The following is a 57,671-nucleotide window of genomic DNA, read 5'->3' on the forward strand; positions in this document are numbered from 1 at the left end:
CCCGTGAGGCTTAACCATACAACCCAGATGGGTTTTACTGATACTTAGTATTAGAATAGAGCGTTTAAATAGTGTGATAACTCAATAAAGCGAGTCTGAGAGAAGACTGCATCAGCTTTCCGAATTATTATTTAATGCCAAGGTGTTAAATAAACAAAATTTGTCTGGAAACCATAGAGCTTCATTTCCAGACGCCTAATTTCTCTGAAAAGAGAGTGATAAGCCCGTTGCTAACGCAACGGGCTTTTTTACATCTGGAGTTTGAGCAAATAGTATTGTGATTGAAATATTCAGTGCTTGAATGCGCAGCAGAGAATGATCAAACTTTTGTGCTTATACCAATTCCATTAATTATGTGACCAATCAGAGTCACTCAGACTGTTCAGTTTGAGGCGCATTGTTGTAATAATGGTTATTCCCTTCTAAGACAATGCAACAAAGAAATGAACGGTCTGAGTGCCTCCTGTAAGGCGGGTTTCTGTGCCTTCTATGCTGCTTAATAGCATTTTGACGTACGACTGCATGGATGCAGGAGGTAGAGCAACGCAGGAGCAGTTGCCGAGAACAACTATGCCTTCAATTCTATTACTTGCCTAGAAGACACAGAACTCCCGCTGAATGACCAGATAATTAATGGAATTGGTATTATTTGCAGTTATGTCCGCTTATTCACTATAAGTGTGAGGCAGATCATGGTTTAACCTGTTTTGTTGATACAAAATTTAATTGAGTTAATGCACTAATTTATGGTTTGAATGGGGGGGAGCGTTGTGAATACCGTTTTCTACCTTGCCAGATATCATCATTTGCTGCACTTGTGCATCAAATAAACACATCGACAAATGAAATCTAGATTTATCTGTGAGGATAGCGGTTTTTACAATCTGATATTGGATTCGCTTTAGTTGTTATTGCAACTAGGTTACATATTCCGAGCCGTTGTCTCTTCTCATTTTATGTATGGCAATGTCATGCATGTCTGGCTCTCTAGCCGATTAATACTGTTCAAGGTTGTGGGATCGAGACAAGGTTTTTGACGGAGATTGAATAATGTCAGCTTGTTGGTTTAAAAATGATTGCTGTCACTCATAGAAGGATTTTTAGACAATGAATAACATACTGAAGAAAGTTATCTATATCGTTGTTTTTATAGTGCTCATTTTTTCTTTTTGGTGGGGGTGGCAATATTTACAAGTCCCTCCGCTAGCCGATGGTTTAGTGTCTGGTAACGGTAGAATTGAAGCTGTAGAAGTTGATGTATCAACTAAAATCGCGGGTCGAGTCGATACTATTTTAGCTCAGGAAGGAGACCTTGTTAAAGAGCAACAAGTTGTCGCGCAAATAAATACCGATCAATTGCGTGCTCAATTGCTTGGTGCTGAAGCTAATGTGGCCAGTGCTGAAAGCCAAGTTGCTTCTGCTCTGGCAACCATCGAGCAAACAAAGGCTGAGGAAGTGTTAGCCGAACAAGAATTGTCTCGGGCTAGAGAACTGGTAAAAGAGAACCATATTAGTAAAGAAACCTACGATACAAGAGTCAGTCAGGTTGCTGTAGCTAAAGCCGCGCTTCAAGCGGCTAAGGCAGGCCTTGTGTATCGTGAACGTATGGTGGATGCTGTTAGGGCGAGTACCAAAGAAATCCAAACTCAAATTGATGATTGTGTGTTGAAATCCCCAGTGACTGGCCGAGTAATATATCGACTTGCTGAACCAGGTGAGGTGCTTGGCAGTGGTGGTAAAGTGTTGACTATGATTAACCTTGCTGATGTCTATATGGAGATATTTGTACCCTCGGCACCAGCAAATCGTATTGCGATAGGTGCAGAGGCAAGAATTAAATTAGATGTTCTCGATTATACAATTCCTGCATCGGTGAGCTTTGTATCACCCGAATCACAATTTACCCCAAAGCAAGTTGAAACCCTCAGCGAACGTGAAAAACTGATGTTTCGTGTTAAGGTGCGGATCCCTCAATACCTAGTACAAAAACACATAGAAGATGTTAAGACTGGCGTGCGTGGCGTGGCTTATATACGCCTGACACCTTTACCCGGAGAGCAGCTAACTCCGTGGCCTGATTTTCTTCAACAATTGTTACCAGACTCTGAGCCTAATTCAGTCAATCAACATTAATGTGGGTACATCATCATGGACCAACAACACAATCCGATCGTCTGTATTAACAATGTTAGTCATAGATATAAAAAAGTCATGGCGATTGATGATGTTACGCTGAGTATCCCTTCGGGACAAATGGTGGGTTTGCTCGGCCCTGATGGGGTGGGTAAATCAACCTTGTTGGCACTGATTTCTGGGGTCAGAAAATTACAGAGTGGTAATCTTGAAGTGCTCGGCGGTGATATGGCTTCGGCTCTACATCGCTCAAATGTTGGCCCTCGTATTGCTTATATGCCTCAAGGGTTAGGTAAGAATTTATACAGTGAGCTCAGTGTTGCCGAAAACCTCGATTTCTTCGGTAAATTATTTGGCCAGGGATCCTCTGAACGTAAAACCCGCATTGACCGACTCACCCATGCAACGGGCCTTAATGCATTTTTATCACGGCCAGCAGGTAAGTTATCCGGCGGGATGAAACAAAAACTGGGTTTGTGTTGTTCGCTTATTCATGACCCAGATTTATTGATATTAGATGAGCCAACTACCGGGGGCGACCCTCTCTCTAGACGACAATTTTGGCAGTTAATTAACACAATACGCAGTGAACGGCCTAGCATGAGCGTGATAGTGTCTACCGCTTATATGGATGAAGCCGAAGGATTTGATTGGTTGGTGGCTATGGATGCAGGCCATGTGTTGGACTCGGGCACACCTGAAGCACTAAAAACCAAAACGCAATCTGAAAATATCGAGCAAACCTTTACTCGGCTACTGCCGAAAGAAAAGCGTGGCAGTGGTCATGCGCTTGTTATTCCTCCTTTTGAAAAAACAGATGCTTCACCTGCAATTACTGCCAAAGGGTTAACCCGGCGTTTTGGGGATTTTACTGCTGTCAGTAATGTGAGTTTTGACATTCAAGCCGGTGAGATTTTTGGCTTTTTGGGCTCAAATGGTTGCGGCAAAACAACCACCATGAAAATGTTGACCGGTCTGTTGCCCGCGTCAGAAGGGGAGGCGTTTTTATTTGGCAAACTTGTCGATGCAGACAATATCGACATGCGCAATCGAGTAGGGTTTATGTCGCAAGCTTTTTCCTTGTATGGTGAGCTGACGGTTAAACAGAACTTGACCTTGCATGCGCGTTTGTTCCATTTATCTGCGTCGAAAGCCACAGAGCGAATTGATGTACTGGTTGATCGCTTTGGTTTGCGTAAGCAAATGGATGATTTGGCATCATCATTGCCACTTGGGATCCGCCAACGCTTGTCACTTGCCGTTGCGGTGATCCACGAGCCAGAAATGCTAATCCTTGACGAGCCCACATCAGGTGTTGACCCTGTTGCACGTGACGAATTTTGGGAATTGCTTGTTGAGTTGTCACGTCGCGATAAAGTCACCATATTTATTTCAACCCACTTTATGAATGAAGCGTTACGGTGCGACCGTATTTCATTAATGCATGCAGGTGAAGTCTTAGTTTACGATGAGCCACAACACCTTGTTGAAGCCAAAGGGTCAACGTCGCTTGAAGAAGCTTTTATCAGTTATCTTGAAGATGCGATAGGCCAGCCCCCTCAAAAGCAAGCGCAACTTGAAATAGCCCCTACTTCAGAACTGACGACATTAACCCAAAGCCAACCACAGCATGCAAAGCGCTTTGGCTTTAATTTATCGCGGTTGCTGGCGTATAGTTATCTTGAAATGATGGCGGTAATGCGTGACAAAATTCGCCTCGCATTTGCGTTTTTTGGCAGTGTGATTTTGTTGATTGTGATTGCTTATGGGATCTCGTTAGATATTGAAGATCTGACTTTCGCGGTGCTCGATTATGACCAAACACCACAAAGCCGAGAATACGTTAGTCACTTTCAAGGCTCTCATTATTTTATCGAAAGACCTGTATTACAAAGTAAAGACGAGCTTGAGCGGCGCTTACAGTCTAACGATATCACCTTGGCGATAGAGATCCCGGCCGGTTTTGGTCGCGATATTAAAAAGGGTCAGACTGCACACGTTTCGGCATGGATAGATGGTGCTAATACCACCCGAGCCGGCACTATCGAAGGCTATGTCACTGGTGGCTATATTTGGTACCTGACACAATTAGCGACAGAATCCGGGGTAGATGCCAGTGCACTGTATAATGTCGATCTGCAGTCTCGTTATCGCTATAACCCTTCATTTGAAAGTATTTATTCCATTGGGCCTAAAACGCCAGCGTTATTGTTATTGTTCTTTCCGGCAATACTCATGGCTGTGAGTATTGCCCGTGAAAAGGAAGTCGGCACTATCACTAACTTTTTTGTTACGCCAACCAATAAGTACGAATTTCTTATTGGTAAACAGCTGCCGTATATCGCGATTGGCATGATCAACTTTTTTATTTTGACATTTTTGGTGGTGTTTTTATTGCAGGTACCATTAAAAGGCAGCTTATTGGGGCTCACCGTTGGGGCATTTTGTTATGTGTGCGCCTCAACCGGCATTGGTTTAGTGGTGTCATCTGTCACGAAAACTCAAGTCACCGCGGTGTTTGCAACCACTATTGTATCGCTATTACCCACAGCGCTGTTTTCGGGGTTAGTGCAACCTACATCCACGTTAGAAGGTGGTGGGTACATTATCGGTATGGCGTGGCCGGCAACTTATTATATGCATTTGAGTGTGGCGGCATTTACTAAAGGTTTACACTTTTTTGACCTGACAGGCGACATCATGATGTTGTCGATTTATGGTCCTATTTTAGTGGTTTTGGCTGCGGCGTGTTTGAAAAAGCAGGAGGCATAACCGATGAAAATCTGGAGCAATATTTTCTGGCTTGGTACTAAGGAGCTCCGCAGTGTCCTGGGTGACGTGACCATGATAATACTGATTGTGTTTTTATTCAGTGCGCAGATTTATTCGCGTTCAACCGCCATTAGTGAGTCGGTGAATAATGCATCCATTGCGATTGTCGACGAAGACCACTCAACGCTGTCGCGTAACATTGCCAATGCTTTTTATCCTCCTTATTTTAAGTTTACAGAGCAAATATCTGCCAGTGAGGTAGACCAAGTCATGGACCAAGACCACTTTATGTTTGTGGTAAGTATTCCACCACGTTTTGAGGCAGATGTGCGTGATGGACGCTTACCGAGTGTGCAAATCGATGTTGATGCAACCGCAGTGACTCAAGCAAGTTTAGGTAATAGTTATATTCAAAGTATCATCACCAAGGAGGTTAACTTTTTTGTTAATCGCTCTAATGCAAGCATCGATTATCCCGTAGTATTAGTCCAGCGCCGTGCATTTAATCCTAATGGCACCATGAGCTGGTTTAGTTCAATGGGAGCGCTGCTCGATAATGTCACCTTGTTGGCTATTATTCTGACAGGCGCTGCACTGCTGCGTGAACGTGAGCATGGCACCATTGAGCATTTACTGGTTATGCCGCTGACGTCATTTCAAATCATTATGTCCAAGGTATGGGCAAACGGACTTATTGTACTGGTCGCTTTTTCGTTGTCACTTTTCTTTATGGTCGAAACCTTACTGGATGTCCCCATTGCTGGATCCCGTTGGTTATTATTAGGTGGAACAACGATTTACTTATTTGCCGCAGCTTCGATTGGGATTTTTCTTGGCACCATAGCCCGCACCATGGCGCAGTTTGCCTTACTGTTAATGATTGTGATTATCCCCATGATGTTACTGTCTGGAGGGATTACGCCCATTGAGAGTCAACCTGCCATTGTTCAACCATTCACATGGATATTCCCTTCGCGGCACTTTATGGCATTTTCGCAGGCGGTGGTTTTTCGTGGTGCCGATTTTAGTATTGTGTGGCCAGAGTTGCTGAATATTATTGGGCTTGGGATGGTGTTTTTTGTGAGCAGTTTAGCGCTATTTAGGCGCTCAATTTCGGTCAATAAATAACCCTGAACAGTTAACTGTTTGTTTCGCCATGCCGTTAAATCATTAAGCCACCGATAATGGTGGCTTTTTGGTGTTAACAACAATAAATACTCTGTTATGCGTTATTAATTTTTTGTTTTAAGTCATACGCGTCTTCAGTAATCACTCGTTCTAACACTTCAATACGTTGACGTAACGAGCTGATTTCATCGTGCAGCGACTTATTGTTGTTTTCTTGTTGGTTTGCCGCCAGGCGTTGGCGCTCTTTAAGCTTCATAATACTCACAATAAAACTGCCTATAATGGCGATAATTGGGATTAATAGTGCCAGTGTCGCAGGGTTCATAACATATCCTTATTGATGTATTGCGTTGAGAGTTATTGTGACGTTTTCAAATATAATTACCAGTGACAAAAGTCATTTAAACAGGGTTACAGACGTAATTGATGATAATGCGTTAAGCTTAAGTTGTTGAAATATTGTTGTAATTTAATATTTTTATCTATTTTTTAAATTTATTCATTCATTTGCCTTGATATCAAACACTGTGTCCATATATCTAATTCTGTAGCAGGATAGATAACGAAACGCTCGAATGAGGTTTTACTACTCTGACTATGACAGTGCCGTAAGGGCTGTTACTAACATTGCCACTGTTATGAAATAGTGGCCATTATTTTACATATTGCTTTAGACAAGGATATGAACATGCGAAATTTTAATCTTACTCCAGATTTAACCCCTCTTTACCGTAGCGCAATTGGTTTTGACCGTTTAGCCCAACTTGCTGAACATGCTGCTGCCAATAATGCTAACAGTGGTTATCCTCCCTATAATATTGAACTGCTTGGTGAAAATCGTTATCGGATCACTATGGCGGTTGCAGGCTTTGCGATGTCTGAGTTAGAGATAATGAGCGAAGGTGAAAAACTGTTAGTTAAAGGCAATAAGACAGCGAAAACTGATGAGCGTAAATATTTGCATCAAGGCATTGCAGAACGTGGCTTTGAGCGGACTTTTCAACTTGCCGATTACGTACGTGTTGTGGGTGCGGAATTAGAACATGGCTTATTAAATATTGATTTAGTACGTGAAATTCCTGAAGCAATGAAACCACGAAAAATTGATATTGTTAGTACAAACACACTCGGTTAACCCAGTGTAGCCCAACATATGGGCAGGTAAAGTGGTGGCTTAAAACTTATGCGACCACTTTATCGTTTATCTTCATCCTATTGTTTATCACTCCCCAATTTAGCTTATTGCTTACGCCTAGTGTCTATTTGATACTAGGCTTTTTTGTTTAACAGTACAGGCCCCGGACCTTGTGGTTCGAGCTGGTCATCTGGGTTATACAAAGGGCAACTATTCATCGATAAACAGCCACAACCGATGCATCCTTCAAGTGAGTCTTTCATATTTTGTAATCGACTAATACGCTGTGTGAGTGTGTCTTTCCAATTAACTGATAATGCCGCCCAGTCTTGTCTGGTGGCTGTCCTGCCATTGGGCAATGAAGCAAATGCGCTGCCAATTTCATCTAAAGATATGCCTAATTGTTGCGCCGCTTTGATAAGAGATATTCGTCTAATGACATCGCGTGAATAACGGCGTTGATTACCTTGATTACGCCAACTGCTAATCAGGCCTTTTTGCTCATAAAAATGGATTGCAGAGATGTTAATTCCACAGCGTTTTGCCACTTGGCCGACAGTCAATTCCATATCCTTATTCATCTCTTTATCTATTTTTATCTCATCATTTTTACATATCTTGGCAAAATTAATGCTTTACCTCAAGTTAACTTGAGGTATTAAGCTATGCAAAATTAATCATAAGGAGATACGAAATGCATTTAGAACATTTAAATTTGGTCGTGAATAATTTAGAAGAGACCTTGGTTTTTTACCAGGCGGCGTTTCCACATTGGCGAGTACGCGGTGGCGGTGAATCAATATGGCATGGCACCCCACGAAAATGGTTACATTTTGGCGATGACTATCATTATTTGTCTCTCAATGACTCTGGGACCGGAGAGATACGTGACCTTAAAAGTAATGCTATTGGTTTAGCGCATTTTGCCTATGTGGTGGATAATATCGAGGCCTTAGTGTCAAGGTTGGCAAACGTGGGCTATGAGGTGGCTATTATGGGCGCGGTTAACGAGGCTTATAAGAGTCGCTATTTTATTGACCCTAATGGGTTTGAAATTGAATTTGTTGAGTATTTTACTGATATTCCCAGTGAGCGAAATCAATACGATTAATGATACAACCATGGGGCTTATGGCTTTATTTTTAAACCCCATGGAAATGATCTTCGTTATTTGAGGTACTCAGATAAGTCACTGTTGGCGGCAATTTCGACTTCTTGTTGCTTACCATGAAATAAATAGGCTGTTTGATCGCCAATTAACGTCAATTTATCTCCCTGACGCCATAATGCACTGCCTTCTTGAATACCAATGACCGGGGTTAATGGGTCGACAATCGTAAATTCTAATAAGCGTTGCGCACGAGTTTCGCCGTTGTGGCCTGGCATTTGGTAGTTGGTGTAATGCGGATTTAATTGAAAGGGCAGAATACTCAATGCAGTAAATGAAGGGGGTTCCACAATTGGCATATCGTTTGTGGTGCGAATACTGGTCCCGGTAATGTTCGAACCTGCACTCCAGCCTACATACGGCATGCCATTTTGTACTTTCTCGCGGACTAAATGCACTAAATCGTAGCGGTATAGCTCGTTTAACAGTTGGAAGGTATTACCGCCGCCAACTAAAATGCCAGCAGCATCTTGAATCGCTTGTTTAGGGTCGGCAAATTGATGAATGCAGCTAATGGTGATGGGCAGCGGCGCTAATGCCGTTTGCACTTTGGTTAAATACTCATCATAACTGACACTAACACCGGCATAAGGAATAAATAACCATTGTTGGCCAGGCTGTGTAAGAGGGCGAATAAGCTCAACAGTGTGAGTTAAATAGACTGAATCACCGACGCGCGAAGCGCTTAACATTAATGCATTAATGCTCATAAAAGTGCCTTATCATTATTTTATTTTCGACAGTTTATCAAAGATTAACCAATGCATACACTGGGTTAGCGCTTTTTCAGTTTCAATTAATATAATCTGCCTAGACTCTGCTCGCTAGATTTTTAAGCCAGTGTTTTATCAGCATAAAAAGAGTCATAAATCTTTTTTAATATAACTAAGCTTGAATTCTATTTATATGGACATATTATGTCTATAGTAACAATTGAAAAATCGGCATTTTGCCATACAGGAGCTTAAATGAAGCGTATATTTTTGTTGATAGCAACCAACCTAGCCATCTTACTGGTTGCCTCAATCGTAATGTCTATTCTTGGGGTTAATACCCAAACGATGGGTGGACTGTTAGTATTTGCTGCCATTTTTGGTTTTGGTGGCTCATTTATCAGTTTAGCCATTTCAAAGTGGATGGCGAAGAAAACCATGGGTTGTGAAGTGATTACCCAACCACGTGACAATACCGAACGTTGGTTAGTTGAGACAGTGGCTCGCCTAGCTGAAAAATCAGGGATAAAAATGCCTGAAGTGGCAATTTATCAATCGCCAGAAATGAACGCATTTGCCACAGGCCCAAGCAAAAACAACGCACTTGTCGCGGTTAGTTCTGGCTTGCTTTATGGCATGACGCAAGATGAAATTGAAGGTGTACTTGCCCACGAAGTGAGCCATGTTGCTAATGGCGATATGGTGACCTTAACCTTAATTCAAGGTGTGGTGAACACCTTTGTTATTTTTGCTGCTCGTGTGGTTGCTGGGATCATTGATAACTTTGTTGCTGGTGATGAAGAGGGTGAAGGCTTAGGTATGTTTGCCTACATGGCAGTGGTGTTTGTATTAGATATGCTGTTTGGTATTTTGGCATCAATCATTGTGGCTTACTTCTCGCGTATTCGTGAATTTAAAGCCGACGAAGGTGCTGCACGTTTAGCGGGTAAAGGCAAAATGATTGCCGCGTTAGAGCGTTTACGTCAAGGCCCTGAAAGCGGTGCAATGCCTGCACAGATGTCTGCTTTTGGTATTAATGGCAAACGTTCAATGGCTGAACTAATGATGAGTCATCCACCGCTAGAGAAGCGCATTGCTGCACTAAAAAATAGCTAAAACTAATACTTTACAGTTAGTTATATGGTAAACATAAATAAGGAGCCTTAGGCTCCTTATTTGTTTTAAGCATATATTTAATGTTCAAGATAACGGTTTTTTTGATTTAAGATAGTTAGTGCTGTGCTATTTAGGCTTATAGTATGAAATAATCATGTTCATTGTGGCTGGATTAGTATAGGAAGTGAGTTTTTGGTAGTCTGTTCACTTTGGAGATTAATGCGAGCCCGTCATTATCTGTACTATAGTTGGATAACTATATTGTTATATGCTGGTACTGAACTTATTTATTATGTCGACTTAGGAAGGTGTTATGTTGAAAGAAGCTATTTCTCAAACTCAGCTTAGAGAATGGCAACAGGAAATTAACGACATTTCTGCCGAATTTCGTCTGACTATCACCTTTAACCAAATTGATGTGACAGCACATCGCCTACAAGCTATCTGCATTAACCAAAACGCTAAAGAGCGCACCTGCCAGCAACATCAAATCAGTTTATTACATTATATGCGTGCCCTTAATGATAACGCCAGGTCAAGCCAGTCAAGTACTGAGGTGTATCATCAACTTATTCGTGATGAACAAGGGCTGCTATTGGCAGGACTTTCTTTTAGTGCTGTTAATGATGAACTGGATAAACCAGAATTATTTGCCCCCTTAAGTGCTATTCAAATTCGTATTGCTGATATGTTAAGCAGTGCCATCCGTGTCTATCTTTCGAGTATAGATTTCGGGGACCAATCCAAGGTTAATGTTTGTCATGATGTCGATTTACAAGCATTTATTGATGCATTTGATGAGCATATTTGGATTAAAAACGTAGATGGAATTTACATTGCCTGTAATAAAAGTGTTGAGCAAGCATGGCGAAAATCAAAAGAGCAAATTGTCGGTAAAAATGATCATGATTTATTTGATGTGCGCACTGCCACTTCTTTTATTGAAGGTGATGAGTTAGCTATAAATACCGGCTCAACCGTGATCGTATCAGAATGCGAAGACGTAGACGCTAATTACAATAAAATTTGGCTTGAAACCATTAAAGCTCCCGTTAAAGATGGCCTCGGTCAATTAAGCGGTGTGCTCGGAATGACCCGTAATATTGCAGAACATAAAGAAGCCCAAGAACAATTAATATTAGCGTCTAATGTGTTTCAAAATGCAGTAGAAGGGGTGGTCATTACAGATAAAGATGGCAACATTACAGATATTAACCAGGCATTTACCGACATAACGGGCTATAGCCGTGATGAAGTGCTAGGCCAAAATCCAAATATACTGAGTTCTGGACGTCATCCTAAAAGTTTTTTTGAACGTTTATGGAACACCTTATTAGTGCAAGGCAAATGGCATGGTGAAATTTGGAATCGTCGTAAATATGGCGCTATTTTCCCGCAATCTATCACCATTAGTGCCGTATTCGATAAGCAAAATATTATCCAATATTACGTGGCCGTGTTTGCAGATATATCAGTACAAAAACAAAATGAAGAAAAACTCAAAAATCTGGCTTACTTTGACCCTTTGACCCAATTGCCCAACCGCATGCAATTTATGTCATTAGTTGAACAAGAATTGAATCATTCTAATCGCGCTAAAAAACAGTTAGCGATTTTATTCTTAGATATCGATTTCTTTAAACACATCAACGACAGCTTAGGCCATGTCATTGGTGATGAAATTCTCGTCGAACTGTCTAAGCGCCTATCATATGCGTTATCGGATTTTGATGTGCTTGCCCGTTTAAGTGGTGATGAGTTTGTGGTTATGTTACCCAGCATTATGAGTACAGATTCTGTGACCTCATCGGTCGATAAAATCCGCAGCGTATTTGAGCGGCCATTTATTTTGAATAATGCGCAATCTGTTAGATTAACCGCCAGCATGGGGGTGGCTATTTATCCCAGTGACGGTGACGACCATGACAGTTTATTACGTAATGCCGACGCGGCAATGCATCGTGCCAAACTGGATGGCCGTAATAATTATGCGTTTTATACTGAGTCGATGACAAAGCAGGCCGTAGAACAATTAAAATTACAAACCGCATTGCATCATGCGTTAGCGAACGAAGACTTTTATCTTGTTTATCAACCCAAGTTAACGCTAAAGGATTTATCTCCTTGCGGTTTTGAAGCGCTTATCCGTTGGCATGACCCTATTTTAGGTGACATTTCGCCGGCTGAGTTTATTCCATTAGCAGAAAAAATAGGCTTAATTTGGGACATTGGTTTATGGGTGTTAAAAACGGCATGTTTACAGGGTGTTGAATGGTTAACTCAAGGGAAAACATTTGAGCGGATCTCGGTTAATGTGGCCAGCTTACAAATGCAACGTAATGACTTTGTAGACAAAGTAAGACAGGTTTTACTTGAAACTGGCTTACCGACTAAACACCTAGAGTTAGAAGTGACTGAGTCGTGCATGATGCATAATCCTGAGGCGATTATTCATGATTTAAAATTACTGGGGGCCATGGGGATTGCGTTAAGTATCGATGATTTTGGTACCGGTTATTCGTCGCTTAACTATCTGAAACGCCTCCCTATTGATAAGCTTAAAATCGATCAGTCGTTTGTGGGCGACATCCCTCACGATGTTAACAATACCGCCATCGCTAAAGCCGTCATTGCTTTAGGACATGCATTAAATTTACAAATTATTGCTGAGGGTGTCGAAACCGAAGAACAGGCTGAATTTTTACGCCGCAATGGGTGTGATTTAGCACAAGGTTATTTGTACAGCAGGCCTAGGCTCTCGGATGCACTCACAGAGTTTTTACCCCTGGTGAATGGGATTAAATAAGGCAACACAAAGCAAGCCAGCATATTGCTGGCTTTGTTCTATCAAGTGACTCACACTTTTTTAAGCGTATACGTCTACATTTACGGCAGATGAACTGCTGACTGTTTGCGTTTCGTCATCGTTGTAAATACTGCTCAATGCTTCATAGAAAACGCTACCAAGGTCTTCGTCTGATAGACCTTGTGTCATCGGTTTTAATTCATCTAAAACGGATTTGAGCTCTTCTTGTTGTTCATCGGTTAGCGATACCAGCATATCTGTAGTAGATTGTTGCTCCTCCTCAGACAAGGTTGATACTGCTGTGTCTAACCTTGGTGGTACGCCGCCTTTGGGTGGCGGTGGGCCATCTGGACGGGGAGGTCGCTGGGAACTTTCTGTTGATGTCATTTGGATAGCGGTGTTGCTACTCGTCACTTGCATAGTTAATCCTTGTCTAAGTACGGTATAAACGTTATGGGTTTAAAAAGACCTTAATTCCGCTCTCTTTGACCTTGTTGCATATCTTGTGGTGGATTATCTGGTACAGCAACCAGCTCTCCGTTAATCATTTGACAAGTTGCTTGAATACTATCACCGCGAGGTGTTTCAAAGCTAACCTGGCTATTTTCTAAACTGCTTGCACAAGCATCAATTGCTTCTTGTGGTGGCTTGCCGCCCGGTGGGTTAGCGAATGCGCCCGCTGCTGCAAATAAACTAAGAGAAAGTAAACCAATAGTGATTGGATTAAGGGTCATGTTGACGCTCCTTGGTGAGATACTGCGATTAATATACGATATTATTATGGAGGAATTGTGCAGAATCTAAGGAGATTGATATCCGATGTTATCTGCGACTAGTTTGCAGTTATATTGCTGGTTATACTGTGATTTATGCAAATATCTCAAAAGTTATTTTTAGCCTTTGTCGGCTTAACCAGTGTTGTTCTTATCGCGACGTTATCGTTAGCGCGGTGGAGTTTTGACCAAGGCTTTTTAGACTTTATCAATAATTTAGAACAAGAGCGTCTTGCCAGTTTGTCCGTTGATGTAATGACACTGTATGCAGCGTCGTCACCCTCGACAAATAGCGATCAATCTACAGATGTTTGGCGAAGTGTTAATAAATCAACATTAAACCAAGTCATAACAACCCATTCACCGTTTTACCGTCAGCCAAGACAAGCCAATATCGGCGCACCTAAAAATCTGCCTCCGCGTTTATCTGGTTCGCCACCAAGACAACCTGGCGAACAACAAAGGTTTCCTCCCCATATTAGGCCACCTTTTGATAAAAAAAACTTGGGGCTACCAACAGGGTTATATTCAGCTGACAAAGTCCATATTGCTGGCGATATCATTGACGATTCAATTGACAGTATTAGTCTATCGTTAAAATATAATCAGCAAATTGTCGGCTATTTAATCAGTAGTCCTATTCGTGAAAACCAATCGTCTTCTGCAACTGCGTTTGCGCAACAACAGCGCTGGACCAGTATTGGTATTGGTTTAGTCTGTTTATTGTTAGCCAGTGCGTTAGCCTGGTGGTTATCACGATTTTTATTAGTGCCTGTAAAACATGTTATGCAAGGGATAACTCATTTATCTGAAGGTGACTATGAGCAGCGCTTGGCCACGACACGTGCAGACGAATTAGGCCAGTTAATGGTTAACATCGACCATCTGGCGATGACTTTAGCTAAAAATCGCAGTGCTAAAAATCGTTGGTTAGCTGATATCTCTCATGAGTTGCGAACCCCATTAAGTATTTTGTGTGGTGAAATTGACTCAATAAAGGCCGGGATAAGGGCGTTCGATCTGCACCAACTACAATCAATAGAACAAGAGGTGCTACGTATGAAACATCTAGTGGATGATTTATATGAACTCTCTTTATCGGATGTCGGCGGCCTGCGATACCATTTTAAACCACATAACATCAGCGAATCTTTGGACAGCATGTTAGCCACCCTATCGACTTCTATGCAAGATAGGGGCTTAACCTTGACTCATAAAATTACGCCTATGTTGTTTGTGTCTGCTGATGTTAGGCGTTTAGGACAGTTGTTTATGAACTTATTTATGAATGCCATGGTCTACACCGACAGTCCAGGCCAAATAGATGTTCAGTTGGCGCAGCAAGATAATGTGGTTTGCCTAACACTCAACGATACCAAGCCCAGTGCGACAGAGGCTGAGTGTGAACATTTATTTGAACCATTATACCGTCAAGATGCCGCAAGAACTCGTCGAGGCAGCGGCGCGGGCTTAGGGCTAACTATCTGTAAAAATATCGTAGAAGCCCATAACGGCAAGATTAGCGCAATGCCATCTCCAATGGGTGGGTTATGCATTAAAGTACAATTACCTTTGTTAAGGAAGTGACCATGAGTGGATTTTCTCATCAAGAGCCAATGACCGTATTAGTGGTAGAGGATGAACCTAAAATCGCACAGATTTTGGTGGATTTTTTGCAACTCGAAGGGTTTAACACCTTGGTACAATATGATGGCCGTGATGTGATTGATACGATTAAAACGCAATCTATCGACTTTGTGGTTTTAGATTTAATGCTGCCTTACAAAGATGGTTTAACCATTTGCCGCGAGATCCGTCAGTTTTCAATGATGCCTATTTTGATGTTAACCGCACGTGTAGATGAAATCGATCGTCTTATGGGCTTAGAGCTCGGTGCCGATGACTATGTATGTAAACCGTTTTCTGCCCGAGAAGTGGTTGCGAGAGTGAAAACGATTTTAAGACGGGTAGAAAATACTCGAGGCAGTCAAAGTGAGCAAGTGATCCGCTATAAACATATCGATTTGGATATCGAGTGCTTTAAATGCCATGTTGATCGCCAAGAAGTTGAATTAACCCCAGTTGAATTTAGATTGTTACAAACCTTACTTAAACGCCCTGGTGTTGTGCATTCTCGCGACAGTTTAATGCAGGTGTGTTATATCGATGACCGCATTGTTAGCTCGCGTACCATTGACAGCCATGTCAAAAACTTACGTCACAAACTTGCCCTGGTCACTAAACAAAAAGAAGTGCTGCACTCTATTTACGGTGTCGGTTATAAGGTTGAATAATCAATAAGCCTTTTAACTGCATTTTTACGTTATCTTCTTAATGTCTACACATTTTCTGCATACTTATTGTTTAAACTGATCATATAAAAGGATTTTTTAGAGATAACAATATGTCTTCATAGATGATTTATTTACTGTTGTGTGGTCAAAGTTGCATTATTCTGTGTTTACTTGTGGCTTTTTTTGCCGTTGATTCGGGGCAACATGCAATAGGCTCAGCTCAATAATATCACCGCAACCCAGTTGCTCATTGGCTTATTATCGCCAATGACTCAAATTTTATTTGTCTAATCCTTTATGTTTACTCGCTCATAGACAGGCTTTTGTTTAGAATGTCGGTGTTATTGGCGCTATATTAAGTCGTTAGGTTAATTTTATTACCTTGTATTAGACCAAGAGGTGATATCCCTTCGTATATAGACGTTTTAAGATACCTTTTCCATTGGCATGTGCCATTCGGGATACATTTATACTGAGGTGGACTGTTTTTCTGCCTAGGAGCATTAATGCAACTGTTTGTAAAAGATTTAACCGTTATCGATTTTTCTTACCTTTGTCCGATACGTGGCATGGTAGGTGAAAGCTGGATTGTCGATGTTTTACTCGATGGCGGCTTAGATGAACAAAATATGGTGTTAGATTTTTCAAAAGTAAAACGCACCATTAAAGACACCATCGATGACGTTGCTGATCATCGTTTATTAATCCCAACGGCGTGTAGCGAAGTTCGCTGGCAGCAAAAAGGCGACCGAGTATGGATGGATTTTACCAGTCAAAAAGGCGACATCCATTTAGCATGCCCGTCGCAAGCATTTGCACTTATCCCTACTGAGGTTATTGATTTTGAGAGCGTAAATGACTTTCTCAAAAAAGCCCTGCGTGAAGCCCTGCCAGAAAATGTTCAAGGCATTAGCTTAACCTTACGTAATGAGGCGCTTGATACGCCATTTTACCATTACAGCCATGGTTTACGTAAACATGATGGTAACTGCCAACGTATCGCACATGGTCATCGTAGCCCTGTCACCGTATTTGAAAACGGTATTGCAGAACCTAAATGGGATCAATATTGGGCCGACCGCTGGCAAGATGTTTATTTGGGTACTGAAGAAGATTTAGTCCCCGTGGCGACGCTAGCATTATCAAAGCAAACCAACATTAGTGATGTAACCCATTTTGGTTTTCACTACATGGCACCACAAGGTGATTTTCAGTTAGCAATGCCGAAACAATGTTGTGACCTTATTCCACACGATACTACAGTCGAACTGCTTGCTGAGTACATGGCCACGACGCTAGCTAACAAGGTGCCTGAAAGCCATTTTAAAGTGATTGCCTTTGAAGGTATTGGCAAAGGGGCCATTGCGGTAAAAGGTTAATCGAGTAATATAAATGGGCTGCCTAAAGGTGGCCCTTTTTTTATCTTTTTCACAAGGAATGCGGTTTTATGTCAATTAAACAATCACCTCTTAAAGTATTATCCACAGCGGCTTGGTTAATGGTCAGTGTATTAGGCTTTAGCGCCAGCGCGGCAGCAGTGACTTTTCAAGGCAAGTTTGAGCAAGGTGCATTGGTTCGTGGAACGGTACCTGCGGGCAGTACAGTGTTATTAAATGATAAGGTGGTAAAAGTGACGCCCACAGGGGCGTTTGCCATTGGCTTTGACCGAGATGCCGCAGCAGAACAAGTTGTTAAAGTGACTTATCCTGACGGATTAACCGAAATTAAACCGCTTAAAATTGCCCCGAAACAATATAAGATTGATCGCATCACCGGGATTAGTAAAAAAATCATGAAGCCTGATCCTGTTGCACAAGCAAGAGCGGCCAAAGATGCTAAGCAAACCCGTGCAGCAAGAGATATTTTTAGTGAGCAGCAGGCGTTTATGCAGTCATTTATTTGGCCAGTAACAGGGCGTATTTCGGGTGTTTATGGCAGCCAGCGCGTGTACAACGATGTGCCTGGTAACCCGCATTTTGGCGTAGATGTTGCCCGCCCAACAGGTACTGTTGTTGTGGCACCTGCTGATGGGGTGATTACCCTTGCGGAACCTGATATGTTTTATTCTGGTGGTACGGTGATTATTGACCACGGTTATGGGGTGAGTTCAACATTTTTACATTTAAGTAAATTGTATTTAAAGGTTGGCGACAAAGTTGTGCAGGGCGATAAAGTGGCTGAAATTGGCGCCACAGGCCGCGTGACAGGTCCGCATTTAGATTGGCGTTTAAACTGGTTCCAAATGCGTTTAGACCCAGTGTCAATTGTACCGCCAATGGAAAAAGTATTAGCGGCCCAAAAAGCAGCAAAGTAAGTTTATTATCCAGAGCTCAGGTTATTTAGCATAAAGCGTGTTATAGCCTGCTAAATCAATGGATTATCAAAAAGGATTGTAGATTATGAGTGGTATGACCGATTTAGCACTACTATTGACGTCCATGAGCCCTAAATTGATGGACGGAGAGTTTGTATTTTGCACTGTTCAGGGAGAATATGAACAGTATGCTCAATTAAATCCACTTGCGACATTTCGCGAGAGCGAAGGCTTAACGTTAGTCGTCAATAAAGAGGTTGCAATGGCTGCAGGATTGACCTTTGAAGCATGCTTTAAACAAATTACTTTAACCGTACATTCAAGCCTTGAGGCTGTTGGATTAACAGCTGCGGTAGCGGCTAAACTCACTGAATTTAATATCAGTGCCAATGTTATTGCCGCGTATTATCACGACCATGTTTTTGTGCCTACAGATAAAGCCCAATTAGCCTTAACCGCGCTAGCAGAGTTCAACCAATAACGATTTATTGCAGTCTGTCGTTTTTTTGAGGCTGTTTTTCTTACTCAAACACACCGCGCCATTGGAGAGTAACATGTGCAAATGGATATTCGTGTTATTGAGTTTTTTGCTATGTGTGAGCGCGCAAGCGGTCACCAATTTAACGGCGTTGAGTGAGCAAGGCATTGAACAATGGCAAGCGAAAGAATTTTCAGGCAAATCAATTTATAGCGTTGAACAACACAAAGGCCAAATGGCACTTAAAGCCATTAGTCAAAATTCGGCCTCTGGATTGGTGCTAGAAAAGAAAATTGACCTCATTGCAACGCCTTATCTAAACTGGAGTTGGCTAGTTGAACAGACGTTGTCGCCGTTAGACGAGCGAAGTAAAGCGGGTGATGACTTTGTGGCGCGAGTTTACGTCGTTATTGATGGTGGTTTTATGGTGTGGAACACCAAGTCATTAAATTATGTTTGGTCGAGTAATCAAGACAAAGGCTTGGTTTGGAACAACGCTTTTGCTGGCTCAAGTGTTAAAATGATGTCTGTGAGAGGACAACAATCACAACTAGGTCAGTGGTATGACGAACAACGCAATGTGTACCAAGATTTGATTGACACATTTGGGGATAAAGGCAGTCAGAAAGCTAACCGAAAAGCATATCAATACATTGATATAATTGCGATTATGACCGATACCGACAACAGTGGTAAAGATGCAGAAACGTACTATGGTGACTTATTTTTTAGTGAATAAATCAGTGGGGCAGCTTGTTGCTGCCCCTAATCGCGATAAAAGTATCATTGTAAGATTATTTGCTATTAAACATCGCTTGGCCGGTTTTGTTTTTTTCGGACCAAAAATTAATATTGAATTGTGCATTAGGGCTTAATTCAATGCGATGCCAATATTCAGGAGGGCTGGTGGCAAATTGGCCCGCGTTAATCACCACTGTCACCTCTGGTTCGGTTGCTTCGCTGTCGGCAAAACCATAGTAAGTGACCACGCCTTCCATTACGCATAACTGACCAAAAACACCTTCGGCGGTATTATGGTGAGTCAGTAGGGCCGCAGGCACATTGTCTTTAGTAAAAAATGGGGTAGAGCGCTGAATTGTCCAGTTTGCTGGAATACGGTGATGAGACATAATGTTCTCCTTAGGGTGCTGTTTACCAATGCATTACTAGGCAATCAGCACCGAGTTAGGTTAAAGGTTTGCGGGTAAAGCTCTGAGTAATGGGAACGTGTTGTTCATATGCTCTTGGGTGACCACAAATCCTATAATTTGTTTTTGCTCGTTAAAGGCTTTAACGGAGCAGCCATTTGCATCAATATCTACCTGCCAAGACGCCACATCTTTAACCGTGCTGCCACCTAATTGAATGGGCATTTGTGGAGTTTTAACCTTAACTAACATCGCTGGTAAACTTAACGTGGTGGGTTGGCCTAATAAGGTTTTTGCCAGTGCATTGGCGCTTAACAGAATGGGTTGCAGGTACGACATCACTTTGCCATTGATTTCGGCGCAATCGCCTAACGCATAAATATGCTTAACAGAGGTTTGCAGCTGCTGATTAACCACTATGCCGTTATTAACCTCAAGGCCTGTTTGTGTAGCCAAGGCCACATTAGGCTTTAATCCGGCTGCCGAGATAACGCAATCGACATGATGGGTTTTGCCAGAACTCAGCGTGGCACACACGGCAGACTCATTTTGGTTAAGTGCACTTACCGTTTGGCCAAACTCAAACTCTACATCGGCTTCAGTAAGCTTAGTTTGCAGCGCAGATGCAACGAGGTCGGGTAACATGTTCGCCATGACGCCTTTACTGGGGTCGACCACTACCACATGCTTACCACTGTTACTTAAATCCATTGCGATTTCGGTGCCTATCAGCCCTGCGCCAATTAGCATTATGCGCTTCGCCTCATGCAATTGCTGTTGTGCGCTGGCAAACTCTTGCAGGCTGTTTAAGGTCATCGCTTTGTTACTCGCGTCACCTTGCATAGGTGGGACAAATGTTTTGGCCCCAGTCGCCAATACTAGTTGTGAATAAGGGTAGGCGACGTCGTTAACCCATACGCGTTGTTGTTGGCTATCAATGCTGTCTACTCGCGTTAAGGCATGCAAAGTAATGTCGTACTGTGCCGCAAACTCCTGCGCTGATTGGCGAATTAAATCTGTACTGGTTTGCTGGTTACTAAATACATGACTTAAATCTGGTTTATTGTAGTCGTGACCTTCGTCAAGGGTAAAAACGGTAATCGGTTGTTGTGTGTCTGTGCGTCTAATGGTTTTAATTAATTGATATGAACCAAAGCCACTGCCAATAATGATGATAGGTGCACTCATGATGCTTTCCTCTGTGCAATCGGTGTAAATACCTCTTTACCTAAACCACAATCTGGGCAAAGGAAAAAGTCTGGTACTTCGCACCAAGGCGTTCCCGGCTGTACATCTTGGTTTGGCTCGCCTAATACGGGTTGATATACCCAGTTACACACGGTGCATAGCATCTCTTGTGTATCGCTAATGCTTGCGCTTGATGCACATGGTATTGGTGCTACAGGTGCTACCGCTTCTGTTAATTTAACCGCTTGATTTTGGTTAAGAGGAGATGAAATAGAATCGACATTGCTGAGATCATGTAACGCCCAGCTTTTGGCTATTTGGCGGCCATGTTCACGGCATTCGCGCATGGCTTTTCCGTCGGGTTTCCATTTTGCTTTTAGGCCAACAGTAGTTTCAAATCCGGCGTCGGTAAGGCGAGTGTGAATACGGTCTACTGCGCCGCCATTCCAACCGTAGCTGCCAAATGCACCGGCTTTTTTATCTTTAAAACGTAATCCGGTGATTTCTTCTAGCATGCCAGCCACTTTTGGCATCATGACATTATTCATGGTTGATGAGCCGACCAAAATCCCTTTAGAGCGGAACACATTTGCAAGAATGTCATTTTTGTCGTGGCGCGCCACATTAAACACTTTAACAGAAACGCTAGGGTCAACATCATGGATCCCCTGAGCAATGGCATCCGCCATTAAGCGGGTGTTGTTAGACATTGAGTCGTAGAAGATCGTGATGCGGTCTTCTTGGTAGTTATCAGCCCATTGCAAATACTGATGGATAATCTGTGTTGGGTTATCGCGCCACACCACACCATGGGCGGTGGCAATCATATCAACAGGCAGATTAAAGCCTAAAACCTCGTTAATTTTAGCGGTTACCAGTGCACTAAACGGGGTTAAAATATTGGAGTAATAGCGTAAGCATTGATCCATTAATTCAATCTGGTCTACTTCATCATTAAACAAGCGTTCATCGCAATAATGCTGACCAAACGCATCGTTACTAAATAGCACGGCATCTTCGGTTAAATAGGTCATCATACTGTCTGGCCAGTGCAACATTGGGGTTTCAATAAAAACTAATTGTTTGCCGTTACCGATATCTAGGCTATCGCCAGTTTTGACAATATTGAAGTTCCATTCAGGATGGTGATGCAAGCCGGTAATAGAATCGATGGCATTTTCGGTACAATAAATTGGTGTATTAGGAATTTTTGCCATGAGTGCGGCTAATGCGCCAGAGTGATCTTCTTCGGCATGGTTAATCACAATGTAATCAATTAGATTAAGATCAATTTCCATCTCAAGGTTTTGAATGAATTGCAGGCTGAAACGATGATCAACAGTATCGATTAAGACATTTTTTTGCTCACGAATAAGGTAACTGTTGTAACTGGTGCCTTTAGTGGTTTTATATTCAGTGCCATGAAAATCAAGAATTTCCCAGTCGCGTTGGCCAACCCAGTTGATGTTGTTTTTAATGTGAATAGTCATATTTACACCTGTAATAATTGAAAGTTAATCGTTAAAAAGTAAAATTCTTATATGTTAACGATGTTATTGCAGGTGTCGTGCCAATATTTTAAATTGTTATTTATCAGATGTTTATGCTTTTTGATTATAATGAGTAGTGTCATATAGACACTGATTGCAGATGTGTAAATGACAGTGATATAGTCATATTGACATATTTTGGGCTTCTGCTTCTGTGCGGACAATATGGTTAAGTTATTTTGTCAGCAAGGTGGCTAAGGTTAAAATACCAGACTCTAATGGGCTGCCTTTACGATAAACAATCGACAACTGAACATGCTTAGGGCCATGGCTAACAGGTGTCATCACCAATGATTTTTCATAGCGACTACCGGCCACCATATTCTTACCAATAATGGTATAACCTAAACCTGCAGCAATGCAGCCTAACACGCCATCTGCACTAGTCATTATCATGAGTTCATCATTGCTTCGACCTGCTTTTTGGCGCCATAGCATGGCATGTTGTCGGTAACCACAGCCTTCATCTCTCACCAATAATACCGGGTCATATTCACTGTCTCGCGGCGTCACCATGATCAATTCTTCTTTAACGATTGGGATCACAACCAAGTTTTCATGTTCTGGGGCATTGCCTATTGCGGCGCAATCAACCTTATTGTTAAGCACTGAAAATACGAGTCTTTCACTGGTATCGGTATGAATTTTGGTGCGAATTTCAGCATGGTTCAGCTTGAGTTGTTTAAGCGCTAATGGCATGTGTACGGCAGCAAATGTTTCGGGCATACCGACACGTAACTCGTAAGTGTCTTTGTTACGGGAAATAGCTGAAATAGCTTGATGTTGTAATAACAATATTTGCCCAGCGTAATCGTATAACTGTTGTCCGTTTGGGGTTAACTGCAGCTTTCTGCCCATCAGTGTAAACAGTTTGGTGTCGAGCTCTGCTTCGAGCTTCTTAATCCGGTTAGTGATATTAGACTGTACAGTATTGAGTTTATCTGCCGCGCCTTTAATGCCTTGTTCATCGACCACGGCTTTAAACGTTTTGAGTATTAACATTTCCATATAGTTCTCAATATAAGAAATTTTGGTTCAAAATAATTCAATTTTTAACATTAGCAGGTTGACGTATTGTTTGTGAATCATTTTTCGATTTGGCGCAAGATAATGTTAAAGGAATTGACCGCTTTTCGTGTTTATTTTGCAGGTATTTGCAGTTTAATCGTCACCGTTGGAGTGGCACGATTTTCCTATAGTTTGTTATTACCGATAATGCAGGACAGTGCTGGTTTAACTGAGTCTGGTGGTGGTTGGTTGGCGACCACTAATTTTATGGGTTATATGTTTGGCGTGTTTGTGGCGGCGAGCATGCATAATCTGCATTACAAATATAATTTACACCGTGTTTATTTACTATTGAGTGTGCTGACTTCTGCCGCCATGGTGGTGACGACTAATATCGTCACGTGGGCGGTATTACGCTTTTTTGCCGGTGTTTGTGCCTCTGGCGGATTTATCATTGCTTCTGGTCTTATCTTAAAGTGGCTGGTAAGACACAATCATCGCGCCGAATTAGGGATCCATTTTGCGGGTGCAGGCTTGAGCATTATTATCACTTCATTATTGTTTGAGCTGATGCTTGGGCTGTCGGCTGATTGGCAGCAACAATGGCTGGCCCTAGCGCTGTTAGCCGTTGTGGTTTCTATTCCAGCGTGGTTGTGGATGCCGCATCCAACAGCGGGTGAGCAGCAAGGAGAGGTTGCTAACGATAATCCACCCAGCCGCGAATTTAAGTTGCTGATGATGCTAGCCTATTTTTGTGCCGGTTATGGCTATGTGGTTAGCTCAACCTTTATTGTCGATATTGTCGAGCGCACAGAGGGATTACAAGGCCAGGGCAGTTTAGCATTTTTGTTAATTGGTATTGCTGCCACCCCTGCCGCATTTGTGTGGGATAGAATTGCCCGCAAAACCGGTTATGTAAAAGCGTTATTAGCCGCTTATTGTTTGCAAGCCGTGGGGATTATTCTGCCTGTGATGAACGACAGCTTAACCGTGGTGATTGTCAGTGCGTTATGTTTTGGCGGCACTTTTATCGCCTGTGTCAGCTTAGTGTTAACCATGGCGGGTAAGTTTTATCCCAGTAACCCCGCCAAATTTATGGGCACCATGACTTTATCCTATGGCGCAGCGCAAATTATTGCGCCTGTTCCGACGGGTTATTTAGCCGAGTTTTTTGGCAATTATGATATTGGTTTATATGTTTCGGCCAGCGTGGTGATGATGGGAACGCTATTTTTACTCGGCTTACTGAGGCTCGAAAGTCGCGCTGTGGTGAGTAAAGGTTTAGACAAAGAAAATCAGGTGGTTATTGGTTAAATATAAAAGTAAGTCTTAATGTCAAAACCAAGTATTTAATTGATAGCTGACAGTAAAATAATCAGTTAACTTATCCTGTGTTTTTCATAAGCTTTTACGTCGCGCGAGGGATGAAGATATATGAAGTTTTTGGGATTAATGACAGGGTTATATTGCTAAGTGGTTGTGCAACAGGTTATCAAGCTTACACCTGGCCTGGTGGATATAAAGACAAATTGTTGGGTGAAAATCATTACCTTGTAGAATATTATGGTAATGGCACAACCTCAATTGAAATGCTTAATTTGTTTTGGAAAACGCGAGCCGTTGAACTCTGTCCAAATGGCTATGATGTCGTCGATGAAAATAAAGCTAAAATCGATGGTGGGATTTTTTAGGCGGAGGGACGTCTATTGATCACCCTTGGTTAAAAGCTGAAATTCAGTGTAAATGATAAGCACTCGTTTAGTGAATGACTAACGCTTAACACTACACCTCAATGTAAAAGGAGTTTTTTGTTGATGAATATCGTTGAGGATGACTTACAAGATGCAGGTGTCATTGAATTATTACAAGCGCATTTAGCAGACATGTACGCAACTTCGCCGGCCGAAAGTGTCCATGCGTTAGATATCGATGCGCTAACTCATCCGAGTATGACGTTTTGGTGCGCGAAGCTTCAAGGCGAGGTATTAGGTTGTGTGGCGATAAAACAGCTCAATGAAACCCATGGCGAAATTAAGTCAATGCGAACATCTGCAGCGTCGAGAAACCAGGGCGTGGCGACAGCCTTGTTATTACATCTGCTCAATGAGGCGAAACGTCGAGGTTATCAGCAATTGAGTTTAGAAACTGGCTCGATGGACTTTTTTGCCCCCGCAAGACGTTTGTATCAACGTCATGGTTTTGATTATTGCGGCCCATTTGCAGACTATCAGGCTGATCCTAATAGCCTGTTTATGACACGACTCATTGATTGAGTGAAGCTCAATGTTGATTAAAGTAAAACCAAGTAAAGCGCTTATCGTTGAAATGGCTAAACGCTCATCCATGTTCGTGGGTATTTTTGTTATTGCCATTATGATGTTGATGACGCCACAAGATGAGTGTATTGAATTTTTAGCTCACAGCTTGTGCAGCGGAACAGAGAAGTGGCTAATCGTAAAATGGATATTCTTTTTTGATTCAATATTACTCGCGTATACCGCGCTGCCCCTATTGCACTACCTTGCGCTACGATTTCTAATTAAACGTAAAAATAAACGTTGAATAGGTTAAATTAAATACGTTAAGTATGCCGATTGGTATAATAAAACTGCCATCAAGCAGCTTAACTTACTGTTCGCTGGCGATAATAGTTTGAATATCATGGGGATGCACTTTTACGCAAATGCCATTGGCTTTAAATGCGATGGTTGGGTTGGTTAAGCGTTCGTTATCACCTTTTGGTGAGCTCTGTTTCACCTTAATCTTTCCAACCCCAGCTTGAGCATTATCAATGATGCTGGCCAATTGTGGTGTGTGTTCAATTAGCTCAGCAACAAGCGCTTCACAGGTTTGCGCTTGTGATGGAAACACCAACTCAATATGTTCCCATCCTTCTACCGGATAAGTTTTATCCGATGGAAAAGGCAGCTCAACACAGGCGATTTGCATAGAGCCGATCACTAACGGCTCAGTAAGCTTAATGATTAAAATGGGCCTGCCATTTATCATGTTATTCGATATGACCTCACCATGTTGGCTAAATTCATCAGCAAGTAACTGCGCTGTCTGGTTGTTATTGACCCGCAATGCGGCGTGATCGGCCTGTAAAGATAAGCCGTCTAGGCCTAATTGGGCAACAAATGCAGTAATGCGTTGGCTAAATTCTGCCCAAGTGTGTTGTAACTGTTGGTAATTCATGTGCTTACTCAAAATTAACTAAAATCTATTTCAACGGCTGTGCCAATGGCAATGCTGTTGCTTATGGCCAAATCTCAATAGGAGTGCCGGCATCAATCATTTGCCAAAGCTCGTCCATTTCTTTGTTAGTGACCGCAATACAGCCATTGGTCCAGTTGTATTTTTGGGCTTCTTCTGGCGGTAATGGCGAGCGCGGGTTTTCACCGTGGATCATAATCATGCCACCGGCAGGGATGCCGAGTGCATCAGCGCGTAATTTGTCTTCTTCGTTAGGGTATGAAATATGAATCGATTTATAAAATGCACTGTCTGACTTTTTATAGTCTAAGGTGTAGCGGCCCTGTGGGGTGCGCTGATCGCCTTCTTTAAGTTTGTGCCCTTGCGGTACATCACCCATGGCAATGAGGTAGCTCTTAACCACTTTACCTTCGCGTAATACGGACAAGCGAGACTCTGATTTATTGACTACGACTAAATCGATTTTAGCGTGTAACGATTGCGACGATGAAGCATTTGCCCACAGTGGACAACACAAAACAAGGATAAAAAATATAGGCAGCGCGCGCATGAAATCTCCGTAAACCAATGAACATTTTAATTTTTATTGTAAAATGACTTATTTCGAATGTTAAAACTCGACAGTCAATGTTAGATTTTAACGACATCAAAGGTTAATTGATATTAGTTAACCGAGTTTATTTGCAAGATTTTTGCAAGTTCACCTAAAAGATTGCCTAATATAGCGAAATCTAAAATGAATACTGAAGAAAAAGCGGATAACCCGCTTAAACAACAACTACGAAGTGTCATTTTTGGTACTGAAACACCGCAAGGTAAACGTTTCGATATTATTTTGATGATATGCATTGTGTTGAGTGTGCTGTTGATCTTTATTGACACTATTGAGCATATAAATGAGCAATACGGACAGTTAATTAGTATCGCTGAATGGAGCTTTACGGTATTGTTTACCGTTGAGTACATATTGCGATTATACTGTTCGCTTAATCGGTTACATTATGCCCGTAGTTTTTTTGGCGTAGTTGATTTAGTGTCGATTTTACCCAGTTATTTAGGGTTAATATTTCCGGGTGCTAACCTTGCGTTAGCACTGCGAGTACTGCGCTTGTTCCGGGTATTTAGAGTATTAAAGCTATTACGTTACTTAAGCGATGGCAATTTGCTATTAAAAGCGATGATGCAGTCTAGCCGAAAAGTATTTATGTTTTTCTTTTCGGTCAGCCTAATTATCATGGTACTTAGTGTGATCATGTATGTGGTTGAAGGGCCAAATAACGGGTTTACGTCTATCCCTAAGTCTATGTATTGGACTGTAGTGACGATCACCACCGTCGGCTATGGCGACATAACCCCACAAACGCCGTTAGGCCAGGGGATTGCGGCATTAACCATGTTAATTGGTTATTCGATTATTGCCATACCCACGGGAATTTTAACTGCTGAGATTTCTCATGAGATGGTGAGAACTCGTGATTTACGTAAATGCAGTAATTGTGGCAAAAAAGGCCATGATAACGACGCTGAATATTGTAATCATTGTGGCAGTGAGTTAGAAAAACTCTAATTTTTTATTACCCAGCTCTTTATCATCCAGACATGTTTGCTGGTGATTTCTATTAAAGGATAAGCATGACCACAGCAAAATTTGTCGAAGGGCCTATTTTACGTCACATATTAGTGATGAGTTCTACCGCAGCGGTTGGTATTTCAGCATTATTCGTTGTTGATTTACTTGATATTTTCTTTTTAAGTTTACTTGGTGAAGTAGAACTTGCTGCAGCGGCAGGCTATGCCAGCACCATTTCATTTTTTACCACTTCTATTGGTATCGGTTTATCTATTGCACTAGGTGCTTTGGTGTCTAAGGCGGTGGGCGCGAAAAATATTAAACTTGCCCAGCGTTTGTTTTTAAACAGTGCAATAGTGACCTTGTTAACCAGCGTGCTGGTGGCCATTGTGGTGTACATTTTTATTCCAGAATTATTAGCACTTGTTGGGGCAACAGGGCGCACCGCGGAACTGGCTGAAAGCTACTTAACCATCTTGGTGCCTTCACTCCCGTTTATTTGCTTGGCCATGGCGTTAGGCGGTGCACTGCGTGCGGTAGGTGATGCTAAATTGTCGATGATGTCGACACTGGCTGGTGGCGGCGTGAATGCGGTGCTTGACCCTATCTTTATTTTTTCGTTGTCGATGGGGATTGAAGGCGCTGCCGCGGCGTCTGTATTGGCACGTATTGCTGTGTTTATTATTTCTGCCCGTGGCGTGGTGGTTAAACACAAGTTAATGGGCCGATTTTCCTGGGGAGAGTTTAAACAAGATTTAGGCGTGATATTTTCAATTGCGGCACCTGCGATGTTAACCAATGTAGCCACTCCCATTGGCAATGCAGTAGTCACACGAGCCATTGCAGACTTCGGCGACAGTTATGTGGCCGGATGGGCGGTGTTAGGCCGACTTATTCCGGTCAGCTTTGGGATGATTTTTGCCTTATCGGGTGCTGTTGGACCCATTGTGGGGCAAAATTTTGGCGCAAATGAATTTGATCGTGTGCGCTTAAGTCTAACCAAGGCGATTCAATTTTGTGTGGTGTATGTATTAGGCATGTCGTTAATACTCTTTTTGCTAAGAGATGTGATTGTAAGCAGCTTTGACATGAAGGGTGATGCCGCCGAATTGATATTGTTTTTCTGCCAATATATTGCAGTGTTCTTTATTTTTTCGGGGATTTTATTTATCGCCAATGCCTCGTTTAATAATTTAGGTAAGGCCAAGTATTCAACCTTGTTTAATGTTGGCAAGGCAACCGTGGGCACAATCCCATTTGTGTATTTTGGTGCACAGTGGGGTGGTGTTTACGGGGTTCTCATTGGGCAAGTAATTGGTGCGGTTATTTTTGGTGTTGTCGGTATGCTATGTGCGTATCGCCTGGTTGATAAAATCAGCCATCAAAGTATTGTGTCAGTCGATGCCAACAAAAAGCTATTAGAAGATGATGCGATGAATATTGATATGGTCGCTGCGCCATTACCGACCTCGGGTCGAACCCAAATGGGCCAGTTGGATGAGGAACCTTTGTGTAAGCAATTAGCCCAACAAGATGCTAAGGCAAACAAAGAGTAATGAGTGTAAAGTGAATGAAATCAAAAAGCCCCTATGACGATTAACGTCATAGGGGCTTTTTAGTCGCGCGCAATAAAGGGCGAGTTATTTATTCTTTGTCTGCCGTTTCGGGTGTATCAACAACGGCTTCAGCAGGTGTGTCGGTGTCGTTATTGGCAGCCGCTTGCTCAGCCGCTGCAGCTAACGCAATTTTTTCACGCTCAGCTTTAGAAATATAACGCTCAACAGGTTTGCTGCTTGGGTTCGATGGCACGACTTTGTTTTTACGCGCCTTAGCACGCTTGGCCAACTTTTTGATCATCTCTTGCTTTCTATTCATCTGACTTCTTACTGTGTAAACGACAAACTATTCATATCATTTCAGAAGATAAATGGCTTATCAAAACGTGAAGACACTGGTCTAACTGCCGTCGGCGGCTTCACGAGAAAATTGGAGGCTAATTTTAGCGTAATTGCTGGGGAGTATACAGCAGTTTATCAAAAAGAGTTTGGCTGACACATTAATGGTATCAATGGCGATAAAACAGCGCTAATGCTATCGGCCGAACTTTTTAATGTCTTTTTCGGTAGCACCGTCGTTACATTCGCCACGTATTTCAGCGCGATTCGTTTCAACGTAGCGGCTCAATTCAATAAAACCGTCTTTGCAGTAACCGCTCATTTCAATGGTTTTTTGTAACCCTAAATCAACTTGTTGATGCCAAAGTTCGAGGCGTTTTTCAGCATTACGTTGTTCAGCGAGATAGCTTTGCAAGTCTTGTTTACGACGCGTTACACGCTGATCATGAGGTTGGTCATTGGGCAGGGCACGGTCGGTTGCTGTCGCTAATTTTGCTTTATAAGTAAAGAGCTTAATCCCATCGCCTTTTATTTGAGTGCTAAAGGTATCACGAAATTGGCCGGCAAAGTCCATCGGATCCGGTGGGCTTGAACTACACGCACTCAACAACACCGCACTACAAATAACGAAACAAGTTTTAAACACTGATATCCCCTAAAGCCAAAATAATCCAATAAATCATACCTTAAGCAACCTTGGTGAAGATAGTCCGCACTCGGGTAAATTTATTTAAAGATCTTATTTACAATGTTAAGCCGCAATGGCTACGGCTTAGTTAGAGCCCAACAAGATGCTAGACAAAGCGTTCATTTAGGTAGCTGGTAATGGCTTTTGATTCGTATAACCATTGAGTTTGACCGTCTTGTTCAATGCGTAAACAGGGGACTTGTAACTTACCACCTTCGGCAGTTAACAAGGCTTTATTTGATTCTTGTTTTGCGTCAACAAGGTTAATGTTTAGGTTTTGACGACGCATTTCACGGCGCACTTTTACACAAAATGGGCATGCGGCATATTGATACAACGCTAATGATTGCGTTTGTTGGTCGATAACATCTTGTTGCTCTGGTGGGCGTTGACGTTTTTTAGGCGCAAATACAAAATTTAATAACAAAATAATTCGACCTAAAATCCAGCGAACAATAAACATATCTATCCTTAATTATTATCAGGGTAAGCCCGTTACATTTTGGGTAACAGGCCAATAAAAAAATTAGCCGCAGTCTACTCGAAGTTAGCTTTCGATAACAGGGCTTAACTATTTTGCTTGTAACTCTAACATGGCCATTGCTGCATTTTGATTGGTGTTTATTCGGCTTTCAAGCACAAATATTTTACCTGCATCGATTTGGCCTTGTTCTACTAAATACGCTTTTACGGCGCGAGCACGTGCTTGAGCGAGCAAACCTAGGTCGTCGGCACTCACTTGTTGATTGTTTTTCAACATGTTGTATAAGCTAATATGCCAGCGGGTGGTCAATTCTTCAGGGCTAAGCTCTGGCGCTTCTGTCACTATGGTTTGTTTGATGTCGTTAGGTAATTGGCCTAACTCTTGTTCAAACAATACGTAAAGCGCATCGGTTAAGGCCCCTGATGCTGGGAATTGACTGGCTGACAAATGCTTGGGCAGGGTGCGAGGTTTTATAGCCGCTGTTTTGGCGAGTTTTTTGTGAAGTTTACGCTCTGCTAGGGCGGGTTGGTCGTTAGCAATATCAACACTGCCTTTAATGTTGAGATTGAGTAATGGTCTTTCAATCAAGGCGCTAGCGAGTTTGTCTAAGGTTAATTGTTGTTGATGTTCAATGGTACTGACACCATGATCAAAACTGACTTTATCGATGGCTTCTTCACTGCCTACAAGGCCGGCAATAAATGAAAACGGTGAGGTCACGACTTTGGTGATGACGTTACCCAGCGCATTAACAATAATGCTGCCAAAGCTAAAGCTTGGTGAGTCAATGTCGCCTTCCACATCAACGCCTAAGTCGATAACACCATGACGGTCTTGCAATAATGCTACCGCAAGGCTGACCGGCAAGCTTGTGGCTTCTTCGCTATTACTGCGTTTACCCAGTTTTAGTTGGTCAATCACAAGGTGGTTGTTGCCAACCAGCGCGCTGTTTTTTAATTGGTAGTTTAAATCTAATGACAGTTGACCTTTGTCGATGTAATAACCTGCATAGGTGCCTGAATAGGGGTTAACCGAGGTCAGTTCGACTTTTTTAAAGTTGAGATTTAAGTCTAGATACGGTTGCTCTAGCAGCGGGTTAACATCGCCTTTTAACGTAACAGGGGCATATTTATCAATTTTACCGGCTAAATCTACTGATGCTGTGGTTTGTGGGTTTGAAGATAAATTGGTGATATCACCATTGAGTAACTCAATGCCAGAAGCAAAATTGGGTGTCAGTGAATTATCTGCAAAAAAGGCAGAGCTGTCTTTAAAGCTAATTCGATTAATGTTGATCTGCATTTCTGCGCTGTCGACATTAGCCTCTGGAGATTTTTGCGTTGCGGCACTGACCGTTTGCGGCTCTGATACTTCAGCCTCGGGTGTGTCAGTGGCCGGGGTATTGTCATGAATTAACTGACTGATATTCGTGCTTCGGTCTGCTGAAATGATCAAGCGACTAAACAGGCTGTCAAAGTTAATCTCATCAATATCAATTTTGGCTTGTTTACGGTCATATGACAGCTGGTTTATGTCCATGGTTTCCCAGTTCAATAACGGCTGTTTGAGCACATTGTCTTTAATGTCGAGCTGGGCTATTTGGGCTTGGCCTTGGTAAATTAAGCTGTCGTTAGCATCTGCAATTAAGGTGCCTTTTGTAGAAAATACACCATCTTTAACGGTGACATTTATATAAGGCGCGATGTAAGGCTGTAAGCGAGTTAACAGCATATTATTAAAGTCGATGTCGGCATTAATGCTTTGGGCTAATACATCAATTTGTCCGTTTGAACTTAATTGGCTTTGCTCGTTAATGCCAGTTGAAAATTGGTAATCAATCGGGCTTGAAAAATCTGACACCACTTTACCTGTACTGACATTAATTGGACCAAGTTGCCAGATGATAATGTTATCGCTGGCAATCCCTTCGCCTAAGGTTACTTGATATTGGTCGAGTTTAAATTTATTTAGGGTGACTAACCATGGCTGTTGTTGCGAGGCCGGTTGCGTTAGCTGTGTTTGGGCTGCAGTATTGACGTTATCTACACTATTGACGTTTTCAAGTGTGTTTGGTGCTGATGTTGGCGCAGCGGTGTTGTCATCGCTGCTGACTAGTTCAGTGTTTTTAGGAGCTAACTCAGTGTTTTTAGGGAGTAATAAGGCTGCTAAATCAGCGCCTGCTGGGGTAACATTAAGAATAATTTTACCCTTTTCGGTGTAAAACTCATCAATAGTCACTTGCTGTTTTGGGGTATCAACATTGATGTTATTTATTGCCAACACACCAATCGATATTTTTTCATCTTGTTGATGAACGGCTTTAAAATTTTCAATGATGATGCGGGCCCGGCTGATATTAATGTCGCTTATTGGCGCGAGAGCGGCATTTTGTAGGGCGATGTTATAATGTCCATTAACGCTTAATTGCCCTTGGGCTAAATTAATCGCAAATAGCTTGTCGATAAACGACCAATAGCGTGATAAGTCAATGTTAGCTAAATTGATGTCGCCTTGTAGCATTAAGGGCGATAATTGCAGTTGACCTTGCAGGTTTAACCCGCCTTGGTACTGATCTTCAATGGCGATGTTAAATTGATTGACCAAGTTTTGCTTATCATCAATGGCGGCTAGGATGCTATCAAATTGGCTGAGTTTAAATTGAATATTAGGATAGCTAATTAGCGTGTCGGTCACTTGGTCATCTAAGGTGAAAGTACCTCGAATAAGCTGAATATTTACCATGCGCATTGATAACATTTCTGCAGTTTGCGGTTGCTGCTCTGCTTGTTGCTCACTACTGTCACTGGCAATACGTTCTATGATGTCACTGAAGTTAAAGACATCCTGCTGTTGGTTATCTTGACGACGAGCAACACGAATTTTAGGCTGTTCTAATACGACATCCTCTAACACTAGCCCCATTAATCGCAATGACTGCCACACTTGTAAATTTGCGTATAAACGATCAAAGCTGACAAATTGTGCGTCATCGTTTTGCTCATTAATTGCAAAACCGGTCACTGTGAGCTCAGTGGTAAAGGGATTAATGCGGATGTCTTGCACAATGACCTGACGCCCGAGTATATCACCTAACTGTTGTGGTAATTGTTGCTTTGCTATCGCAGGTATTAAACCGCCTAAAATGGCGCAAAACAGTAAATACAAGCTGACAAGCCAAAATAGCCATTTTTGGTAGGCTGGACGACGTTTATAGCGAGTGCGAACTTGGGTAAAAAAGGATGTCATAGGAAATTATCTTGATCAATGCAGGGTCACAATGGTCTATAGTAACAAATAAAATGAAATACGAGGATTATTTTATAACACAAACAGATTAATTTACTTTGTTCTTCAATGATGCTAGATTGTTAAATATAAAATTTAAGCTTATGTTATTAATAGGTTTTATTTTAACCGCAATGGCAGTTATCTGTTTGCGAATACATCTAATCGATGTAATAGTTTATTGGTATGTGACCAATATTCCGCTCGTTAACTTAATCTACAGCAAGCTCGACTGCTGTTATGACTACTTTCAAGGATGATTAATGCAAATTCGTCTCGCTTCGAGCACTGATCTAGCGCCACTGAGTCAACTTTTTGATTTGTATCGCCAACAACTTAACCAGCCTGCTGATTATTCAGCTTGTCATGCCTTTTTAAATCATCGTTTAGTTGAAAACGACAGCATGATTTTTGTCTGTATCAAAGATGACACTATGGTGGGTTTTACCCAACTTTATCCTTCATTTTCTTCTTTATTATTATCGCCTGTTTGGTACCTCGAAGATGTTTACGTTGTGCCTGAATATCAACAAGCTGATGTTGAGGAGTTAATGTATCAAAAAGCAGAACAACTGGCTCAAAGCACTGGGGTATTATTGATTAACCACTATGAGCAACAGGTTGTAAATGAACAATGTACCGCTTAAGACTCGCGCAATTTATTGACTGGCATTGACAACTAGGTATAAACCTCGGTTCTATTTTCTGATAAAATAGCCGAGGTTTTTTTGTGTCCTCTATATGGGTGTAACATTCGAGATGTGAGCCGATAACAGGGACGAGATAATGTTAAGGAACAGAGATTGAACAAGAGCGTCGCGACAAATTTAATAGCCGCCATTTTTGTATTGGTCGGTTACGGCTTAGAACAGCAAATCGTATTCACCATTGGTTTATTTGCATTATCGGGTGCAATCACTAACTGGTTGGCCATTCATATGTTGTTTGAAAAGGTGCCCGGTTTATATGGCTCAGGAGTGGTGCCGTCGCGTTTTGAAGAGTTTAAGGCCGGTATTCAGCATTTAATGATGCAGCAATTTTTTACTCAAGAAAATATCGATCGTTTTTTAACGAGTAGCAGTGCCAGTAATATTGATTTAACGCCAGTAATTGAAAAAATTGATTTAGCGCCTTCATTTGATGCACTGGTTGATACTATTGAAAAGTCGTCATTTGGTGGCATGCTGGCAATGTTTGGCGGCACTGAAGCGCTTATCCCATTAAAAGAACCTTTTATTGAGAAAATGAAACAATCTTTGGTAGAACTCGCGCAAAGTGATCAATTTAACGCTATTTTAGTGAATGAACTTGAGCAACCGAGTGTCATGGCCGATATGCAAGCTAAGGTCGCGAATATTGTTGAGCAACGCTTAAACGAGTTAACCCCAGAATTAGTGAAGCAGATTGTGCAAGATATGATTAAAAAGCACCTAGGCTGGTTAGTGGTATGGGGCGGCGTGTTTGGTGGCATTATTGGCGCGATTGCTGCGTTGGTGCAATGAGTCGATGGCGCTATAAGTCAATGGCGCAATAAGTTACTCGCAAAAGCCTCTGCACACAGCAGATACAGTGTTTAATTCAATTTAACAGAGGTCAATATGAGCCAGCACAACAGTATTAATTATCTCGAAATACCAGTAAAAGATGTGCTGGCTACTAAAACCTTTTTTAACAAGGTGTTTGGGTGGCAATTTCAGGACTACGGTCCGCAATACAGCTGTTTTTTACAGGTGGGCATTGACGGCGGTTTTTACCAGTCGCCTAGCCAGTTTACGTTAGCAACAGGTAGCCCATTGATTGTATTGTACAGCCAGGATTTAATGGCAACACAAACCGCAATTACCCAAGCGGGTGGTTTGATTAGCCGTGATATTTTTAGTTTTCCTGGTGGTAGACGTTTTCATTTCACGGACGTAAATGGTAATGAATATGCGGTATGGTCAGAATAAACCAACAATTGACCCCCCTTGTGTTAGGCATTGCTGCTTAGACAGTAACGATGTGTGCTTAGGTTGTCATCGCTCATTAGATGAGATCTTGGCGTGGCATTCGATGAACGATCAACAAAAAAGCGCGCTAATCGCGATTTTGCAACAGCGCGCAATCGCAAGTCAAAATCGTTAACGGTATTGGTCTTAATATTGTTATGTCGTTTGAGGCTCTATATCCGTTCTAAATAAGGTAAAACCACGCGCTTGATAGTTTTGCAATGCACTTGGGTGATCTAAAGAACAGGTATGCACCCACACTCTTTGGGTATCAGGTAGTGCCCAAGCATGCTCAATGGCTTTAGTGAGTAAATAGCCGCCAAATCCTTGACCAATAAAGCGCCCTGCTAAACCAAAGTACATGATTTCGACATTGCCATCGTTTTGTTGCTGTAATTCAAAATAACCCGCTGGCGAACCATCCACGTACGCAACATACAAATGCAGGTTATCGGCTTCGCTATAGGCTTGCCATTGGCTGTCTGTCCACGTCAGCTTATCAGTCCATTCCCATGCTGCGCCCACAAACTGATACAGAAATCGATTAAATTGGTATTGCTTAATATTGACCTTAACCAAGCTCAAACCGTTTGCCTGTTGCTTAGCTTGCAGTTGGTTTGGGTTAGTCATTTCGAGATTAAAAATACTGATGTCTGCCATGTTTTACCTTTACCGAAAACCAAATTTGACTAAGTTATACAAAAACACCACCGATTAAGGTGGTGTTTGTTATGCGACTTGCGATTAATAGGCGCTAGCGTGAACGTTTTTCACTGCACGGCCCGATGGGTCGTTAATGCCTTGCAAGCTGGCGTCCCATAATAGTGCTTCTGGTGTAGAGCAAGCGACTGTTTTGCCGCCTGGTACGGTTTCTGCCGCACTGGTTAGTGGGAAGAACTCTTCAAAGAAGCTGCGATAGAAGTAGGCTTCTTTCGACTCTGGCGTGTTGTATGGGAAACGGAATTTAGCGTTAGCAAATTGTACGTCATCCACATTAGCCGCAGCATGTTCTTTTAAGCCATCAATCCAAGAGTAGCCCACACCATCACTAAACTGTTCTTTTTGACGCCATACCACTTCTTTTGGTAATTTGTGCTCAAATGCTTCACGTAAAATGTGCTTCTCAATACGACCGTCTTTAGACATTTTAGCTTCTGGGTTTAACCGCATGGCCACGTCGATAAATTCTTTATCTAAAAAGGGTACGCGGGCTTCAAGTCCCCAGGCTGCCATGGCTTTGTTAGCACGTAAGCAGTCAAATAAGTGTAGCTTGTCTAATTTACGCACTAATTCTTCATGGAACGCTTGTGCGTTAGGCGCTTTATGGAAGTATAAGTAACCGCCAAACAATTCATCTGCACCTTCGCCAGATAATACCATTTTAATGCCCATAGCTTTGATTTTTCGTGCCATTAAGTACATTGGCGTGGCAGCACGAATAGTGGTGACATCGTATGTTTCTAAGTGATAAATCACTTCTTTAATGGCATCTAGACCTTCTTGGAACGTATAGATAATAGGGTGGTGAATGGTGCCAATGGCATCCGCCACTTTTTGCGCCGCAACCAAGTCAGGAGACTCTGCTAAACCTACCGCAAATGAGTGAAGTTGCGGCCACCATGCACCCGTTTCGCCATCGTTTTCAATACGGTGCTTGGCATAAGTTTGAGTGATTGCAGAAATCACAGATGAGTCTAAACCACCTGATAAAAGCACACCGTAAGGCACATCTGACATTAACTGACGTTTTACCGCGGCTTCTAATGCTTCACGTAATTCATCAACACTGGCAGGGTTATCTTTAACTGCGTCAAAGTCTTTCCAGTCACGTTGGTAATAGTGGGTTGGTTTGCCGTCGGCTGAATATAGGTACTGACCCGGTAAAAACTCTTCTACGGTTTTACACACTGGCATCAGTGCTTTCATTTCTGAAGCCACGTAAAAATTACCCGATGCATCAAAGCCAGTGTAAAGCGGAATAATACCAATATGATCTCGGCCAACTAAGTAAGTGCCTTTGGCTTTGTCGTACAGTACAAAAGCAAAGATGCCGTTAAGCTTGTCTAAAAAGTCGCAACCGTATTCTTGGTAAAGAGACAGGATGACTTCACAGTCTGAGTTAGTTTGATACTGGTATTTGTCACCTAACTGGGCTTTAAGCTGTTTGTGGTTATAGATCTCACCGTTTACCGCTAATACTATGTTGCCGTCTTGGCTAATAAGAGGTTGTGCGCCGTGGTCTACGTCAACAATGGCTAGACGTTCATGCGCTAAAATTGCTTTGTCGTCTGCATAAATGCCAGACCAATCTGGTCCGCGGTGACGTAATAATTTTGACATTTCCAAGGCAACTTGGCGTAGTTGGCTTGCATCTGTTTTGATATCTAAAATTGAGAATATTGAACACATAATACGGCTCCAGCAGCGTTGGCTAATCTTTATCTGTTTGCTACTTTGCCAGCATTTTCGTTAACTGCCAAGTTAGTTTTTTGAGATAACGTCATAAATATGGTCTTTTTAATGATTTAATCTTTATTATCGCTGCCTTTAAATGATGTTTACCTAAAGAAGTGCACTTTTTATTGATGAATTGACAATTATATTGCTTATATCGTCAAGATTTTTACGATTTAACAATTCATTTTAATTAAATGCATAGTTGCACTGAACGAGTGCGTTTGCCGTTTATTTGAGCAAATTGGCTGTGATCACCGTTTTGCTGGAGATGTCGATGTTAAAGTGGGCTGATTATGCACCGATGCAATGCACAACAATTGTGCATAAAACACCATAAAAAAAGCCCATCAACGAGTTGATGGGCAAATCCTTGGGTAGGAAGGAATAAGTTATTTGGCTGGCCGTAATGAGTGAAACTCTGAGTCGGCATAATACCCTGGCCAATGTTGATTATTGCCAAGCGTTTGTGCTGCTTGGTAATAAACCGCTAAATCTTGCAGTGCACCCGATAGGTCCCATTCAGCTCGATAATGATCGCATACATTGTGATAACAGCCTTTCATGGTATTGCTCATGGCAGCTTTGTATTGCGCGGTGGTTTCATCGAGCGGTTCAGCGCCACCCCCAGCAAATACCGCAGGTACACCTAATTTGGCAAAGCTGAAGTGATCTGAGCGAAAAAATCCGCCCGATGCAGGATTGCTTTCGCCAGTGGTGACCCGGTTTTGACTTGCCGCAGCCTTATCTAAATACACTTCTAACTCAGACTGGCCTTTGCCGACAATGGTGTAATCTTTGGTTTTGCCATACACATTGGTACTGTCGAGGTTAAACACTGCAACCGTTTTATCGATGGGATAAATTGGGTTTGCAGCGTAGTAGCGTGAGCCGAGTAGGCCTTGCTCTTCACCTGTGGTGGCAATAAAGGTCAGCGAGCGTTTAAGGCCTTGGCCTGCTTTTGCTTGCTTAGCAAATTGACGGGCTATTTCTAAAATACCCGCGGTGCCAGAAGCGTTATCTAATGCGCCATTATAGATTTGATCACCTGCTTTGCTGTCATCTTTACCGATATGATCCCAATGGGCGGTAAACACAATGTGTTCATCAACCTGGCTACTGCCAGCTAAAGTCGCTACGACGTTGTAACTGTTGGCGTAGTCAGCTTTATTAGCAAATTTAATCGAGGCGGTTTGCGCTAATTCAACGTTTAATGCACTGTCGGCAGCCCGGTCCATTAACGCGCTGAGTGACAAGCCGGCTTTATCAAATAAACGGTTAGCAGCGTCTAATGTTATCCAACCTTCGACTTGTACCCGAGCATCTTGTTGGGCTTTGGCGAGCACTAAATCTTGTTGAGGGCCAGTCCAGCTGTTTTCAACCACTGACCAAGGGTAAGAGGCTGGCTTAGTGTCATGAATAATGATGGCGCCCAGCGCTCCTTGTCGGCTGGCTTCTTCAAATTTATAGCTCCAGCGGCCATAATAGGTCATGGCTTTGCCATTGAACTTTTGTTCATCAGGATGTGCAAAACCGGGGTCGTTAACCAATATGACAGCAATTTTGCCTTTCATGTCGAGGTCTTGGTAATCGTTCCAATTATATTCAGGGGCATTGATGCCATAACCCACGAAAACCAGTGGTGCATTTTTTATACTGACTTGATTGTTATCGTGCCGACTGCCAAGCACCACATCTTGGCGATACTGTAAATCAATGCCTGCTAAACTGACTTGCTGTTGTTCGCTGGCGGTATAACTCACCATAGGCACAGGTTGTAAATAGCTGCCGTTGACGGCGCCTGATAGGCCCATATCTTTAAATGCGGCAGATAGGTAATCGAGTGTGAGTTTTTCACCGAGGGTAGTCGGTGCACGGCCTTCAAACTTGTCTGATGACAAGGTTTTAATATCAGATCTAAAGCGTTGCTCGTCGAAACTGACTGAAATGGGTGCGACCTGAGCAATGGGTGTTATTGTGCTGGCATCGTCACCATTACATGCACTGAGCAGCGCAATAGCGCAAAAAGGAAACCATCGTTTCATGCTCTATCCTGATTATCGTTTTTATATTTTCGGATCAGCATAATGGATCAAGCCAGCGCGCGATGACAAGGGCACTGGCTTGAAAATATGTTACCTAATGTAAATGAAATGTTTACGCTAAACGAGCTTACACCACGTCAATGTCGCCTGCACAGGCAAACACATGGTTCGGTCTGAATGGTTCTTTTTCAATATCTCCCATTTGGCTCACGCCACTGGTAACCAAAATGGTTTCGAGACCGGCTTGGAAACCCGCCAAAATATCGGTGCGCATATTGTCACCAATAATAATGGTGTTTTCAGAATGCCCTTGAATATGATTCAGCGCCGAGCGAATAATCCATGAGCTGGGTTTACCCACATAAAATGGCATTTTGCCGGTTATCCGCTCAATGGCGGCACACAATGCACCACAAGCTGGGCTATAAGCCGGACCATGGGTGTCTGGGTTGGTAGCAATAAAACGCGCGCCGCCAGCCACAAAACGAGATGCTTTATGGATCATGTCCCAGTTGTATGAACGTGTTTCGCCCACAATCACAAAATCTGGGTTAATGTCGGTTATGGTAAAGCCTGCGTTGTATAACTCATGGGTGAGAGCACCTTCCCCAATCACAAAGGCTTTAGTACCGGTTTGGTGTTTAAGAAAATCAGCTGTTGCCATTGCCGAAGTATAAAAGCAGGTTTCGGGCACATTAATGCCCGCCGCACCCAGACGGTTTTGTAAGTCTTTACCGGTTTGTACAGGATAATTAGTGAGGATAACCAGCGGGTTGCCTTGCTCTAGTACGCGGTGAATAAATTTATCACTACCAGGAATTAACTTGTTGTCGTGCAGTAACACACCATCAATATCACATATAATATTTTTCATTCTTTCATTTCTTCCTTCAAATACAACCTACTTACATCTAATGCTAATTCAGGCCAGAAAACAACGATTAAATGCAAAAAAATACAGGCTTGAGAGGCGTAAACCTGAGATAGTGACTAAGGCATAAATGATGAGGTTTCGATAAGTTAGGATCTACTTTTTGCGATTATCTTGCTTTTTGTTCGGATGCTAAAGCACTTATTTAATACTCTTTTGAACGAGGCTCAAAAAATAAAAAAAAGATACCAATGTCATTCCTATGTAAGTCAGGCTAAAGTATGATGAAGTTATAAATTTGTGAGGGATTATAAGTTTGTGACACTTTAGGCTGTGCCCACACACATATTAATGACGAATATCGACCTAGATCTGATTACTTGTGTGCCGTTAATGACAGTCTTATCGCCCGGCTATATCCTATAAGATAATTTGGGATGCACATTTAAGGTTCCTCAATAATGTTTGATTTATCAATCAAAAGAATGCTTCAAATAACCAGCGCACTTGCTTTATCCGCAATGATTACTCTTGCTTGGATAGGCAGTTCTCAGCAGTCACAAATTCATAAGCGTGTCGTTAACGAAGAAGCTCAAGTCGATGCTATTTTTGCACTCAAAGATACGCGATATTACGTGGTACAAATTCAACAATTTTTAACCGATGTCGGTGCCACCAAAAGTGATGAAGCAAAAGCTGAAGCGCTTGAAAGCCTAAATGGTGCACTGGCCCAGCTTGATATACTCATTGATGCTGCCCCTGAGTTTTATCAGCAAGCCCAAGGTATTAAACGTAAAGTCAACGATGTGTATAAATCTGGGATAAATATGGCCGATGCTTATTTAATTCAGGGCACAGAGGCGGGCAATCACTTGATGAAAGGTTCTGGCGGCTTTGATGAGGTCTCATCAGATCTTGCTGATGATTTAGACAAACTGGCTAATCAAATTGATCAACATTATAACACTGCAGTAAAACAGACTTTGTCAGCGAATGAGACTGCGGCGCGGGTGCAGTTTTGGGGCAACCTTACTTTGGGCGTATTTCTTGCCATGATTTTGTTTGGGTTATATCGCGCAATTATTAATCCATTGAGGAAATTGGATGAATCGATGCGCAATGTTGCATCGGGTGCTAAAGATTTAACGGTCAAACTTGATGACAGCGGCGACACTGAAATCGCTAAAGTGGCGAGTAGTTTTAATGTGTTTGTAAAGCAAATTCACGATTTAATTACCGACTTTAATGACAATAGCCAACAATTAGGTACGGCCAGTGCGCAGTTAACATCAAGCAGCAATGAGACGTTATCAGGTATGCAGCGTCTACAAAGCGAAACTGAACAAGTCGCTACTGCGATGAATCAAATGCAAGCAACGGTCATTGAAGTCGCTAACAATGCAGAGTTGGCTGCACAAGCAGCAAAAGACTCCGATACCCAAGCTGGGCAAGGTGATAAGGTTGTTCAACAGACGATTACCTCGATAGAGCAATTGGCAAATGGGGTAGAGCAAGCAGCCAGTGCGTTGCATCAATTAGAAAAAGATACCGATAACATCGGCAGTATTTTAGAAGTGATTCGCAGTATTTCTGATCAAACTAACTTACTGGCTCTTAATGCGGCTATTGAAGCTGCCCGCGCCGGTGAGCATGGCCGTGGTTTTGCGGTTGTGGCTGATGAAGTGCGTACGCTATCAAAACGTACACAAGATTCAACTAATCAAATTCAACAAATGATTTCACAATTACAAGCAGGTGTGAAAGATGCCGTGTCGGTGATGGATTCAAGTCGTCAACAAGCGTTAAACAGTACCGAACAAGCAGCCCTTGCTGGCGAGGCGTTATCGAGCATTACCCATTCTGTAGCGACGATTGCCAATATGGCGACTCAAATTGCCACCGCAGCAGAAGAACAAACAGCAGTAACAGATGAGATTAATCGCAATATTGTTAATATCAGTGATGAGGCTGGTTTAACAGCAACCAATGCGCAGCAATCTTACAGCGCCAGTGTCCAAGTTGATGAGTTGTCACAGCAGCTACGCAGTCAAATTGGTCAGTTTAAAACCCATTAATGTATAGCGCCAAATACAAAAATGCCTGTTATTGCTAACAGGCATTTTTTATTATGTTGATGCGGTTCATGTTAAACAATAAACCGCCGATTAGGCTTAACATTCAACGATGTTAACCGCTAAACCACCTTTGGCGGTTTCTTTGTATTTACTGCGCATGTCTTTGCCGGTGTCCATCATGGTTTTGATGACTTTGTCTAGCGACACCTTATGGTTACCGTCGCCACGCAGAGCCATGCGTGAAGCATTAATGGCTTTTACCGCGCCCATGGCATTTCGTTCAATGCACGGCACTTGCACCAGGCCACCAACAGGGTCGCAGGTTAGCCCTAGGTTATGTTCCATACCAATTTCAGCGGCGTTTTCAACGTGCTCAACGGTGCCGCCCATAATCTCGGTTAGTGCTGCAGCCGCCATAGAACAGGCTACGCCAACTTCACCCTGACAGCCCACTTCAGCACCAGAGATAGAGGCGTTTTTCTTGTATAAAATACCGATAGCCGCAGCGGTGAGTAAATAACGGCTACACACATCAATATCGACTTCTTGAACAAACATATCGTAGTAACACAATACTGCTGGGATAATACCGGCTGCACCGTTGGTTGGCGCGGTGACGACGCGATCGCCCGCGGCATTTTGCTCGTTAACCGATAATGCAAATAAGTCGACCCAGTCCATTGCTGTTAATGGGTCAATATTATTACGTCCTTCAGCTTTTAAACGACGATACAGAGCAGGCGCTCGGCGGCGCAGTTTTAAGCCGCCTGGTAAAATACCTTCTTTTTGATAACCGCGTTCAACGCAGTTTTTCATGGTTTGCCAGATATGCCACAAACCTTGCTTTACTTCGTCTTCGCTGGCGATACTCAGTTCGTTAGCCATCATTAAAGACGAAATACTTAAACCGTTATCACAGCACAGTTGCAGTAATTGCAACGCACTATTGAAGTCGTATGGCGCCTGTTCAATTGGCGTTGCTGGCGAGGCATTTCGTTGGGTGATTTCATCTTCATCAAGAATAAAGCCGCCACCAACAGAGTAATAAGTGCGTTGATAAATGCATTCACCTTTTGCCAAAGCATATAAGGTCATGGCATTGGCGTGTGCTGGTAGGGTTTTACGTCTGTGGTAAGTGATACCGTCATCACGAGTAAACTTCACTGAGCGTCCATCGACGAGAGCCAGCTTTTGACTGCTAGAGACGGTTTCTAAAATGGCATCAATAGCATCGGTATCGACCGTTTCTGGGTCTTCACCCATTAGGCCCAAAATCACCGCTTTACCAGTGCCATGACCTTTACCTGTTTGGCCAAGGGAGCCAAACAATTCTGCTTGTAATTCATCGGTTTGTTCCAATAAATTATTGTCTGCAACATGTTGGATAAAAACTTTACCGGCTTTCATAGGGCCCACTGTGTGTGAGCTTGAAGGGCCGATGCCAATTTTAAACATGTCAAATACGCTAATCATCTTGAGTAACCCTTGCTGAGTCGTTTATTGTTTTGATTATTAATGAGTATAATCGCCTTATATCAACTTGGCGGTTTATCTCTTTTGTCGGCAGAGTATCCCATAGTTTGATGCATGACAGTTCATTAGATTTTTTTATGCATAATTTTTCACATTAGCTTGCCTTATCATGCACAATAACGACAAGTTAACGACGCTGACGATAGTACTAGGGGAACAGTTTGAGTTATTTAATGATGGATTTGGCTGGTTTAACAGTGTCTGAGCTGGAAACTGAGCAATTACGCCACCCTAAAGTGGGCGGGATTATTTTATTTACGCGTAATTTTGAAAATAAAAATCAATTAATAGAATTGGTTAAGGATGTTCGCCGTATTCGGCCTGAATTATTGATTGCCGTTGATCATGAAGGTGGACGAGTACAACGTTTTCGCGAGGGTTTTAGTTTAATCCCTGCAATGGGAGATATTTTACCTGCGGCAAATATGGATTTAACATTAGCTAAACAATGGGCGAAGGAATGCGGTTTTTTAATGGCGATTGAGCTGTTAGCGTGCGATATTGATTTAAGTTTTGCACCGGTCTTAGATGTAAACGGTATAAGTGAAGTGATTGGTAAACGCAGTTTTAGCCCTAATCCTGCACACGTCAGTGCGCTAGCCGAGCAATTTATTATCGGCATGAACGAAGCCGGTATGGCTGCTGTGGGTAAGCATTTTCCCGGACACGGCAGTGTTGCGGCTGATTCGCATATTGCGATGCCTTTGGACCCTCGGACTAAAGAGGTGATAGACGCATTTGATATGCTGCCGTTTAAACAGCTAATTGGCCAAAAACAGTTACAGGGTGTGATGCCGGCACATGTGGTGTATTCGGCAATAGACCCAAACCCTGCTGGTTTTTCATCTTACTGGTTGCAAACCGTGTTACGTCAACAATTGGCGTTTGATGGAGTGATATTTTCTGACGATTTAGGCATGAAGGGCGCAAGCTTTGCGGGGGATTATCTTGGCCGAGCTAAAGCGGCGTTAGAGGCTGGTTGCGACATGATTTTAGTGTGTAACGACCCAACAGGCGTTAATGCATTATTGAACGAGTTTGTTTGGCCTGCTGATGAACCATTGCACACAGCGCTGGCGCTTAAAGGTCAGCCTGAACAAGTGTGTCAAGCCCTAGAGCAACAAGCCCGTATTCAAGCAGCGCAGCAATTGGTGAGTCAAATTAACGGTTAACGCGTTAGTTTGCCATTCGTTTGCAATAAAAAACCGGATCAGTGGATCCGGTTTTTTATGGGGCAATTTTTGAGAGATTAACCCGCGTAAGGCATTGGCTGACCTTGTGGTGTATAGCCAGTTAAATCAATGGGTTTAACACTGCTGGGTTGAGCCATTTTTCGAATTTGCATGACGATACCCAGTTGTGGGTGGTCAAAATAATGCAGCTCACCACTGCGCACGCGGCGATTTTGTATCAGTGGGATACTCTGTAAAAACGGCGCTAATTGCTTTTTACCTTCAATTTCTAATGCAGCGTATTCATTAAATGCAGCCGGCGTTGATTCAATCATTTTTTGTGTTGGTTTACGCAAGGCCAAATTGTTTTCGATGTAGAGGTAATGGTTCAAGTAAATATTAATTGACCCATCAAGCTCCCAAACCGGTTTGACTTTTGGCGCGTCATAAAACCCGCCTAAAGCACTGTAATCGCCTATTGGCATGCTCATGCTGGAGTCTGCAGGCTTGTTAACGCTTAAACCGTAGTAGTCAAACGTTTTAGAGTAATCTTTGCCGCCAAATATACGCACCGGTTTTGCTAAGCGTCGCGATTGCATATTTTGCTGCCACGTTAAATGCACCAAACTTTTTACGTATGGTTCGCGGCGGATGGTGCGAATAATGTCTTTAAACTGGCCCTGACTTTGTGCGAGCAATACAGTGCCTTGACCTAAAAAGGCTGTTTGTGGTGTTGCTGCACCAATGCTCACTGGCACTTCACTTGGGTGAGAGGCAATGTTGCTACTGATTTTTGGGTCGTTACAGTCGCTGGTGTCGCTGGCCCAATCGGTAGAGCTACATCCCGTTAAAGCCGACGCAACCCCTGTGATGTCAGTACTTATCACTGGAGTGATCAAATCGACAGTGTTATTTGCCAACGTTGGAGGTGAGGCGTCTAGCCACTTTTCAACCGAAGGGTTTTGGCGTTCAAATACAAATACTTCAACTTCAAACCATGACTCGGCATGGGCTGTAACGCTGTGGGATAGCGCTGTGATAGCGGCGATAGATATCGCAATTTTATGAAGCACTATTTGTCTCCAGTTTGATGTTTGGCGAACTGTTCAAGCAAGGTGTTGACTAATTCAAGACGCTCTTTGCTTGTTTCAGCAGGAATGGTGAACTTTAACTTATTTGGCCCGTCCATTCGATAGATTTGTGGTTGGTTTTGCAACAAACCAATAATAAACATCGGATCGACGCTGTTTTCTTGCCCAAATTCAACACTGCCACCTTTGGCATGCATTTCAATTTTAACGATGCCCAGTGCGGTTGCCTGATGTTTAAACAGGGTAATGGCCATTAAGTTACGTGTTGGGTCTGGCAGCATGCCAAAGCGGTCAATAAATTCGACTTTAAGCTCGTCGAGCATATTATCGTTTTCGCAATTGGCGATACGTTTGTATAGTGACAAGCGCATATTAACGTCGCTGACATAATCTTCTGGCAGTAACGCTGGGATACGTAAATCGATTTCAGCCTTGGCGCTCATCATGTAAGCAAGAGAAGGCTCTTTACCTTCTTTTAACGCTTTAACGGCGGATTCGAGCATTTCCATGTACAAGCTAAAACCAATTTTAGAAATATGACCGCTTTGTTCATCACCTAATAATTCACCAGCGCCGCGAATTTCTAAATCTTGCGTGGCGAGCATAAATCCGGCGCCAAGATCCTCTAAAGCATCAATGGCTTCAAGACGTTTACGGGCGTCGGGTGTCATCCGTTTTGGGTGCGGCGTCATCATATAGGCATAAGCCTGGTGATGCGAGCGACCTACACGGCCACGTAATTGGTGTAATTGCGCTAAACCAAACATGTCGGCGCGGTCGAGAATAATCGTGTTGGCACTAGGCACGTCGATGCCGGTTTCAATAATGGTTGTACACACCAACACGTTAAAGCGTTGGTGGTAAAAGTCTGACATGACTTTTTCAAGATCGCGCTCGCGCATTTGGCCGTGGGCGGTAACAACACGCGCTTCTGGCAATAAATCGCGTATGTTTTGTGCTGTTTTTTCGATGGTTTCAACGTTATTGTGTAAGTAATACACTTGGCCACCACGGAGGATTTCACGCAATATGGCTTCGCGTACAGTGGCTTTGTCGTATTCACGCACAAAGGTTTTAACCGCTAAACGTTTGGCGGGTGGTGTGGCGATAATGGATAAGTCGCGCATGCCCGACATGGCCATGTTTAAGGTGCGTGGGATTGGTGTGGCGGTGAGCGTTAAAATGTCAACGTTAGCTCGCAGCGCTTTAATCTTTTCTTTTTGACGGACACCAAAGCGATGTTCTTCATCGATAATCAATAAGCCTAGGTTGTCGAAGTTTGCTTCTGCTGACAATAGCTTATGAGTACCAATAACGATATCGACTTTACCTTCAGACAACTGTTCGACGACACTTTTTTGCTCTTTGGTGGTTCTAAAGCGTGACATCACTTCGATGACAATCGGCCAGTCGGCAAAGCGGTCTTTAAAGTTTTCGTAGTGTTGTTGAGCCAGTAGGGTGGTTGGCACTAACACTACCACTTGTTTACCGGCATTAACGGCAACAAAAGCCGCACGCATGGCGACTTCTGTTTTACCAAAGCCTACATCGCCACACACTAAACGGTCCATGGCGAGTGGGGCTTGTAAGTCTTCTAGTACAGCATTAATGGCGGTTTCTTGGTCGACGGTTTCTTCAAAAGGGAAGCCTTGGCTGAATTGGGCGTACTCTTGCTCATCGATGGCCATGGCATCACCCGGGCGAGCTTGACGACGAGCATAGACATCCAATAACTCAGCAGCAACGTCTCGAATACGTTCAATGGCTTTGCGCTTGGCTTTAGCCCAGGTTTCATTGCCGAGCTTATTAAGGTGCGCATCACCGTCGCCACTGGCGTTAAAACGGCTAATTAAGTGCAATGACGACACGGGCACATAAAGTTTGTCACCACCTGAATATTCAAGCTTTAAATATTCAGCAACCAGCCCACCGGTATCGAGGGTTTCTAAGCCCTGATACAAGGCTACACCGTGCTCTAAATGCACAATCGGCTGGCCGACTTTTAGCTCAGCTAAGTTTTTAACGAGTACATCAGAGCTAACTTGCTTTTGCTTTTCTCGGCGACGTTGCTGAGAAATACGTTGGCCAAATAATTCAGTTTCGCAAATAATGCTGACCGCACCTTTAGGTGTATCGGTTAATACGCAGCCTCGGCTGAGTGGCGATACCATTAAGCCTATTTTGTCTTTAGCTTCAAGGTAGTCATTAATGTGCTTGAACTGTTTAGGTTTGATGCCAATTTTGTCTAGCAGTTCAAGCAGGGCTTCACGGCGACCTTCAGATTCAGCACTGAACAACAGTTGGGTGTGGCTAGCGCTGTACTCTTGCAGGGCAATAAGCGGTTGCTTGAGTTTATGGTTGGCATTGATGTCGGGCAGTTTTTCTACATTGGCAACGACAGCAATAGCGGGTAGCTCAAATTGGACTAATGGCTGGCCGGCATTGTCGGTATCGTTAATATCATGTTGCTGAATAATTTGCGTGCGAGTTAACGGTTTAAAGGCGGCAAATAATTCGTCATGTAATAAATACAATTCTTGCGGTGCCAGCAGCGGCCTTAATGGGTCGATGCGTCTGTCTTCATAACGCACTGACACTTCATGTAAGTGGTTTTTGCTGGCTTTGTCGATGTCGCCTAAGGTGATCAGTTGACTGTCTTTGGGCAAATAGTCAAACAGTGTAGCGGTGTCGTCAAAAAACAAAGGTAAGTAGTTTTCAATACCGGCAGGCATTAAATTACGACTGACCAGTTGGTATATCGACTCCGCTTCTTTTGAGATAACTTCAAAGCGGCGACGGTAGCGTTGTCTAAAACCTTCAATGGCATTGCTGTCGGTAGGAAATTCTTTTGCTGGCAACATGCGTATGGCATCGCGCGCCATGCCGGAACGTTGGGTGTCAACATCAAAAAAGCGAATCGATTCGACTTCGTCATCAAACAATTCTATGCGCAGTGGTTGGCGAGAACCGGTAGGGAAAATGTCGATAATCGAGCCACGTATAGCAAACTCGCCATGCTCATACACCTGTTCAACTAAGTGATAGCCTGTGTCGGTTAGATGTTGTCTGGCTTGCTGTAGGCTGTAAATGTCGCCCTTGTTGAGCACCATCACATTGGCGGTCATAAAGGATTTTGGCGGTAGGCGCACCATTAAGGTGTTTACCGGCACGATGACCACGTTATGTTGATGTTGGCTAATATTAGCTAGGGTTTCGAGTCGCTGTGAAATTAAATCTTGGTGTGGCGAAAAATTGTCGTAAGGCAGTGTTTCACGGTCTGGAAATAAGCACACATTGATATTGTTGTTTTGCAGTAAATAGCTTAATTCGACTTCAAGCGACAGCGCACTTGGGGTGTCGTGAGTGACAATAATGCTGGTGCCGGTATGTTGCTGAATTAATTTGGCGAGGGTGATGGCCTGTGAGACCCCACCTAATGTTGCCAAAGTTTGTAGTTGTTGGCCTTTTTTTACACTCGGCGGCGTGAGTACACTAAATTGTTTCATTAAAATCTTTTTCAATTCCGTTTACTGTCAATGTGTATTGATATGTGGGTTAGCGTCGTTGTTTATCAATATTTTGTTTGCGCTTTTTAAGCATTTTTTGTTGTACGGCCAAACTGGCTTTAACCAATTGTTCGATATCATCTTCAAGAATTTGGCTAAATTCAAGTTGGCAATGCCACAGAGTGTCTTGGTCATCATTTTCATCGATGGGGATGCACTCGATGACTTGGCAAATACACAATAATGCGACCACTTCGGCATGCAAATAAATATGTGCTTTGTGGTAGTCACCCACATTTAACTCAAATGAGCTGGTAATGCTGATACCACTGCCACCAAATTGATTGCCTTTAACTTGTTGGCCTTCTTGTACTTCTTTTTCAAGCACATGCTGTAACACTAAATCCACCTTGCGCGATTGCAGCTTTAAAAAATCCACCACGGCTTTGGCATCATTATCTAAATTACGTAATTGTAGTAAGCAGTTGGCTTCAAGGCTTTTTACTTCGGTTAGCAATTTTAAGCCAACCGATTGCATGTCTTTTAGCTCATCTTCAGTCGGCAAACCTTGGGCTGTATCCCACGGTGAAAGGTATGCGTTGAAGTTATGAGGCACACTAAAATAAGAATTGCTGTCAGGTATCAAGGTTTGCCTCTTTATTTATCCCACTAATAGCCCTATTATCGTGCCCAACTTAATGATTTAGCAAGTCATACGCAATGGCTTGTTGATTTCATCTTCACAATTAGCTTGATTGTCAGACTAATACGCTGTGATGAGCGCATAGGATTAGTATTTTTTTATGAATTTCGGATTTTCGTTTTTTATCGGCTACCGTTACTGGCGTGCGCGAAAAGCCAATGCTTTTGCCTCTTTTATTACCTTTTTTGCTGTCTCAGGTATTTTTTTAGGGGTGGCAGCATTAATTGTGGTCAGTTCGGTAATGAATGGTCTTGAGGGGCAGCTTAAAAATCGTATTTTGGGTGCGGTACCGCAACTCACGTTAATGAACGAAGCCGGCTTTAATGATTGGCAATCGCTCACCCAACAGGTGTTGCTTGACGGTGGTTTAAACCCGCATGTCCGTGGGGTTGTTCCCAGTACCACCACACAAGCGATGATCCAGTCGAGTAAAAACATCAGCGCGGTGCAAGTGTATGGGGTTTACCCTGAGCTTGAACAAACCTTATCGAGTATTGCTTCGCATACCTACTCAAATGCCTTTGAACAACTTACTGCGGGTGATTACAATATTGTGCTCGGGAGCGAACTTGCTCGTAAACTCGGCGTTAACAGTGGCGACAGAGTTCGTTTACTCAGCGGCGATGGCGTGGTGTATTCCCCTATGGGGCCAGTGCCGAGCCAGCGTAAGTTTACTGTGGCAGGGGTATTTGAGATGGGCTCGCAAGTTGATGCCAGTGTAGCCTATGTACATTATCAAGATGCGCGTAAGTTAAAGCGTCAAAACAGTCAAGAGATTGATGCGCTGCGGGTGTATTTAACTGACCCATTTAGCGCGCCACAAATCGCCCCGATGATGATCACAGCATTTGCAGAGCAAGGTGTTGAAATTACAACCAGCGACTGGCGCCAGGATTATGGTCATTTATTTTCTGCGGTGAAGATGGAAAAGAACATGATGTCGTTAATGCTCAGTTTAATTGTGGCCGTTGCCGCATTTAACATGGTGTCAGCATTAGTGATGATGGTGGTCGATAAAACCACCGATGTTGCGGTATTAAAAACACAAGGTGTTACTACCTCATCAGTGATGGCGATCTTTGTCGTGCAAGGGTTGCTGAATGCGTTACTGGGTTTGATATTAGGAACCGTGGTGGGCATTGGCTTAACCTTAAATTTAAATAGCATTTTATCTGCGCTTGGCATTGCCATTTTAGGGGCAGGGCAAACCTTGCCGGTCGCATTGTCGGTAACCCAATTGAGTTATATTATTGTTGGCTCGCTACTAATTACCTTACTTGCCACTCTATACCCTGCGCTGTCGGCTGCTAGGGTTCAACCTGCTTCTGCTTTGAGATACGAATAATGAGTCAAACACAAACCGCGTTATTACAAGTTAACCACGTCAGTAAGCAATATCATGACGGTGAAGTGATCACCCATGTGTTATCTGGCGTGGATTTAACGGTTTATAAGGGCGAGCAACTAGCCATTGTCGGAAGCTCTGGTTCAGGTAAAAGTACCTTATTGCACATTATGGGCACCCTAGATACACCGACATCGGGGTCAGTGATATTAGATGGTGAAGATTTATATCAATTGTCTGCTGTTCGCCAAGCTCAGGTGCGTAATCAGGATTTAGGTTTTATTTATCAATTTCATCACTTATTGCCTGAGTTTAGTGCGTTAGAAAACGTGGCGATGCCGGCGTTTATTCAGGGTAAAGATAAAAAACAAACCTTAGCCGATGCGCAAAAACTGCTCGAGCGGGTTGGCTTAGGTCACCGTGTTAATCATATTCCGGCGCAGCTGTCTGGCGGTGAGCGTCAACGTGTGGCGATTGCACGTGCCTTGATTAACAAACCTAAGTTGGTGCTGGCCGATGAGCCTACCGGTAACTTAGATGCCAGCAGTGCCGATAATGTGTATTCGATGATCCGCGAACTGGCACATCAATTTGACACCGCTTTTGTGGTGGTCACCCATGATTATAAATTAGCGGCCAAGATGGACCGCCAACTAACCATGAAAGATGGCGTGTTACAAAGTGTTGATGCAGGGCAAACCGAATGAGTAAGTGGTTACCGTTAACCATTGGCTGGCGCTTTTTTCGCGCCAGGCAATCAAATCGCTTTATTGGCTTTATTTCGTTTGCTTCTACGGCGGGGATTGCACTCGGTGTCGGGGTGTTGATTGTCTTGTTATCGACTATGAATGGCTTTGAAAAAGAGCTGCAACAACGTTTACTTGGCGTGGCATCACACGGCGAGCTTGTCGGTGTTAATGAACCCATTGCAGATTGGCAAGCGATTGCCAAAAGTGCTCAAAACTTACCGCAAATTACCGGAGTGGCGCCGTTTATTCGTTTGCAGGGGTTAGTGCAAAAGCCGGGTGGCTTTCAAGGGTTAATGGTCAGCGGGATTGATATTAACCACGAAGCCGATGTGTCGACCATTAACCAGTATATGTCTGCCAAGGCATGGCAATCATTGCAGGGCAATCAAAACAACATTGTTTTAGGCCGCAGTTTAATTGAAAAGCTTGAGCTTAAAGTCGGCGATACCGTCGCGATGTTTACTCCTGATGCCAATAATAGTCAATTAACTTCGGCTAAAAGTCATCGGTTTGTGGTGTCGGGGGTATACCATGTGGGCGGCGAAATTGAATCGACTCAGGCATATGTTCCCATTGCTTATTTAGCTGACATATTGGGCTTAGGTACTGGGGTTAGCGGGGTGCGCATACAAGTTGAAAATGTACTCAATGCGGCTTCAGTTACCCGAGATTTAGGCTTTGCTCAGGAGCAATATTTGTACATTAATGATTGGACTCGATCGCAAGGTCATGTGTATCAAGACATTCAATTGGTACGACTGGTCATGTACCTTGTATTAGCGCTAGTGATTGCGGTGGCCTGTTTTAATATTGTGTCGACCTTGGTGATGGCGGTGCGCGATAAAGCTTCTGAAATCGCTATTTTAATGACCATGGGCATAAGCCGTGGCGCAATTATGTTGATTTTTATGCTGCAAGGGGCGTTAAACGGCATCATGGGCTGCACAATTGGTGGCATTATTGGGATTGTTTTTGCTTATAACCTAAGTGCCATTGCACAGGGAATAGAGCAACTATTTGGTTTTCAGTTGTTGGCATCTGATATCTACTTTATCGATTTTTTACCGTCTGAATTACATCGCCAAGATGTGGTCGTTGTGTTGGTAATGGGTTTAGTGATGAGCTTACTCGCCACGATTTATCCGGCTTGGAAAGCCACAAAAATAGCTCCCGCGACAGCATTAGCGGGTCGCTAAGGTATACAGATAGCTAATGGGATGTGAACAATGCTTTGAATCAATATTTAGACAAAAAATTGGCCGTTGTAAGCGCTGTATGGTGCAATTAACCGTATTGAGCTTATTCGCTTGGCCTATTTGGTGGCATTATTTTGCAGACCAACCTAAAACGGTTGAGTCTATCGCACTGCTGTTTTTTGCGATCAGTTTTACTGGCCTGCTTTGTTTGCACTTATTGGTTTGGTGTTATCGCAAGCTTTATCAAAAATGACACCTGCGCTTATAGCGGTTCAAGTTGTTTTTGCTGACCAAAAGTGTCGGCGTCGGTTCCACGTTTCCAATAGCCTGTTGCACTGATTGCCCGCAGAGGCAATTGTTGTTCAAGAAAATACTGTTTAATCGCCCGTACTTGTGATGCTTCTAAGCCGATAAAAACCTGTGCGTCGGTGGGGACAGCATCGAGCTGTTTAACTTTCTGATGCAGCCATTTATCTTGCTCTATATCGGTAATGTTGGGTGTTAATATCAACCAGTCGATCTTAAGCAGAGGGTGTGATGCCAACAAGGCTTTTTCTTGCTCACTGTGGGCTATCATAATCACATTGCCAGTCGCCGTTGCGGGTATACGCTCAATTAACGCATTAACGGCATTAATTGAGGTTGAGTCGCCCAACAATACATAATGATGGCCATCAAATTGGCTCATTTTTAATGGTCCTGGACCTGCGATGGCCACCTTATCACCTACCTGAGCTGTGCTTGCCCAATCCGTTGCAGGTCCGCGATGCTTGTTGATGACAAAATCGAGACTAAGTAGGCCTCGCTCTGCGTCAAAGTCGCGAATGGTATACGAGCGTTTAACCGCGGCATTAGGGCCACTGACTTGGGTATTAAGTTCAATCTCACCCGCTTGAGGGATCAACACTTTCACATAAGCACCTTGTTGATTGGCGGGGAAGTCAGCCAATTGTTCTCCACCTAATACAATACGGCGTAAGTATGGGCTGATATCAGTAATATCACTGATGTGAGTCACTCTTACTGATGGTTTTTTTGTTCTAGGGGAATTCATATAGGCTACCTGTAAAATGATGTTGCACACACGAGCGATTTAGATGATAATGTCTACTATAGTTTGTGTGGTTGATTAAGTCAACTATGTTGTGTGTATCCGGTTGTCATAGGTCGCTGAGATTACACTAAGGATGTTTTGTGTCTGAGAATATAAAAGAACCGCTGTTTAATTTATTACACAGTATGAAGCGCTCATTGCGCCAAGCTATTGAGGTCGATGATCTAGGCATAACGCCTCTCCATATGCGCGTACTTAAAATTATCTCTTTTTATAACCAAAAGGTGACGGCTAATGATATTGTGCAGAAAACCTTGATAGACAAAGCACAATTAGCCAGATTAATAAAAGAACTCATTGGTTTAGGCTATGTGAGCAAGCTCGACAACCCAAACGATAAGCGAAGTTATTACTTAGGTATTAGCGGTGAAGGTGAGCAGATAGTTAAGCAGTTGAGCACGGCTGAAAATCGAGTTAACGAAATAATGAAAAGTGGTCTAACAGAACAAGAGATTGCTGATTTTGCGCGATTAGCGAAACAAATGGCGCATAATTTAAATCAGCATAATGAGTAATACCTTTCTTAACGCGGTTTAGATAAGCATCAGACATTAAAAAGGCCACTCACAGTGGCCTTTAACTTTTTGTGACAGAATGCGACGGGTTATTTATCCGCCTTTCTTTGCTGCCATTTAAATAAAATCGAATATCGCCACATACTTTTGATCACCACAAATCCAGCAATGGCAGACACGATACCTAATGCGATGCAGCCCACTAAAAATGGTGGGCCAATTGTTGATATTGATGCCTCAATCCATGTCCAAGTGGCTTCAAAATGAAACGCTTGTGCTTTATGTCCCAAGATCTTAGTGCCGACGATATAGGCGGCATAAAACATAATGGGCATTGTCAGAGGGTTGGTTATCCACACGAGTGCGACAGCAACGGGCAGATTAACATTAAATAAAATAGCTAAACCTGCTGCTAATACCATTTGAAATGGCATAGGAACCCATGCCACAAA

Annotated in this window: 55 protein-coding genes (1 of these 55 running past the window's edge); 30 read left to right on the forward strand and 25 right to left on the reverse strand. The window is 42.9% G+C overall.

Features of this window, described 5'->3' with window-relative positions:
* Positions 1 to 1,107: 1,107 nt before the first annotated feature.
* The 3 genes from IEY42_RS04425 to IEY42_RS04435 all read left to right on the forward strand — a co-directional run bounded on the left by IEY42_RS04425 (position 1,108) and on the right by IEY42_RS04435 (position 6,033).
* Positions 1,108 to 2,133 carry an HlyD family secretion protein gene (locus tag IEY42_RS04425; RefSeq protein WP_188924133.1) on the forward strand — a complete coding sequence of 342 codons (1,026 nt, stop codon included), beginning with the start codon at positions 1,108 to 1,110 and terminating at the stop codon, positions 2,131 to 2,133.
* Positions 2,134 to 2,148: 15 nt separating this feature from the next.
* A complete protein-coding gene (gene rbbA, locus IEY42_RS04430; RefSeq protein ID WP_188924134.1) occupies positions 2,149 to 4,905 on the forward strand; it encodes a ribosome-associated ATPase/putative transporter RbbA in 2,757 nt (918 codons plus the stop codon).
* A gap of 72 nt (positions 4,906 to 4,977) precedes the next feature.
* Positions 4,978 to 6,033 carry an ABC transporter permease gene (locus tag IEY42_RS04435; protein ID WP_229779914.1) on the forward strand — a complete coding sequence of 352 codons (1,056 nt, stop codon included), beginning with the start codon at positions 4,978 to 4,980 and terminating at the stop codon, positions 6,031 to 6,033.
* Positions 6,034 to 6,127: 94 nt separating this feature from the next.
* Here the strand turns inward: IEY42_RS04435 and IEY42_RS04440 are convergent, their stop codons facing one another.
* The gene (locus IEY42_RS04440; protein ID WP_188924136.1) at positions 6,128 to 6,358 is read right to left on the reverse strand and encodes a hypothetical protein; all 231 of its coding nucleotides are present in this window, start codon (positions 6,356 to 6,358) and stop codon (positions 6,128 to 6,130) included.
* A gap of 363 nt (positions 6,359 to 6,721) precedes the next feature.
* On the opposite strand from IEY42_RS04440, the gene IEY42_RS04445 reads away from it, so the two are divergent.
* The gene (locus IEY42_RS04445; protein WP_188924137.1) at positions 6,722 to 7,168 is read left to right on the forward strand and encodes an Hsp20 family protein; all 447 of its coding nucleotides are present in this window, start codon (positions 6,722 to 6,724) and stop codon (positions 7,166 to 7,168) included.
* A gap of 134 nt (positions 7,169 to 7,302) precedes the next feature.
* Here IEY42_RS04445 and soxR read toward each other — a convergent pair whose 3' ends face one another.
* Positions 7,303 to 7,749: a redox-sensitive transcriptional activator SoxR gene (gene soxR / locus IEY42_RS04450; protein ID WP_188924138.1), complete on the reverse strand. Its 447-nt coding sequence runs from the start codon at positions 7,747 to 7,749 to the stop codon at positions 7,303 to 7,305.
* 113 nt (positions 7,750 to 7,862) lie between these two features.
* Here soxR and IEY42_RS04455 point away from each other — a divergent pair, with 113 nt between their 5' ends.
* Positions 7,863 to 8,279, forward strand: coding sequence for a VOC family protein (locus IEY42_RS04455; RefSeq protein WP_188924139.1), 417 nt, complete (start codon positions 7,863 to 7,865; stop codon positions 8,277 to 8,279).
* 56 nt (positions 8,280 to 8,335) lie between these two features.
* Here the strand turns inward: IEY42_RS04455 and pepE are convergent, their stop codons facing one another.
* The gene (gene pepE, locus IEY42_RS04460) at positions 8,336 to 9,046 is read right to left on the reverse strand and encodes a dipeptidase PepE (protein WP_188924140.1); all 711 of its coding nucleotides are present in this window, start codon (positions 9,044 to 9,046) and stop codon (positions 8,336 to 8,338) included.
* A 258-nt stretch (positions 9,047 to 9,304) separates the two neighbouring features.
* Here pepE and htpX point away from each other — a divergent pair, with 258 nt between their 5' ends.
* Together htpX and IEY42_RS04470 are read left to right on the forward strand one after the other, a co-directional pair.
* Complete coding sequence (gene htpX / locus IEY42_RS04465) at positions 9,305 to 10,165, forward strand: protease HtpX (protein ID WP_188924141.1); 861 nt, start codon at positions 9,305 to 9,307, stop codon at positions 10,163 to 10,165.
* A gap of 313 nt (positions 10,166 to 10,478) precedes the next feature.
* Positions 10,479 to 12,971, forward strand: a complete 2,493-nt coding sequence (locus IEY42_RS04470) for a putative bifunctional diguanylate cyclase/phosphodiesterase (RefSeq protein WP_188924142.1) — start codon at positions 10,479 to 10,481, stop codon at positions 12,969 to 12,971.
* Between the two features lie 60 nt (positions 12,972 to 13,031).
* On the opposite strand, the gene IEY42_RS04475 is transcribed toward IEY42_RS04470, so the two are convergent.
* A complete protein-coding gene (locus IEY42_RS04475) occupies positions 13,032 to 13,391 on the reverse strand; it encodes a hypothetical protein (protein WP_188924143.1) in 360 nt (119 codons plus the stop codon).
* Positions 13,392 to 13,441: 50 nt separating this feature from the next.
* Positions 13,442 to 13,705, reverse strand: a complete 264-nt coding sequence (locus IEY42_RS04480; protein ID WP_188924144.1) for a hypothetical protein — start codon at positions 13,703 to 13,705, stop codon at positions 13,442 to 13,444.
* Positions 13,706 to 13,840: 135 nt separating this feature from the next.
* Here IEY42_RS04480 and IEY42_RS04485 point away from each other — a divergent pair, with 135 nt between their 5' ends.
* The 6 genes from IEY42_RS04485 to IEY42_RS04510 all read left to right on the forward strand — a co-directional run bounded on the left by IEY42_RS04485 (position 13,841) and on the right by IEY42_RS04510 (position 19,569).
* A complete protein-coding gene (locus IEY42_RS04485; RefSeq protein WP_188924145.1) occupies positions 13,841 to 15,331 on the forward strand; it encodes an ATP-binding protein in 1,491 nt (496 codons plus the stop codon).
* A gap of 2 nt (positions 15,332 to 15,333) precedes the next feature.
* Entirely contained in the window at positions 15,334 to 16,038 is a 705-nt protein-coding gene (locus IEY42_RS04490; protein WP_229779916.1) for a response regulator, read from the forward strand.
* Positions 16,039 to 16,544: 506 nt separating this feature from the next.
* Positions 16,545 to 17,417 carry a 6-carboxytetrahydropterin synthase gene (locus IEY42_RS04495; protein WP_188924146.1) on the forward strand — a complete coding sequence of 291 codons (873 nt, stop codon included), beginning with the start codon at positions 16,545 to 16,547 and terminating at the stop codon, positions 17,415 to 17,417.
* Between the two features lie 68 nt (positions 17,418 to 17,485).
* Positions 17,486 to 18,352 (forward strand): M23 family metallopeptidase, encoded by an 867-nt coding sequence (locus IEY42_RS04500; protein ID WP_188924147.1) that lies wholly within the window; start codon positions 17,486 to 17,488, stop codon positions 18,350 to 18,352.
* Between the two features lie 85 nt (positions 18,353 to 18,437).
* Positions 18,438 to 18,833, forward strand: a complete 396-nt coding sequence (locus tag IEY42_RS04505) for an ACT domain-containing protein (protein WP_188924148.1) — start codon at positions 18,438 to 18,440, stop codon at positions 18,831 to 18,833.
* A gap of 73 nt (positions 18,834 to 18,906) precedes the next feature.
* A complete protein-coding gene (locus IEY42_RS04510; protein ID WP_188924149.1) occupies positions 18,907 to 19,569 on the forward strand; it encodes a DUF3047 domain-containing protein in 663 nt (220 codons plus the stop codon).
* 55 nt (positions 19,570 to 19,624) lie between these two features.
* Here the strand turns inward: IEY42_RS04510 and IEY42_RS04515 are convergent, their stop codons facing one another.
* From IEY42_RS04515 to IEY42_RS04530, 4 genes are all read right to left on the reverse strand, one after another.
* Positions 19,625 to 19,960 carry a TehB family protein gene (locus IEY42_RS04515; RefSeq protein WP_188924150.1) on the reverse strand — a complete coding sequence of 112 codons (336 nt, stop codon included), beginning with the start codon at positions 19,958 to 19,960 and terminating at the stop codon, positions 19,625 to 19,627.
* Between the two features lie 60 nt (positions 19,961 to 20,020).
* Complete coding sequence (gene norW, locus IEY42_RS04520; protein WP_188924151.1) at positions 20,021 to 21,166, reverse strand: NADH:flavorubredoxin reductase NorW; 1,146 nt, start codon at positions 21,164 to 21,166, stop codon at positions 20,021 to 20,023.
* Positions 21,163 to 22,656, reverse strand: coding sequence for an anaerobic nitric oxide reductase flavorubredoxin (norV, locus tag IEY42_RS04525; RefSeq protein WP_188924152.1), 1,494 nt, complete (start codon positions 22,654 to 22,656; stop codon positions 21,163 to 21,165). Before norV ends, norW begins: the two co-directional genes overlap by 4 nt.
* 234 nt (positions 22,657 to 22,890) lie before the next feature.
* Entirely contained in the window at positions 22,891 to 23,724 is an 834-nt protein-coding gene (locus IEY42_RS04530; RefSeq protein WP_188924153.1) for a LysR family transcriptional regulator, read from the reverse strand.
* 102 nt (positions 23,725 to 23,826) lie between these two features.
* Here IEY42_RS04530 and IEY42_RS04535 point away from each other — a divergent pair, with 102 nt between their 5' ends.
* The 4 genes from IEY42_RS04535 (at position 23,827) to IEY42_RS04550 (ending at position 26,286) form a co-directional block, all read left to right on the forward strand.
* Entirely contained in the window at positions 23,827 to 25,038 is a 1,212-nt protein-coding gene (locus IEY42_RS04535; protein WP_188924154.1) for a YbfB/YjiJ family MFS transporter, read from the forward strand.
* Between the two features lie 110 nt (positions 25,039 to 25,148).
* On the forward strand, positions 25,149 to 25,415 hold the full coding sequence (locus IEY42_RS04540) for a hypothetical protein (protein ID WP_188924155.1): 267 nt from the start codon (positions 25,149 to 25,151) through the stop codon (positions 25,413 to 25,415).
* A gap of 123 nt (positions 25,416 to 25,538) precedes the next feature.
* On the forward strand, positions 25,539 to 25,997 hold the full coding sequence (locus IEY42_RS04545) for a GNAT family N-acetyltransferase (RefSeq protein ID WP_188924156.1): 459 nt from the start codon (positions 25,539 to 25,541) through the stop codon (positions 25,995 to 25,997).
* A gap of 10 nt (positions 25,998 to 26,007) precedes the next feature.
* Complete coding sequence (locus tag IEY42_RS04550) at positions 26,008 to 26,286, forward strand: hypothetical protein (RefSeq protein ID WP_188924157.1); 279 nt, start codon at positions 26,008 to 26,010, stop codon at positions 26,284 to 26,286.
* A gap of 66 nt (positions 26,287 to 26,352) precedes the next feature.
* Here IEY42_RS04550 and IEY42_RS04555 read toward each other — a convergent pair whose 3' ends face one another.
* Both IEY42_RS04555 and IEY42_RS04560 read right to left on the reverse strand, forming a co-directional pair.
* Positions 26,353 to 26,922, reverse strand: coding sequence for a VOC family protein (locus IEY42_RS04555; protein WP_188924158.1), 570 nt, complete (start codon positions 26,920 to 26,922; stop codon positions 26,353 to 26,355).
* 61 nt (positions 26,923 to 26,983) lie between these two features.
* The gene (locus IEY42_RS04560; protein ID WP_188924159.1) at positions 26,984 to 27,490 is read right to left on the reverse strand and encodes a L,D-transpeptidase family protein; all 507 of its coding nucleotides are present in this window, start codon (positions 27,488 to 27,490) and stop codon (positions 26,984 to 26,986) included.
* 186 nt (positions 27,491 to 27,676) lie between these two features.
* Between IEY42_RS04560 and IEY42_RS04565 the strand changes: the two genes are divergently transcribed.
* Together IEY42_RS04565 and IEY42_RS04570 are read left to right on the forward strand one after the other, a co-directional pair.
* Positions 27,677 to 28,507: an ion transporter gene (locus IEY42_RS04565; RefSeq protein ID WP_188924160.1), complete on the forward strand. Its 831-nt coding sequence runs from the start codon at positions 27,677 to 27,679 to the stop codon at positions 28,505 to 28,507.
* A 65-nt stretch (positions 28,508 to 28,572) separates the two neighbouring features.
* On the forward strand, positions 28,573 to 30,066 hold the full coding sequence (locus tag IEY42_RS04570; protein ID WP_188924161.1) for an MATE family efflux transporter: 1,494 nt from the start codon (positions 28,573 to 28,575) through the stop codon (positions 30,064 to 30,066).
* Positions 30,067 to 30,154: 88 nt separating this feature from the next.
* Here the strand turns inward: IEY42_RS04570 and IEY42_RS04575 are convergent, their stop codons facing one another.
* The 4 genes from IEY42_RS04575 to IEY42_RS04590 all read right to left on the reverse strand — a co-directional run bounded on the left by IEY42_RS04575 (position 30,155) and on the right by IEY42_RS04590 (position 34,823).
* A complete protein-coding gene (locus IEY42_RS04575; RefSeq protein WP_188916585.1) occupies positions 30,155 to 30,385 on the reverse strand; it encodes a DUF2986 domain-containing protein in 231 nt (76 codons plus the stop codon).
* A gap of 216 nt (positions 30,386 to 30,601) precedes the next feature.
* A complete protein-coding gene (locus IEY42_RS04580) occupies positions 30,602 to 31,051 on the reverse strand; it encodes a hypothetical protein (protein ID WP_229779918.1) in 450 nt (149 codons plus the stop codon).
* A 148-nt stretch (positions 31,052 to 31,199) separates the two neighbouring features.
* Positions 31,200 to 31,556 (reverse strand): glutaredoxin family protein, encoded by a 357-nt coding sequence (locus tag IEY42_RS04585; RefSeq protein ID WP_188924162.1) that lies wholly within the window; start codon positions 31,554 to 31,556, stop codon positions 31,200 to 31,202.
* A 108-nt stretch (positions 31,557 to 31,664) separates the two neighbouring features.
* Positions 31,665 to 34,823 (reverse strand): DUF748 domain-containing protein, encoded by a 3,159-nt coding sequence (locus tag IEY42_RS04590; RefSeq protein ID WP_188924163.1) that lies wholly within the window; start codon positions 34,821 to 34,823, stop codon positions 31,665 to 31,667.
* Positions 34,824 to 35,125: 302 nt separating this feature from the next.
* On the opposite strand from IEY42_RS04590, the gene IEY42_RS04595 reads away from it, so the two are divergent.
* The 4 genes from IEY42_RS04595 to IEY42_RS04610 all read left to right on the forward strand — a co-directional run bounded on the left by IEY42_RS04595 (position 35,126) and on the right by IEY42_RS04610 (position 36,986).
* Positions 35,126 to 35,509, forward strand: coding sequence for a GNAT family N-acetyltransferase (locus IEY42_RS04595; RefSeq protein WP_188916582.1), 384 nt, complete (start codon positions 35,126 to 35,128; stop codon positions 35,507 to 35,509).
* Positions 35,510 to 35,665: 156 nt separating this feature from the next.
* Positions 35,666 to 36,364 (forward strand): DUF445 domain-containing protein, encoded by a 699-nt coding sequence (locus IEY42_RS04600; protein ID WP_188924164.1) that lies wholly within the window; start codon positions 35,666 to 35,668, stop codon positions 36,362 to 36,364.
* Between the two features lie 96 nt (positions 36,365 to 36,460).
* Positions 36,461 to 36,811, forward strand: a complete 351-nt coding sequence (locus IEY42_RS04605; RefSeq protein ID WP_188924165.1) for a VOC family protein — start codon at positions 36,461 to 36,463, stop codon at positions 36,809 to 36,811.
* Entirely contained in the window at positions 36,786 to 36,986 is a 201-nt protein-coding gene (locus IEY42_RS04610; protein ID WP_188924166.1) for a DUF1289 domain-containing protein, read from the forward strand. Before IEY42_RS04605 ends, IEY42_RS04610 begins: the two co-directional genes overlap by 26 nt.
* 20 nt (positions 36,987 to 37,006) lie before the next feature.
* Here IEY42_RS04610 and IEY42_RS04615 read toward each other — a convergent pair whose 3' ends face one another.
* From IEY42_RS04615 to IEY42_RS04630, 4 genes are all read right to left on the reverse strand, one after another.
* Positions 37,007 to 37,510, reverse strand: coding sequence for a GNAT family N-acetyltransferase (locus IEY42_RS04615; RefSeq protein ID WP_188924167.1), 504 nt, complete (start codon positions 37,508 to 37,510; stop codon positions 37,007 to 37,009).
* A gap of 84 nt (positions 37,511 to 37,594) precedes the next feature.
* Positions 37,595 to 39,259 (reverse strand): asparagine synthase B, encoded by a 1,665-nt coding sequence (gene asnB, locus IEY42_RS04620; RefSeq protein ID WP_188924168.1) that lies wholly within the window; start codon positions 39,257 to 39,259, stop codon positions 37,595 to 37,597.
* A 437-nt stretch (positions 39,260 to 39,696) separates the two neighbouring features.
* Positions 39,697 to 41,349 (reverse strand): M28 family metallopeptidase, encoded by a 1,653-nt coding sequence (locus IEY42_RS04625; RefSeq protein ID WP_188924169.1) that lies wholly within the window; start codon positions 41,347 to 41,349, stop codon positions 39,697 to 39,699.
* Between the two features lie 127 nt (positions 41,350 to 41,476).
* Positions 41,477 to 42,223: an HAD-IIA family hydrolase gene (locus IEY42_RS04630; protein WP_188916575.1), complete on the reverse strand. Its 747-nt coding sequence runs from the start codon at positions 42,221 to 42,223 to the stop codon at positions 41,477 to 41,479.
* A 458-nt stretch (positions 42,224 to 42,681) separates the two neighbouring features.
* Between IEY42_RS04630 and IEY42_RS04635 the strand changes: the two genes are divergently transcribed.
* Positions 42,682 to 44,295 carry a methyl-accepting chemotaxis protein gene (locus IEY42_RS04635; protein WP_188924170.1) on the forward strand — a complete coding sequence of 538 codons (1,614 nt, stop codon included), beginning with the start codon at positions 42,682 to 42,684 and terminating at the stop codon, positions 44,293 to 44,295.
* A gap of 96 nt (positions 44,296 to 44,391) precedes the next feature.
* Here the strand turns inward: IEY42_RS04635 and IEY42_RS04640 are convergent, their stop codons facing one another.
* On the reverse strand, positions 44,392 to 45,768 hold the full coding sequence (locus IEY42_RS04640) for an L-serine ammonia-lyase (protein ID WP_188924171.1): 1,377 nt from the start codon (positions 45,766 to 45,768) through the stop codon (positions 44,392 to 44,394).
* Between the two features lie 221 nt (positions 45,769 to 45,989).
* On the opposite strand from IEY42_RS04640, the gene nagZ reads away from it, so the two are divergent.
* On the forward strand, positions 45,990 to 47,000 hold the full coding sequence (gene nagZ / locus IEY42_RS04645; protein WP_188924172.1) for a beta-N-acetylhexosaminidase: 1,011 nt from the start codon (positions 45,990 to 45,992) through the stop codon (positions 46,998 to 47,000).
* Between the two features lie 77 nt (positions 47,001 to 47,077).
* Here nagZ and IEY42_RS04650 read toward each other — a convergent pair whose 3' ends face one another.
* From IEY42_RS04650 to IEY42_RS04660, 3 genes are read right to left on the reverse strand one after another with little or no spacing between them, the layout of a single operon-like run.
* Positions 47,078 to 48,073 carry a peptidoglycan binding protein CsiV gene (locus tag IEY42_RS04650; protein WP_188924173.1) on the reverse strand — a complete coding sequence of 332 codons (996 nt, stop codon included), beginning with the start codon at positions 48,071 to 48,073 and terminating at the stop codon, positions 47,078 to 47,080.
* Positions 48,073 to 51,597 carry a transcription-repair coupling factor gene (gene mfd / locus IEY42_RS04655; protein WP_188924174.1) on the reverse strand — a complete coding sequence of 1,175 codons (3,525 nt, stop codon included), beginning with the start codon at positions 51,595 to 51,597 and terminating at the stop codon, positions 48,073 to 48,075. The genes IEY42_RS04650 and mfd overlap by 1 nt, the downstream gene beginning before the upstream one ends.
* Before the next feature lie 49 nt (positions 51,598 to 51,646).
* A complete protein-coding gene (locus IEY42_RS04660) occupies positions 51,647 to 52,243 on the reverse strand; it encodes a hypothetical protein (RefSeq protein ID WP_188924175.1) in 597 nt (198 codons plus the stop codon).
* Positions 52,244 to 52,400: 157 nt separating this feature from the next.
* On the opposite strand from IEY42_RS04660, the gene IEY42_RS04665 reads away from it, so the two are divergent.
* Genes IEY42_RS04665 through IEY42_RS04680 form a run of 4 tightly spaced genes read left to right on the forward strand, consistent with a single transcriptional unit; the run spans position 52,401 to position 55,843 of the window.
* Positions 52,401 to 53,645, forward strand: a complete 1,245-nt coding sequence (locus IEY42_RS04665) for a lipoprotein-releasing ABC transporter permease subunit (RefSeq protein ID WP_188924176.1) — start codon at positions 52,401 to 52,403, stop codon at positions 53,643 to 53,645.
* Complete coding sequence (gene lolD / locus IEY42_RS04670; protein WP_188924177.1) at positions 53,645 to 54,352, forward strand: lipoprotein-releasing ABC transporter ATP-binding protein LolD; 708 nt, start codon at positions 53,645 to 53,647, stop codon at positions 54,350 to 54,352. The genes IEY42_RS04665 and lolD overlap by 1 nt, the downstream gene beginning before the upstream one ends.
* Complete coding sequence (gene lolE / locus IEY42_RS04675; protein ID WP_188924178.1) at positions 54,349 to 55,590, forward strand: lipoprotein-releasing ABC transporter permease subunit LolE; 1,242 nt, start codon at positions 54,349 to 54,351, stop codon at positions 55,588 to 55,590. Before lolD ends, lolE begins: the two co-directional genes overlap by 4 nt.
* Before the next feature lie 16 nt (positions 55,591 to 55,606).
* Positions 55,607 to 55,843 (forward strand): DUF3624 domain-containing protein, encoded by a 237-nt coding sequence (locus IEY42_RS04680; RefSeq protein WP_188924179.1) that lies wholly within the window; start codon positions 55,607 to 55,609, stop codon positions 55,841 to 55,843.
* 9 nt (positions 55,844 to 55,852) lie between these two features.
* Here IEY42_RS04680 and IEY42_RS04685 read toward each other — a convergent pair whose 3' ends face one another.
* Positions 55,853 to 56,644, reverse strand: coding sequence for a siderophore-interacting protein (locus tag IEY42_RS04685; RefSeq protein ID WP_188924180.1), 792 nt, complete (start codon positions 56,642 to 56,644; stop codon positions 55,853 to 55,855).
* 140 nt (positions 56,645 to 56,784) lie between these two features.
* On the opposite strand from IEY42_RS04685, the gene IEY42_RS04690 reads away from it, so the two are divergent.
* Positions 56,785 to 57,219 carry a MarR family winged helix-turn-helix transcriptional regulator gene (locus IEY42_RS04690; protein WP_188916563.1) on the forward strand — a complete coding sequence of 145 codons (435 nt, stop codon included), beginning with the start codon at positions 56,785 to 56,787 and terminating at the stop codon, positions 57,217 to 57,219.
* A gap of 89 nt (positions 57,220 to 57,308) precedes the next feature.
* Here IEY42_RS04690 and IEY42_RS04695 read toward each other — a convergent pair whose 3' ends face one another.
* Positions 57,309 to 57,671 carry the 3' portion of a DUF2062 domain-containing protein gene (locus tag IEY42_RS04695; protein ID WP_188924181.1) on the reverse strand. Its footprint extends 150 nt past the window's final position, so the window shows 363 of its 513 coding nt (coding positions 151-513); its start codon lies beyond the right edge, outside the window — the gene reads right to left on this strand; the stop codon is at positions 57,309 to 57,311.

The organism is Shewanella algicola, assembly GCF_014648035.1.
In the GTDB taxonomy this organism is placed as follows: Bacteria; Pseudomonadota; Gammaproteobacteria; order Enterobacterales; family Shewanellaceae; genus Shewanella; species Shewanella algicola.

Coding starts and splice junctions, on each gene's coding strand:
- IEY42_RS04425 (WP_188924133.1), top strand. CDS start 1,108: ATGAATAACATACTGAAGAAAGTTATCTATATCGTTGTTTTTATAGTG.
- rbbA (WP_188924134.1), top strand. CDS start 2,149: ATGGACCAACAACACAATCCGATCGTCTGTATTAACAATGTTAGTCAT.
- IEY42_RS04435 (WP_229779914.1), top strand. CDS start 4,978: ATGATAATACTGATTGTGTTTTTATTCAGTGCGCAGATTTATTCGCGT.
- IEY42_RS04440 (WP_188924136.1), bottom strand. CDS start 6,358: ATGAACCCTGCGACACTGGCACTATTAATCCCAATTATCGCCATTATA.
- IEY42_RS04445 (WP_188924137.1), top strand. CDS start 6,722: ATGCGAAATTTTAATCTTACTCCAGATTTAACCCCTCTTTACCGTAGC.
- soxR (WP_188924138.1), bottom strand. CDS start 7,749: ATGAATAAGGATATGGAATTGACTGTCGGCCAAGTGGCAAAACGCTGT.
- IEY42_RS04455 (WP_188924139.1), top strand. CDS start 7,863: ATGCATTTAGAACATTTAAATTTGGTCGTGAATAATTTAGAAGAGACC.
- pepE (WP_188924140.1), bottom strand. CDS start 9,046: ATGAGCATTAATGCATTAATGTTAAGCGCTTCGCGCGTCGGTGATTCA.
- htpX (WP_188924141.1), top strand. CDS start 9,305: ATGAAGCGTATATTTTTGTTGATAGCAACCAACCTAGCCATCTTACTG.
- IEY42_RS04470 (WP_188924142.1), top strand. CDS start 10,479: ATGTTGAAAGAAGCTATTTCTCAAACTCAGCTTAGAGAATGGCAACAG.
- IEY42_RS04475 (WP_188924143.1), bottom strand. CDS start 13,391: ATGCAAGTGACGAGTAGCAACACCGCTATCCAAATGACATCAACAGAA.
- IEY42_RS04480 (WP_188924144.1), bottom strand. CDS start 13,705: ATGACCCTTAATCCAATCACTATTGGTTTACTTTCTCTTAGTTTATTT.
- IEY42_RS04485 (WP_188924145.1), top strand. CDS start 13,841: ATGCAAATATCTCAAAAGTTATTTTTAGCCTTTGTCGGCTTAACCAGT.
- IEY42_RS04490 (WP_229779916.1), top strand. CDS start 15,334: ATGAGTGGATTTTCTCATCAAGAGCCAATGACCGTATTAGTGGTAGAG.
- IEY42_RS04495 (WP_188924146.1), top strand. CDS start 16,545: ATGCAACTGTTTGTAAAAGATTTAACCGTTATCGATTTTTCTTACCTT.
- IEY42_RS04500 (WP_188924147.1), top strand. CDS start 17,486: ATGTCAATTAAACAATCACCTCTTAAAGTATTATCCACAGCGGCTTGG.
- IEY42_RS04505 (WP_188924148.1), top strand. CDS start 18,438: ATGAGTGGTATGACCGATTTAGCACTACTATTGACGTCCATGAGCCCT.
- IEY42_RS04510 (WP_188924149.1), top strand. CDS start 18,907: ATGTGCAAATGGATATTCGTGTTATTGAGTTTTTTGCTATGTGTGAGC.
- IEY42_RS04515 (WP_188924150.1), bottom strand. CDS start 19,960: ATGTCTCATCACCGTATTCCAGCAAACTGGACAATTCAGCGCTCTACC.
- norW (WP_188924151.1), bottom strand. CDS start 21,166: ATGAGTGCACCTATCATCATTATTGGCAGTGGCTTTGGTTCATATCAA.
- norV (WP_188924152.1), bottom strand. CDS start 22,656: ATGACTATTCACATTAAAAACAACATCAACTGGGTTGGCCAACGCGAC.
- IEY42_RS04530 (WP_188924153.1), bottom strand. CDS start 23,724: ATGGAAATGTTAATACTCAAAACGTTTAAAGCCGTGGTCGATGAACAA.
- IEY42_RS04535 (WP_188924154.1), top strand. CDS start 23,827: ATGTTAAAGGAATTGACCGCTTTTCGTGTTTATTTTGCAGGTATTTGC.
- IEY42_RS04540 (WP_188924155.1), top strand. CDS start 25,149: ATGAAGATATATGAAGTTTTTGGGATTAATGACAGGGTTATATTGCTA.
- IEY42_RS04545 (WP_188924156.1), top strand. CDS start 25,539: ATGAATATCGTTGAGGATGACTTACAAGATGCAGGTGTCATTGAATTA.
- IEY42_RS04550 (WP_188924157.1), top strand. CDS start 26,008: ATGTTGATTAAAGTAAAACCAAGTAAAGCGCTTATCGTTGAAATGGCT.
- IEY42_RS04555 (WP_188924158.1), bottom strand. CDS start 26,922: ATGAATTACCAACAGTTACAACACACTTGGGCAGAATTTAGCCAACGC.
- IEY42_RS04560 (WP_188924159.1), bottom strand. CDS start 27,490: ATGCGCGCGCTGCCTATATTTTTTATCCTTGTTTTGTGTTGTCCACTG.
- IEY42_RS04565 (WP_188924160.1), top strand. CDS start 27,677: ATGAATACTGAAGAAAAAGCGGATAACCCGCTTAAACAACAACTACGA.
- IEY42_RS04570 (WP_188924161.1), top strand. CDS start 28,573: ATGACCACAGCAAAATTTGTCGAAGGGCCTATTTTACGTCACATATTA.
- IEY42_RS04575 (WP_188916585.1), bottom strand. CDS start 30,385: ATGAATAGAAAGCAAGAGATGATCAAAAAGTTGGCCAAGCGTGCTAAG.
- IEY42_RS04585 (WP_188924162.1), bottom strand. CDS start 31,556: ATGTTTATTGTTCGCTGGATTTTAGGTCGAATTATTTTGTTATTAAAT.
- IEY42_RS04590 (WP_188924163.1), bottom strand. CDS start 34,823: ATGACATCCTTTTTTACCCAAGTTCGCACTCGCTATAAACGTCGTCCA.
- IEY42_RS04595 (WP_188916582.1), top strand. CDS start 35,126: ATGCAAATTCGTCTCGCTTCGAGCACTGATCTAGCGCCACTGAGTCAA.
- IEY42_RS04605 (WP_188924165.1), top strand. CDS start 36,461: ATGAGCCAGCACAACAGTATTAATTATCTCGAAATACCAGTAAAAGAT.
- IEY42_RS04610 (WP_188924166.1), top strand. CDS start 36,786: ATGAATATGCGGTATGGTCAGAATAAACCAACAATTGACCCCCCTTGT.
- IEY42_RS04615 (WP_188924167.1), bottom strand. CDS start 37,510: ATGGCAGACATCAGTATTTTTAATCTCGAAATGACTAACCCAAACCAA.
- asnB (WP_188924168.1), bottom strand. CDS start 39,259: ATGTGTTCAATATTCTCAATTTTAGATATCAAAACAGATGCAAGCCAA.
- IEY42_RS04625 (WP_188924169.1), bottom strand. CDS start 41,349: ATGAAACGATGGTTTCCTTTTTGCGCTATTGCGCTGCTCAGTGCATGT.
- IEY42_RS04630 (WP_188916575.1), bottom strand. CDS start 42,223: ATGAAAAATATTATATGTGATATTGATGGTGTGTTACTGCACGACAAC.
- IEY42_RS04635 (WP_188924170.1), top strand. CDS start 42,682: ATGTTTGATTTATCAATCAAAAGAATGCTTCAAATAACCAGCGCACTT.
- IEY42_RS04640 (WP_188924171.1), bottom strand. CDS start 45,768: ATGATTAGCGTATTTGACATGTTTAAAATTGGCATCGGCCCTTCAAGC.
- mfd (WP_188924174.1), bottom strand. CDS start 51,597: ATGAAACAATTTAGTGTACTCACGCCGCCGAGTGTAAAAAAAGGCCAA.
- IEY42_RS04665 (WP_188924176.1), top strand. CDS start 52,401: ATGAATTTCGGATTTTCGTTTTTTATCGGCTACCGTTACTGGCGTGCG.
- lolD (WP_188924177.1), top strand. CDS start 53,645: ATGAGTCAAACACAAACCGCGTTATTACAAGTTAACCACGTCAGTAAG.
- lolE (WP_188924178.1), top strand. CDS start 54,349: ATGAGTAAGTGGTTACCGTTAACCATTGGCTGGCGCTTTTTTCGCGCC.
- IEY42_RS04680 (WP_188924179.1), top strand. CDS start 55,607: ATGGGATGTGAACAATGCTTTGAATCAATATTTAGACAAAAAATTGGC.
- IEY42_RS04685 (WP_188924180.1), bottom strand. CDS start 56,644: ATGAATTCCCCTAGAACAAAAAAACCATCAGTAAGAGTGACTCACATC.